Below are 56,240 nucleotides of genomic sequence, written 5' to 3' on the forward strand. Positions count from 1 at the left end.
AAGTGTCTGCCCCGGCCCCTCGGCCCAAGAGCGACGACCCGAATATCATTCTGGGGGTAGCAGCCTCATCGGGCTTGGCGGTGGGGAATACTCTCCGTGCCCGTCGCCAGGAATTGAACGTACCCGAAACCGGAGACAGCCCCAATGCCGAACGCCGCAAGCTGGAGAAGGCCATGGCCCAGGCGGAGCTAGAAATCGAAAACCTGCGGGCCAAAGTCCACGGCCAGGGGGATCCGGGCAAGGCGGCGATCTTCTCGGCCCACCAGGAATTGCTAGATGATCCCGAACTGGCGGACATCGCCACCAGCGCCATCGACAAGGGCAAAAGCGCCGCCTTTGCTTGGCAGCAAACCTACACCACCCAGGCCGACCAACTCGCCCAGCTAAAGAGCACCCTGCTGGCGGAACGAGCCAATGATTTGCGTGATGTGGGGGATCGCGTCCTCCGCATTCTGCTAGGCGTGGAAGAAAAAGCCCAGGTCTACCCCGAAAACACCATTCTGCTGGCGGAAGACCTTACCCCCTCGGACATGGCCACCATCGACCCCAGCCGGGTCAAAGGGTTCTGCACCGTCGCCGGAGGAGCCACCTCCCACGTCGCCATCCTGGCCCGATCCATGGGCATTCCCGCCATCGCTGGCATCGAGGCCCGCACCCTGGATTTGCCCGACGGCACCCCGGTGATTTTGGACGGCACCCGGGGCAAACTGCGCCTCAACGCCACCGCCACCGAAATTGAGGCCATCCAGCTACGCATCGCCCGCCAAAAGGCCAAGCAAGAAGAAGACCTGCGCCATGCCTTTGACCTAGCCCACACCCAGGACGGACGGCACATCGAAGTCGTCGCCAACATCGGCGGGTTGGAGGACGCCGAAGCCGCCCTCAAAGTCGGCACCGAAGGCGTGGGCCTGCTGCGGACGGAATTTGTCTTTATGGAGGCCAGCTCTGCCCCCAGCGAAGACGAACAGGAGGCCATCTACGCCAGCATCCTCAAAACCCTGGGGCCGGATAAGCCGATGATCATCCGCACCCTGGATGTGGGGGGCGACAAACCCCTGCCCTACCTGCCCATGGCCCACGAAGAAAACCCCTTCCTGGGCGAACGGGGCATCCGTCTGGGGTTCGACCGTCCCGAACTGCTGCGGACTCAGTTTCGCGCCATCCTCAAAGCCTCGACCTCCGGCCACGCACGGGTGATGTTCCCCATGATTGCCCGGTTGGAAGAACTGCACATGGCCAAGGCCGTCATGGAGGAAGAACGCCAAAAGCTGGGCGTGCCCCCCATCGAAATCGGCATCATGATCGAAGTGCCCTCGGCGGCGGTGATGGCGGAACGCTTTGCCGAACAGGTGGATTTCTTCTCCATCGGCACCAACGACCTCACCCAATACACCCTGGCCATGGATCGCGGCCACCCCAAACTGGCCCCCTTCGTGGATGCCCTCGACCCCAGCGTGCTGCGGATGATTGACCTCACCGTGCGCGGAGCTGACAAGCACGGCAAATGGGTCGGCGTCTGCGGCGGCGTGGCCGGAGATCCCCAGGCCGTGCCGCTGCTGGTGGGCCTAGGCGTGAAAGAACTCAGCGTCAGCATCCCGGTCATTCCCTCGGTGAAGGCGCAAGTCCGCACCCTCAGCTATGCCCAGTGCCAGGAACTCGCCCAAAAGGCTCTGAACTTAGATTCCGCCGCCCAAGTCCGCGACCTAGTGCCGCTGGATGACGTGTAACGGCCCGAATTCCCGGAGCCTCTCTCAGAATGTTCACCTTCCGGCCCCTCTCGCCCTTGGGGAGAGGGGCTGGGGGTGAGGGCCACCCACCTATCCAACTGCCAATAAAACCTATGGACATCAAACAAACCTGGAACAAAGCCTTTGGGCTGCTGCAAAAGATGGGCAAGTCGCTGATGCTGCCCGTGTCGGTGTTGCCTGTGGCGGGTTTGCTGCTGGGCCTGGGCAGCGCCCGATTGATTGAGCTTCAGCAAATTGAGCAAGGGCTGCTGACCGACTCCAAATTTTGGTGGTTGCCGGAGTGGCTGGCGGCGATTATGCGGAACTCTGGCGACGCGATTTTTGCCAGTATGCCGCTGATTTTTGCCATTGCGGTGGCCATTGGCTACACGGGCAACGATGGCGTTTCGGCCCTGGCGGCGACGGTGGGGCTGATGGTGTTTCTGGCCACCCTGGGCACCGTGGCTATCGGGATGGGCCTCGAAACCAAGGAGGTGCTAGGCATTTCCACCCTGGATACGGGGGTGTTTGGCGGCTTGATTATGGGCTGCATTGCGGCCTACATGTTCAACCGATTTTTCAGGATTACCCTGCCGCCCTACCTGGGTTTCTTTGCCGGGAAGCGGTCGGTGCCGATTATCACCGCCTTTGCCGCCATTTTGATGGGCCTGCTGATGAGCGTGATTTGGCCCCCCATCGGTGCCCTGATCGACAGCTTTGCCTCCACCGCCGCCGAGGGGGACAACGTGGGCATTACTGTGGCCATCTACGGCTTCATCGAGCGCCTGCTGCTGCCCTTTGGCCTGCACCACGTTTGGAACGTGCCCTTCTTCTTTGAAATCGGCTCCTTCACCGACCCGATTACTGGCCAACAGGTGACGGGCGACATTGCCCGCTTCTTTGCCGGAGACCCCACCGCTGGCATCATTGGCGGAGCCTACTGGTTCAAGATGTTTGGCCTGCCTGCCGCCGCCCTGGCCATTTGGCAAAGCGCCAAGCCCAAAAACCGCAAGCAGGTGGGGGGTCTGATGATTTCCGCCGCCCTCACCTCCTTTTTGACGGGCATCACCGAGCCGATTGAGTTCTCCTTTTTGTTTGTGGCCCCGCCGCTGTTTGCCGTCCATGCGGTGATTGCCGGGTTTGGCAACTGGCTATTTGTCACCCTGGGCGGACGCATGGGCTTCACCTTCTCCCACGGGCTGATCGACTTTGTGCTGTTCAACGGCCTAGGGACGCGGGTGTGGCTAATTCCGGCCCTGGCCCCCATTTTTGCGGCGGTGTACTACTTCACCTTCCGCTTCATGATCTACCACTTCGACCTCAAAACCCCCGGTCGTGAGCTTGATACGGGCACCGACGACGTGTCTGCCGCCATCACCGGAGACAAAGCCGAAATGGCCAAAGCCCTGGTACTGGCCTTTGGCGGACGCAGCAACATCAAAAACCTCGATGCCTGCATCACCCGCCTGCGGATTGAGGTAGAAGACATGGCCAAGGTCAACGTGCCCCGGCTGAAAGCCCTAGGAGCCTCCGGGGTGGTGCAGGTGGGCAACAACGCCCAGGCCATTTTTGGCCCCCGGTCGGATAACCTCAAAACCGACATGGGCGACTACCTGAAAGTGGCTGGCCCCGAAGCGGACATGGTGGAAGTCCCCGCCGAGGGCTTTGTGGACGAACCCGCCAACGACCTAGCCAAAATCCCCCCCGATCCCCAGGCCGGAGAAAAGGCCGAGGCCATGATCGCCGCTTTGGGTGGAGCCGACAATCTCCGTACCGTCGATCCCGTGGCCCTCACCCGTCTGCGAATTGAAATTACCAATCCGGTTACGGTAAATGAAACCGCGCTACAATCCGCCGGGGTGCAGGGGATGATGAGAGTGCAGGAAAACGTGCTGCATCTGGTGGTGGGCCTCAACGCCGAGCAATACGCGGGTGAAATTACCCAGCGCCTCGGCACCAAGGTTTAGCCCTAGGCCGAAGACCCGGTTTTTCAAGAATCTAGAATTCTGGACACCGGGGGGCTCCCAGCCACCGCATCTCCCTGGCACATGTCCCTCACACACATTCTCCTCACACACCTTTCTTCCAACACCCAATCACGAACAACGAACCAACCATGACTGCCCCCCTCTCCAAAACCGCCCTCAAAACCGCCCTTGCCCTCGGTGCTGGCCTGCTCAGCGTGGCTTCCCTGGCGGTGGCGCTGCCCTCCCGTGCGGTGAACACCGAATCCACCATGATGGCCCAGGTGGAACCCAACCAAGACAACCTGCAAATGCAGTGCCCCGGCTCCATTGGGGTGAACGACGTGAACTTCCGGGTGCTGTATACCCGCGAGGCTGGATTCTCCCGGATTATCTTCACCCGCCGCAGCACCGGGCAAACCATCGCCGAAACCACCCTCAGCTATGACCGCACCAACGCCCAGGGACAAGGCATTTGGCGCGGTTCCGTGCAGGGTATGGCCGATGTCACCCTAGTTCACCTCTCGAATCGCGCTCCCCAAGTGGGCGACCAAGTTTCCGTCGGCTACGACATGCAGTGGGGCCGAGGCACCTGCGCCCGTTCTGCTACGCCGTTGTAAGCGCGATTTTCCGTTGCCAGCCCGACGGATAATCTGACCGATAACCCACCTGCGGCCATCGTCTTCTCTCAAAAGACGGTGGCCGTTGGGTTTGGGGCTGGCCTCCAGCTCACTGGGTCTGTGCATTAAGATGCATCTGTAGCGACGGGCCAAGGGTGATGGATCAAACACCTGGGAACAACAGGCGAGATGACCTCCAGGAAACTGCCGAACGGCTGAATCTTGCCCTCAGTGCGGCCCAAATGGGGTCTTGGGATTGGAATTTGGATGAGCAAACTCAGTTTTGGTCGCCCCAAAGCAGACACATCCTGGGCCTCGATCCAGAGGCATCCATTCACCGCCTCGACCAGTGGCAGACCTTTGTTGATCCCGACGATTGGCCCACCACCGAGGCCACGGTGAACCAAGCCATCGCCACCCAGCAGGATTTCACCCATCAATTTCGGGTGCGGTGGCCCAATGGAGATTGTCGCTGGGTCAGCCTCTATGGACGGGTGGTGCCCCAGGGTCGCAGTCAGCGCTTGGTGGGGGTGCTGCAAGACATCACCGAACGCAAACGGGCAGAATTGTCGCTGCGGGCGAGTGAATCCCGGTTTCGGGCGGTGTTTGAACAGGCGGCGGTGGGCATGGCGCGGCTGTCGCCAGCGGGACGGTGGATTCAGGTGAATCAGCGCCTCTGCGACATCCTAGGACGCCCCGCCCACACCTTTTTGGGACGGCATTATTCTGAAATTACCGACGAGGCCGACCGGGGCCAAGATGAGGTGTACTATCGGCAACTGATCAGCGGCGAGCAGCGATCCTGCCAGTTTGAAAAGCGCTACATCCACGGCGATGGCCATGCGGTGTGGACACTGGTGACGGCCTCCGTGGAGAGCGATGGCGACCAGATCACCGCCTTCATCGCCATCATTGAAGACATCACAGAGCGCAAAGCTGCCCGCGAAGAACTGCTGCGCCGCGCCGACGAACTGGCCACCACCAACCTGATGCTGGCCCGCACCACCGCCCTGCTAGAACGGCGCAACAGCGAACTGGATCAGTTTGCCTACGTCACCTCCCACGACCTCAAGGCACCGCTGCGGGCCATCGCCAACCTGGCCGACTGGATCGGCGAAGACCTGGCAGGACAAATTCCGGCGGAAAATCAGCGGCAGCTCACCCTCCTCAAAAGCCGGGTGCAGCGCATGGAAGCCCTGATCAACGGCCTGCTGGAGTATGCCCGCATTGGTCGTCGCGAACGGCAAATTACCGAAGTCAACCTGGCCCAACTGCTCCATAGCGTGATCGATTCCCTCGCGCCGCCCCCCGGCTTCCAGGTGCAGATTGCCGAGGCCATGCCCACCCTCCACACCCACCGCACCGCCCTCGGCCAGGTATTCGCCAACCTAATTGGCAACGCCATCAAACACCACCATCAACCCCAGGGCACCATCACCATCACCTGTCGGCCCCAGGGCGATTTCCTCAAGTTCTGCGTTAGCGACGATGGCCCCGGCATTGATCCCCAATACCACGACAAAATTTTCACCATTTTCCAAACCCTCAAGGCCAGGGACGACTTTGAAAGCACAGGCGTGGGCCTCTCAGTGGTAAAGAAGATCGTAGAGTCTGAAAATGGCCGCGTGTGGCTAGACTCCGCCCCAGGGCAAGGCAGCCGCTTTTACTTTACCTGGCCGCTGTCCAGTGGGTGAGGGGCAGGTTCTCCTAGGGCCATGGACGGCGCTGGAGGCTGTTTTGTCGCCGCCGCTCCCACTAGGAGCAGAAGGCCTGGGTGATGGTGATGATCTCTGAATGGGTCTTGGAGGGCAAAGTAAGGTAGGCGGTCTTATGGACGGTCTCGACAGCAGCACGACACCACAGGCGGGCATATGGGACGTAACGAGGCAGACACCAGGGCTCAACTGATTGACCCCGCCCTACACAACCGGGGATGGACAGAGACCCTCCACATCAAGCGAGAGCAGACCCCCGGTGCGATTGACATTGTGCAGGGGCGGGGCAAGCGGCGCAGCCGGGGACGGGCGGATTATGTCTTGCGTCTGGTGGTGCAGGAGGGGATGCAGCCCGTGGCCGTGGCGTTGATCGAAGCCAAGGCCGAGGCCAAAGCCCCCACGGAAGGACTGGAACAGGCCAAAGCCTACGCCAGCGGCAAGCTGCACCATATTCAGTTTGTCTATGCCACCAATGGCCATTTGTTTGTAGAGTATGACCGCCACACGGGGCACACCTCGGCCCCTCGGCCCCTGGCGGAGTTTCCGACCCCCGCTGACCTCCGCAGACGCTACGAGGCCGAGCAGGGCTTTAGCTTAGACAGCGCCATGGCCAAGCCACTGCTCACCCCCTACCCCGTCGGCGAGGGCAAACGCCGCTATTACCAGGATGCGGCGATTCGGGCAGCGCTGGAAAAAATGGCCCGCTGCCACGCCCAGGGAGAACCGGGCCGGGTGCTGCTGTCGCTGGCGACGGGGGCGGGGAAGACGTTTATTGCCGTCAACCTGCTGAAGCGAATTTCCGATGCGGGGCTGTTGCGGCGGGCGCTGTTTGTGTGTGATCGCGACGAACTGCGTATTCAAGCCTCGGCGGCGTTCCAAAAGCTGTTTGGCTCCAATGCGGCCACGGTGACTTCAAGGGAACCACAGAAAAATGCCAAGGTGCTGATCGCCACCTATCAAACCCTGGATGTGGATCAGGAGGAGGCCGACGCCAACTTTTTCACCCAGTGCGACTCCGAAAACTACTTTAGCTTCCACTTCGACACACCCAGCCTGCAACCTAAAGGTATGACTTCAGCGCTTTTTTTGCTGATGATAGCTTGATAGCGACTTTTGTTGATTGCTCCACTGCATCGCCACCCTGAAATAGAGAGCCACTAAATTCAGCAATATATCTCTCCATGTCCTCTATTGTGCATGAGGTATGACAACCTCCCATCCATTGATGAAAATGCTTATGAGTATCAGACGCAATAGCGATCAAGTTAACTTCTAGATCCGCGAGCTTAGGATAGTGATTCTTATCAAAAAGATGATGTACTTCTAGGTTGAACTTATGAATACTTTGTCTTCTATTAGTAATTTGGCAATACCCTCTAGCATTGCTTTTCACGCGATCCATAGCTACCTTGATCCTTTTTTCTCTCTCTTGCTCGTGATCCTCTATTACACTAATAGCTTTTTGTGCATACTTATGAACAGCCTCCATCCAGGCTTTTCGGTGTTCTTGAGTTAGCTCGATCTCCAGAGATTTGCTAATAGAAGCCAGACCAGAACCACTAAAGAAGTAATCCTTAAGAACATAACTTTCTTGATTTTTGTCTTTGCTTCTTAGGGTGAATACAATCTTATCAATTATCTCTCTCTTGTTGAGGTTCTTACCTTTTTCATTCACATTTCTCCATTTAATACCTTCATTAGAACATAATTTGTGAAGATCATCTGTGTTCATTGACTCGATTTCCTCTATTCTCTTTGACTCAAGAAAGTCAGTTCCAGGTTTTGGAGGTTCTATCCCATCCTTTCTAAAAAGCAACTTTCTGAAGGTCTTTTGTAGCAGGTCTTGCCTTTTACCAATGCCCAAAACTTCGCGACAAGCCCTTGGCGAGAAGAAAGCTTTTGAATTTTGATAAATAATCTCCCCATCATCTCGAGAGCTAATTTCCTGTATGCGCTTTGCAACCATCAAACCCTTTAACTTTGCATCTCTCTGTAGAAGCCAGCGCTCCCACCTCTTAAACATCGGCCTTTCTTTTTTATTTATCTCCAGATAGTTGCATATTGCAACGGCCCCTTCTGGGCTAAAAAGTCTAGTTTTAAATACTCCCCACCTAAAATCAACGCCCTCGACGAGATTCCAGTCATCATCGGGATCAGAATCAAAGAAATCACAGATGTCAAAAAGCTTTTCGATAGTAATCTCTAAAGCCTCAGACAATTCCTCGCTTGTGATATTGAATGTTGTCATTTTCAATCTCCAATTAGTAGGCTGAAAGTAGGGTGTCTCTCATGATCTTTAGTTCCTCAAAGACTGCTGGGTCACCACCATGATCAGGGTGATGTTTCTTGGCAATTTTATTAAATGCAGCTTTAATGTCTTCTGCCGTGGCTTTTTCAGGATCTAAATCAAAGACATCCCAAGGTAGGAAGTTGCGTAGGACATTGATCCCATTGATAGATGACTTACCAATCGAGTTTCGTTCACTTTCAGGCAAGCCTACAAACTTTCGATAAACTTTGAGCCAAGCTTCTGTGTTAGTCATTCTGAGATTATGGTCTTTGACAAAAAGGCTAAAAGCCCCATCTTTGCTTAGTTCTGCATAAGAAGAGTAACCAAAAGCTTTAATGACTGCATTCTTGAGATCTTGCATTTTTGGCTCAATACTCTTAAATTCCCCACCGTTGATAAACTCAGCGAAGCTTAGGAGAATTTCTTCGTCATATTTATTAGTTTTTGCAATTTCACGAATTTTTGCTCGAATCTGATTAAAGTCAGGAATTCTACTTGAAGCTGACTTCTTGCTAGATCTCTTAGCTTTCTGATTCGTAGATCCTGAGCTTGATTGTCTAGTCATATAAGCCTCCTGTTTTTCTATTCTTGCAGGGCACTGGTTTCTAAAAGTATGATCCTTGATTTCTCGTTGCCCAGAACCCATGTATAACAAGCGCTCTAAACGGCATCCTGCTTTAGTAGTCCAGTGCCTCTTGCAGCGTGGTAAGTCTAAGATCATAAATAAAATGAACTCAGATTTTGATTATGGCTTGGGCAATTATCCTTAGAAAATTCTTGAAGGCCTACCCTAAGTCCATCATGAGTTACTTACCTGGTTGGCATCAGAGCACAATAAGTCCGTAAGGCGACTGAACCAAGCGAACCAAACTTACCTAAACGTTAGCCAAAGCTGAGCCATCCATACGGATGTTGTCCTTTTCAGTATTCCCAGGGCGTTGCGGAAACTAACACTAGGACTAAAAAAATTATTTCTTGACTCAGTGCTATGGCCATTGAAGGAGAATAGTAGTTCATGAAAACTATATTTATGCTGATTCAGAAACTCCCTAGCTATATTGCTTGGAGCATGTTAGTGCCAGACAGGTGGTGAAAGCAATGATTTTGAAGGCTCTGGGCTTTCTGAGTGCGCCGTTGTATCTATTTAGCAAGTTTTTTGAGAGTAAAGCGGTATCTTACTGACTAGTTGAGGGGGTAGTGCATTAATCTACGGGCCAGAAAAAATCAGCCAGAAATAGTAATCTACTGCCGTAAGGTCTTTAGGGTCGCCTGATGATTCTCGAGCCCGTACGAAATAGGACTATCCAGGACTACCCAGAACCAAACCGTCCTGGATCAGCGCAAACCGCCTACCGCCAAGCCTACCTTTCGCTGGATTATGCAGAAAGGCATCCACTGAGTCAGCCGAAATGGACAACGGCAGATTAGGAATCTCCATGACAAACGCCGATGGATGATTCGCCTTTTAGGGTCACCTGTTGGGCACTATTACCATGCCCCTGATTAATGGTTTGTCAACCTGCAGAATGTAGGATGCCCAGCTCCAAGCCACCAATATTCTCCCCATCACCCTGCTCCGTCAAGCCTTTAGCGGCGAACTATGAGCCATCCAAAAGCCCCGGTTTGCGGCCCATCTCCCTACAATAGGGCTAAGCCCCACCCCTTCCCCACCATGACCCAACTCGAAACCCAACTCCTCGAAAAACTCCGTACCCTGCCCACCGACAAACAACACGAAGTATTAGATTTCGTCGAGTTCTTGATTGCTAGAACGACAACTCCCCAGCCCCCCACAGAGCCCATAGCGGCAGAGCATCGCACTGCTGAAACTCAGCTTTAGCCCTGGGGTTCGGGTGCCGTCACCGGGTGCGCCTCTAACCAAGCGCCTAGCTCGGCCCCATCCGCCAAATCCAGCACCACATCTAGCAACGCCTCCAACTGCGGCAGCGGCAACCCCCGAATATGGGCCACCTGGGTCTCTGACAAAGGCCCCAAACGTCGCACCAGCATTCGGAGCACCGCCGTCGCCTCTCCCTGCTGTGTCCCAACTTCACGGCCCTCTTCACGACCCTCTTCACGACCCTCTTCACGGCCCTCTTCACGACCCTCTGCAAAGACCTCTTGGTAGAAGCGGGTTTGCCGAATATCGGCCATTTGTAGATCCAGCATGGCCAAAATCTCCTCGGTACTAAACTGGGGAAACCTGTTGAGACGACGGGTGCAACATATTCAAACTTACAATCGGCAGGCAGACCGGGGATTAACTCTGCCAGCAGGGCAGGCTGAGCCAGAAAAATTTGATAGTAGAGCTTATCCGTTTTCACTCAAACACCGCTGAGGCCGTCTCCAGGCAGGGTTGCAACCTTCGGCGTCTATGTTAGCGTCAGAGCAAGGATTTGAGCGTTTTCAACCATGGCCAAGACAAGCGACAGTAACGGAAAGACCAGTAACGGTCGCCTCTTCACCACCCAACAGAGCCTCGACAGCTACGTTAAGTCCATCTGCGACATCATGCGCCGCTCCAACTGTGCCGGGGCGCTCCAGTATGTTCCAGAACTCACCTGGATCCTCTTTCTACGCATCCTCGACGAGCTAGAAGCGGGCGAACAAGACGAACTCGAAGCCCTGGGGCAAGACTTTAAGCCCTCCATTGGCTTTCCCTACCGCTGGCGCGAATGGGCCGCCCCCCACGACGAAGACCCGCTCAAGCAAGTCGATGGCCTCCCCCAAGGCTGGAAACGCAAAGAACTTACCGACGGGGCAGAGGGCGAGTTCTTCAAATTCCTCCACACCGACCTGATTCCCCACCTCAAAGCCCTCAAAACCCTGCCCGATGCCACCCCCCGCCAAAAAGTCATCAGCGAAATTCTCTCCAGCGTCGAACGCACCCGCATCGACACCGAAAAGAACTTCCTCGACATTCTCGACAAAGTTCACAACATCCACCTAGAGGGCATTGACCCCACCCACATTTTTCCGCTGTCCCAGGTGTATGAAGGGCTGCTGCTGAAGATGGGCGAAAAGGGCAACGACGGCGGCCAATTCTTTACGCCCCGCGTGGTCATTCGCGCCATGGTCAAGGCCATTGATCCCAAAATTGGCGAAACCATCTACGATCCGGGCTGCGGCACGGGCGGATTCCTGGCCGAAGGCTTTAACCACATCCGCCAAGCCTTGGGCGACCACATCGACGCCGACCAGCAAGAAACCCTGAAATACAAAACCTTCTACGGCCGCGAAAAAGACAACGCCATCTACCCCATCGCCCTCGCCAACCTGGTGCTCCACGGCATCGACCTGCCCCACCTCTGGCACGGCAACACGTTGACAGGCGGCGTCACCTACGACGGGCTCTACGACGGTGCCCCGTCCCAATTCGATGTGTTGCTGATGAACCCACCCTTTGGCGGCAAAGAAGATAAAGCCGCCCAAACCGACTTTGCCTACAAAACCAGTTCCACCCAGGCGCTTTTTCTTCAGCACACCCTCGCCGCCATGAAAAACGGCGGACGCTGTGGCATTGTTTTGGATGAAGGCATCCTCTTTCGCACCAACGAAACCGCCTTCGTACAAACTAAACGCAAGCTGCTCGACGATTGCGACGTGTGGGCCATTGTTAGCCTGCCCCCTGGGGTGTTTACGGCAGCGGGGGCCGGGGTAAAAACCAACCTGGTCTTTTTCACCAAGGGCAAACCCACCGAATCCATCTGGTACTACGACCTCAGTGATCGCAAAGTCACCAAGAAAAAGCCCCTGCTCGATAAAGACTTCGACCCATTCTTTGAGCTACTGCCCAGCCGGGGCGACAGCGATTGCAGTTGGACAGTGACCCGTGCCGACATCGAGGCCAAAAACTTCGACCTCAAGGCTGTCAATCCCAATAAGGTCAACGAGGAAGATGACCGCACCCCCACGCAACTCCTCGACATCATCGAGGCTAAAGGTAAGGAAGTTGAGGCGGCCTTAGCCAAGCTGAGGGGCTGATGGGGAAGTTGGGCACGATCACTACTAGATAACTAGAGTTGTCTGTACAGCCAAACGTTCACTAACCGCATCATGGGTCTCGACCAGGGGCAAACTGCCTGAGCGTTTTCATGAGCTTGTTGCGATCTTGCCATTTCTTCACCTTGCCCAAGGGATACACCTTGGCAATAAACGGGGCAGGATGACTTTGGGCAAAGCGTTCCATTTTAGGAATCGCGTTCACGATATCGCGCATGAGTTCTGCCCTAGGTTAAGCAGTACAAGCGGGCCTGCGATCACAACGAGGTGCAGCCAGGGCAGATGTTCACCGTGGCCACGGGCAATCTGTTGAACCCACGCTACATCATTAACTTTCCCACCAAGCGCCACTGGAAGGGCAAGTCAAAGCTGGAAGACATCAAAGCTGGACTCAAAGCACTGGTAGCGGAGGTGCAGCGGCTAGAGCTAGGGTCTATTGCCGTGCCGCCCCTGGGCTGTAGCAATGGGGGGCTAGATTGGGCAGTGGTCAAGCCACTAATTGTCGAGGCCTTTGCTGATCTGCCCACGGTGCAGGTGCTGATCTTCGAGCCGGGGGGTGCTCCCGCTGCCGACCAGGTGCAGGTGAAGACCTCCAAACCTCCCATGACCCGATCACGGGCGCTGGTGGTGTCGCTGTTTGAACGCTACGGCATACCGGGCTACAAGCTGGGACGGCTGGAGGCCCAAAAGCTGGCCTATCTGCTCCAGGAGGCGGGCGAACCGGGCCTGAAGCTGGAGTTTAGGCCGCACCACTATGGCCCCTACGCCGACAAGCTAAACCACGCCCTTCAGCGTATTGATGGGCACTACATCCAGGGCTATGGCGATCGCGCCCAGAAGTCGCAGATTACTGTGTTGCCCCAGGGAAGCGAGGCGGCAGCGGCGTTTTTGGCCGATCATCCCGATGCCCACCAGCGTCTAGAGCAGGTGAGCCAGCTCATTGAGGGGTTTGAGACCCCCTACGGCATGGAGATGTTGGCGACGGTACACTGGGTGGCCAAGCACAACCCGGCGGCGGCGGTGGATGTGGAGGTGGCCGTTGCGGGGGTGCAGGCGTGGAGTGACCGCAAGCGCCAGATTTTTAAGCCCCAGCACCTCCAGGTGGCATGGAAACGGCTGAAATCGCAGGGCTGGCTTACGAGTCCTCCAGCGCCGCTTGAATAACGTCAATGAGGTCATCGTCGGCGGGGCGTTTGGCAAATTGCTCGTGGCTGTAGATCCAGAGCAGCTTGATCCGGAGGGTGGCGTCGTTGACCAGGTACATCAGCCGAATCTGGCCGGAAGCTCCTTTGCCGACCTGGAACCGCAGTTTGTAGAACGCCCACCCATCGGGGATGGCGGCACGGCGGGGTTGGGGTTCGCGTTCGGCTTTGGGATGTTCGGGGTTGAGGGTGATTTCTTTGAGGTATTGGGCCAGTTGGGCTTTGAGGGCGGGGGTTGCCAGCTTTTTGAAGGATCGCTGAAACTTCCTCGTTTCCTCAAGCGAGTAGGGATTCGAGCCAGTCATCGATGTTCTCTCGCTGAATCACGGGCTGGGGTTGGGCGGGGTCAAAGGCATCCCGCAGGGCATTCACCACCAAAAAATGGTAGGCGGGGTGGTCTCGCTCGATCTCCAGGAGCTTTTGTTCGCCAAGGAGGTGCATGTCCTCTAGGGCAATGGGTTCGGTGGAACTGGCGCGTTCGGGCAATCCTCGGCGGGCTTTTTTCCACGGAAATTCGAGGTGGGTCATGCTGCTGAGCACGTAGGCGTGGTGAAGGCCAAAGTAGTCCCACACTTCATCGAGAAGCTGCTGTTGGAGGGTGGGGATTGTGGCTAGTTCTGCCGAGTCGGGGATGGGGAGCTGGTTGGCTTCAAAGTCGCTATAGAACCGATAGGCCGGAGGGCAGACGGGGCCATAGCGCCACGCCTGCATCTCGTTCTCAAAGAGGGGTTCATCGTAGAGGGCCAGGTGTAGGCTCTGGGCATAGTAGAGCAGCTTTTGCACCTTCATGTTGGTCATGTCGGCTTCGCGGCCATCGTCATAGGCCCGAGCGATGAAATAACGCGCAATGTCTAGGCAATCCAGCATGGTTCCCTCCCGCAATCGCGGCCCCGCAGGCGTTGTGCCCACAGATAGCGGTGAACGTTGGTACAGATATTCTGATTGTAGAAGCTTTGTGGAATTGCCCTCAACCCCTACTATGGGTAGCGGTTGAGGGGTTTGCCTCACGCTAAATGTGGTGGGGTTTGCAGCTCATCGAGAGGGCTACGGCTCGGTGGCTACCTCCACCTCCAGCGACTCGGAGAGTAGGTCGGTGATTTTGACGCGGATGGTGCCAGCGTCGGCGGGGATGGGGTAGCGGCCTGTCACCAGGTCGTTTTTGCTGGGGATGTCTACCTGGAGAGGTTGGAACACCGCCCCGTCGTAGTTCCAGTCGATCATCACCGATTCCACCAGTTCGCGCCAGTCTTCGACGTTTTCCTGTTGCAGGCTGAGCTTGCCCAGCAGGTTCATAGGATAGAACGCCTCGATCACCAGTTCGCCGCCCTGGGCCACAATGCGGGCCTCCGAGTCGCGCTTGAACTGGATGTCTTGTTTGTCGCGGAGGATATCGACTACCTCCACATCTAGCTCGAAGGGTTTGACCTCTTTTTTGAGCTGGGCGGCCAGGTCTGGCTCGTGGCCCATGCAGACCAGGGTAATTTTCTCCACGGGGGCACGGGCGTTTTCTTGGTGCTTTTGCTCGAAGGTTTTGTAGTCGAACCCGGCGATCAGTTCATTCAGGTCGGCGCGGGTGGCAATGCGGTTGACAGGCATGATTTTGACCCTGCGCCCATCTTTTACCCCATCGAACAAGTTACCCTGCTCTAGCCGGTCTACCTCCAGCGCCTCTAGCAGCAAGTCCTTGGCCTCTAGGGGGTTGCGGAACACGTCGTAGTGGTTGACGTTGTAGACCTCAAAACCCGTGTAAAACGTCGTCGGCTCCGGTGGGGCGGTGGGCGCGGTTTCGTCTTCGTCCTCGGTATCTGCACCAGCGCCATAGGAACCGCCACTATCCGCCGCCAGTGGGGTGCCCCCAACCTTGCCCCCAGCAATCACCCGCAGCCCCGGAGCCACAGGCAACTCACCCTGGGCTGGCTGGGCCTGGGTCTGGGCAAGGTCTGCCGCCACTTTTAGCAACCGCTTGGTGGTAATTTGCACCGCCCCTAGGTTAATATCGGCCCCAATAAACCGCCGCCCCAATTTCATGGCTACGGCTTGGGTGGTGCCACTGCCCATAAAGCAATCGAAGATAATATCATCAGGACTAGAAGCTATTTGCAAGATTCTCTCAAGAAGAGTTTCAGGCTTCTGTGTTGGATAATCTTGGCGCTCTTTAGCTTGAGAATTAACAGGAAATATATCATCCCAAATGGTTGTCATTGGTCGGCCTTCAAGCTCATCCAAATATCTCTTTTGTCTTGCCACACCATTGGACGTATATTCAATCTTCCCCTGCTTCTCGTATTCCTCCATTTTCTCTCTACCAACCCTCCAAACTCTACGCACACCTCGCCATTCATAATCTAAGTTTGGCCTATCAGGATTAGGGTTAATTAAACTGTCAGTTGTATAAAATCTTCCATCGGAATCAACTTTCGTGAATCTATTCTTATACTCGTCCGAGTATGCTAAAAGTGGCGGATGCCACTCTAACTTTTGGCTTCTGCCATAAACTAAGATTGTGTCATGAGCTACACTCAAGCCAACTTTTACATTTCCTCTAGGAGTAGCTCTATTCCAGACAATTTCATTAACGAAATTTGATTCGGCGAAGATTTCATCACAAATACACTTTAAATAATGCGATTTGTGATAATCACAATGCAGCCAGATCGTTCCTTCTTCATTAAGAATCTCTTTGATTAAGACTAAGCGTTCATACATGAATTGAAGATATTCGTCATTTGTCCAGATGTCTGTATATTGTTTTTCCTCAAAAGCTGTAAATTCGCTTGTTACTCTTCTTCCTCTCAATAAGACTCTTTTCTTGTAATCTGATCGAGAATCAAACGGCGGGTCAATATAGACCAAATTCACCTTGCCCCTAAACTCCTTCAGCAAGTGGCTCATCACCTGGAGGTTGTCGCCCCAAAAGATTTTGCTGCGCCAGTTGTCCACCTCCTCGCCATGTACCTCCTTCAGTTGGGCCGGGTAATACTGCGTGCTGGTAAACGGGCGCTTGCCCTTCCAGTGCAGCATCGGGTAGCCCTTAATGGGTTCAAAGCGGTAGCCCTCCACCGTCTGCATCGGCTCGGTGTTGGGCACATTCAGGTCTAGCTGGGGCTGGTCGGTCATGGTTTGGGCAAACTTAACGGTTGAGCAGTTATCCCCAGCATACCCAGTAGACTATCCTAGGTCTTAGAACTGCCACCGAAGATTTAAGGTGGCACGGCACACCTCACAGGAGGCTAGGCAAGCGATGTTAGCAGGTCAACGTCAGACGGGCGACCAGGGGACGCTGTCCATGGCTAGGGCCGCTTTGGCTCAGGGGCTGGTGGCTGCTCCGGTGGCGGTTGGTCTCGATATCAACAAACTGCGGCAGACCATCGCCTATCTCGCTCGCCTATACGCCGAGGGAGAAATCAGTGAGCATACCTTTGAAGTTTCCGTGAACTATGCTTGCTCACTCTTTATTGATCAAGAAGTAGAACGCCGGATTCAAACCTTGATTTCAGAAAAACTGCTGGGGCAATAGTTGTAAAAACAATGCCAGAAGAAAATCTACCTGAAAAGGCCAAATCTCAAGCTAATCCAGAGATGCTGGATGACTCGGATGACACGGCAGAAGTCTTAGAAAGTTTGCCCCCTGAAGCCCAGCGCATTATGCGATCGCTCTCGATTCAGGGTTCTTTTCCCGTGTTTTCACCTGTCCAGAAGAAAATCACGGAGGAACATATCACCCAGGTTCTGAACTTGGCTGACAAGGACAGCCAGCGGAAGCTAGACGAAATTAAAAGCACCGAAACCACTAAGCGACTGGCGATTGGTGCAGTTTTAATTTTAGTAATTTCTGTGCTGATTTACTCTGGAATCACCAAAGAAACTCTGCTCTCGCAACAAATTATTGGTGTAGTAATGGGTGCTTTGGGTGGTGCCGGAGTCGTCACCGTTTTTAGAAAGACACCCTGATATGAGGTTGCCAACGGTGAAGTGGGATCACGATATCTACAACACTCCGGCCTATCCAGTCACGGATGCGGCCCGATACCTGCATATCCCCGTTCGCACCCTCCGCTCCTGGCTAGAAGGGCGCTCCTACCCCACCAAGGACGGACAACAAGCCTTTGAGCCGCTCATCCAACGGCCCGACCCAGCCCATCCCCAACTCTCCTTCACCAACCTGGTAGAGGCCCACGTCCTCCGCATCATCCGCGAAACCCACCAGGTCAAGCTCGACAAAGTGCGCAAAGCCCTCGACTACATGGGCCAGCAGTTCAACACCCCCCACCCCCTGGTAATGAGACGGTTCCAGACCGACGGCGTAGACCTGTTTGTAGACCAGGTAGACCAGTTGGTGAACGTCTCACGCTCTGGGCAGTTGGCCATGCGCGAAACCCTCAAGCATCTGCTAACCCGCGTAGAGTGGAACGACGACGGCATTGCTAGCCGCTTTTTCCCCGTCTTTGAGCTAGTGCCCGATCCGGCCCAAGATAAGCTCATCTTCCTTGACCCCGCTATTCAGTTTGGTCGGCCCGTCATTGCGGGCCGGGGCGTACCCACCAAAGCTATCGTCAGCCTGATCGACGCGGGCGACTCCATAGAAGACGTGGCCGATGAGTTTGACTGTGCCCCCGCTCAGGTCAAAGCCGCCATCCAGTTTGAAGCCCAAAACCGTGCCGCGTGACCCCCAGCAACCGCCCTACCTTTGTCATTGACCGCTGTCTGGGAAAGACCGTCACCCACGCCCTGGCCGAAACTGCTGCTCAGGTTGAGCATCTAGACGATCACTTTGGTCAAGATACCCAGGATCAGGAGTGGCTCCCGGTGGTGAGTGATCGCGGCTGGGTGGTGCTTACCAAAGACGGCGCAATCGGAACCAATACGCTAGAGCTGAGGGCGATTGCCCGTGCAGGCGCGAGGGTCTTCATCTTGGTATCGGGCAACCTCACCCGTCAGCAGATGGCTGACCTATTCGTTAGGGTGCTGCCCAAACTGGAAAAGTTCACCCAGGGCAACCAGGCACCCTTTATCGCCAAAATCTATAAAGATAGCCGGGTAGAGCTTTGGCGCAACCGTACTTGGCTCCTCAAACTGCTGTCCTGATCTTGCAGGGATAAGGGAGTGTCAAGGCCAGAGGCATCCAGAATAACTGACACAAGACAGACAGAACACCGGATTGATACAGTAGAGAATGGAGGAAATCACACCATCTTGTAAGGAGTTGCGCTGTTCCCCACCCCTACGATCAGAACCCAAGCAGATGCTCCTGGTGAGGGTAAGCCCATGACCCAGACGCTATCGATGGATAAGCTCTACCAAAAGCTCTCAGCCCTAGGGCTGAGTAAACCCTATGTCCGTAAGGCAGGGTTGCCCACCTGGTGGAGTGATGAACTAGACAACAAACCCGCCGCCGTTCTAGAGGGGGCGGGGCACATCTCCAAGCGCCTCCACCTAGACCTAGAGAGCTTGATCAAAGACGACCAGGAGATTCGGTTTAAGCCACTGCCCGTCACCAAGTTCAAATACCACGCCCAAGGTCAGGCCGATACTCCTAGCACCTCCCACCAGCTCGCCTCGCGGGTGGCAGATCTGGTCGCCTACGGCGTTGAGCAGCCCTTTAGCCCTATACCCAGCAGCGTCGATCAGGTTCGCTCAGAAATCCTTCAGCATCATCCCCAGATCACCCTAGAAGCGATTTTGGACTACTGCTGGCAGCATGGCATTGCCGTGGTCTACTTCAATGACTACCCAGAGAACACTCGCAAAATCACGGGCATGATTCAGTGGCAGGGCACTCGCCCGGTGATTGTGCTCAGCCACAAACGGACTCATCCCGCCTGGTTAGCGTTTCACCTCGCCCACGAGTTGGCCCACCTCGCCCTAGGCCATGTTCAAGACGGCATTTTGATCGACGATGAGATTGACCAAGGTTCTTCCGATACTGAGGAGGCTGAGGCTAATCAGTTTGCTGTCCGCCTCTTGGTCAATCAGTTCGATAACTGCTTCAGAAACAAGCGGCTATATAACAGCAACCAGCTCAAGAAACAGATCCTTGAAATGCTGAAGTCAGATTCTACCGTTGATCCTTGTATTTTGGCCTTTAACTACGCGTGGCACACCAAAAACTATGGCTTTGCTGAAAACGTAGTTCAAAGCTTCCATTGTTCTGAAGACGGCAATATCATCACCAACCAATTTCTAGAACAACATCTCGATTGGGACAGCCTAGGCGACGACAACGCCGACCATCTAGAGCGCATCCTAGGAGCATAGGTTTGGCTGGCCGCATCTACTGTATCGATAACGATATCCTCAAAAAACTCGCCACCTTTGATCTATTCGATGAAACCGTGAGCCTTTTTGAGGCCAGTGCTGAACAGGTCAATGTTCTAGCGACAGCAAAGTATAAGAGGGCGTTTGAAAAGGGGGTAGGGTGTAGCGAATTACGCTAGACGCCGCACCATGATCCGGATCATGGCGATTTTGAGCATGGCCTCGGCATTTTCGGGAAGTTGCTCGTAGTCCTGCACCAGTCGTCGTGACCAGCGCAACCAGCCAAAGGTGCGCTCCACAATCCAACGTTTTTTGACGAGAACAAACCCCTTAGCCTCCTTGGGCCGTAACACGACCTCGACAATCCAGCCCAAGGTGTCCATCGTCCACTGGAGAAACTTAAACCCGCTGTAGCCCCCATCCACCCACACCAAATAAATGCGGGCCATGGCCGCTCCCATCTGATGAAGTTTGTGCAATGCTAGTTTCCCACCGTCTCGTTCGCCGACACTCGCTGCTGTAATCACCACCGCCATCACCAAGCCCAAGGTATCGACTACGCAATGCCGCTTCCGTCCCTTCGTCTTTTTGGCCGCATCAAAGCCCACGGCTCGATGCACCATGGGCGCAGTGGCGACGCTTTGACTGTCCAAAATCACCTCTGATGGGCTTTCCGGTCGTCCTTCCGACACCCGTATCCAGGCCCGTAATCGGTCGTGAATTACATCCCAGGTGCCGTCGTTCACCCACCTCCGATAGTACGTGTAGACGGTTTGCCACGCCGGAAAGTCGCTCGGTAGATCTCGCCAACTGCACCCTTGCTTGACAAGGTAGAAGATGGCGTTCAGCACCGCCCATAAGCACACCGTTCGGGGCCGACCTCCGAGCTTAGCCGGGGGCAATAGGGGAGCAATCAACTCAAACTGGTCGCGGGTCAAGTTGCTGGTGTAGGCTTTACTCATGGCTCTCACGGGGTTGAACGTTTGTATGTACAGCCTATACCGTGTGAGCTTTTTTACTGACTATGCGGCTTTTCAAACGCCCTCTAAATTTCAGAGGGATTGGGAGAAGTTTAAAGCGGGCAAAGCTCGGCAAGCTGAGTCGCAGGTTGTTAACTACGAGAAAACTATCGAGTTAGCGACAACTCTTCCTCAGATTGCCCAGACGGAGGTCAACCCAGACCTCTTTATTCAAATCTCCAAATTTATAGATCAGGGAGAAGCGATCCTGACCGTCCACATCACTGAAATTCTGCAAAAGGATGAGGAGTTCCAGGCTTTTATCTTTACGGGCGACAAAAACTACCTCCGTGCCTTATACCAATCCAGTATGAGGTTGAGCATAATAGAGGGTAGTGATAGATGCTGTAGCTACGATGGCACGCCCCTTTGTCATTGAGATTTCAGAACCCGAGTCTTTTCTAGAGAAAAGCGTAAAGCAGGCGAAAACCTGACTGCCTGACACATCTTTATGCGGCCTCCCAAGGGGGTAGCTGACAGCGCATGGACTGGATCCTAGAGAACCAGATGCGGTCATAATATCGGGCTTCTGCCTTTTTAGATGCAAAACAGGGATCTGGGTCAACGGTCAATAGGGGGATGGGGTTGAGCAACGGACGCCCTTTGTTGACCACCCCTCTAAGCCAGCGGAGGCCGATTTTGAGATAGCTGATGCCCCGTGTCCAATGAGGGTCAACCTGAGAGCGGAGACCGTCGAGTTGAGCGGCCATGCCCTGGGTGGTGCCATAGAGGATGGCGACTGCCGCGACGAGGTAGAGACGTTCGAGGGCTTGGGCGGAGCGGATGCCGGAAGATTCGAGGGCAAAGGCCCCGGATTTTGAATCGAGGAACAGTTCCTCAACTCGGAACCTGAGGGCATATTGCCACAGGGTATTGAGGGTCGGCGGCTCATCGGTGATGACCGCCCAGGGCTCCTTAACGCCTTTGACGTTAGCCAGAACCAGGTTGCAGCGCCAGCGCCCATCGGCCCACAGGCCAATGCCCTCATAGAAACGAACTTCGCCCTTGGGGGGCCACAGAACACCTACCTCAATCGGCTGACGGCGGGGGCCATGCACCACCACATCACTGGGCAAGCGTAAAGCATAGTGCCATCGACTGTCGCTGAGCCACGCCAGCAGGTCATGGTTGGCAAACCCTCGGTCGGCTAACAGCATCACATCGGGATAAGCCTGCAACAGTCGATGGGCTAAGCGCAGCATCGGCAAATACCGTTGGGCACTGACCGTGGCACTAGGATGCTCTAACACCCGCCACAGCAGGGGCACCGCCCGCCCACAACAGGTCACGGACAGGTGAATCATGCAATACCGATTCCACAGCACCGTCGTATCGAGGGCTAGGTAGAGTCGCCGTCCTTTCCACCGATGAATCGCCGCTAACGCCAAGGGCACGTACAGACTTTTAATCCGCACCCGGTGATTGCTCATAAACCGTTGCCATCGTCGTTCGGTGCTTTGCGCTTGGCGGGCGCGACTGGGAACATAGGCCTCCCACTCCGGCAGGCTCAACCGACCACTGCACACCAGCGCCGTCACCATCCACGCCAGCGCTTTGAGGTGCCGTAAATCCCGACGATGGCTATATTGACGCAGCAAGGACAGCACTTGATCATAGAGACAGGTGGTGGATGACATGGCAAAGACCCTGAAATACGCAAATTCCAGCGTCTCATGTCACCTCACCTTTTCCCCTCCCACCACGAGGTTTCAAGCCTTTCACCCACTTCTGTCAGGCAGTCAGGGGGCAAACTGCCTGAGCGTTTTCATGAGCTTGTTGCGATCTTGCCATTTCTTCACCTTGCCCAATGGATACACCTTGGCAATAAACGGGGCGGGATGACTTTGGGCAAAGCGTTCCATTTTAGGAATCGCATTCACGATATCGCGCATGAGTTCTGCCCTAGGGGCATTCCCCATCACCAACGCAAACATCTTGACATTGCCTTGAGCCACCTGAATCGCTTCCGGAATGTTGATGCCAACCGAGGTGTCTCTGCTCAACACTAACCAACCCCGCCGACCCACCTCGGCTAACCACTCTACATCCGGCGTTTGTTTGGGGAAATGGTCAGACAGCATCTCTACCCTCACCCCAGACGCTTTGAGGCTTTCCGCAATCTGCTTACCCAGCAAGTTTTCATCCAAAAAGAATACCGTGGTCTCTTCCTGGCTCACGCGGCGATCCCTTCATACTCAAGCGCTATTTGGATCAGATTGCGACCGCACCGATAATCTTCCGCCAATAGTTCAAGCGACTCGCCCGCCTGGTGGCGCTCGGCCAAAACCTGGGTGGGAATTCGGGTGCCTGCAATCACCGGGCGACCAAAGGCAATATTGGGATCAATCACAATGACTTTAGGTTCATCCTTGGCGCGATCAGGATGTACAAATGGGAACAACCGAGAGGCAATGCCCTGCTCATCCACCTCTATCCGAGTCAAATAGATATCTAACGTTTCTCGAATCGCAATCTGTCCACCCTTAGAAGCATCCAGCAACCGTTCCAAATGCTCGACATAGATAGACTGGCCATCCGTTTTTAAGAAATCCTCTCTAACCAGCGGGTGAGGATACCCCAGTTCCTCACTGATGAAACTCAGCGCAATGCGAATTTGATCTAACCTAACTTCATGCTCAACTCGAATCGCCCGGAGCACATGGGCTTCAACCAAGTTGGTAAACGACAAGGCTTTGGCGTCAGGCTTCGGTAACTCGATCAACGGTTCTGAAAAGCGCTTGCCCTGTTTCGTCTCATAGGTACGACCCTTTACCCAAGACCGAATCGTGTCCTTGGGGATATGCAAATATTTTTCAGCCTCTTTGTAGGAATAGGCTGGAAGATTGCGGGTATCCAGGCTTTTGACTGTGGCCATACCGTGGAATGGTCATCAGAGCAGTTATGGCTAGATTACAGCATATCTAACCCGCAAACCCCAGAGAGATGTAATGGCGCTTGCCCTGGTAGAGAACATGGATGTAAGCGCCATCGTGCTAATTGCTGCACCCAAACTACCTCAAAAGGCCCCAAACTTCATCCGCTTTTTAGAACCGGGGAACTAAATCACAGGCACTCTCAGATAAGCCAGAACCTTGAAAAGCCTTGCTCTCAGGGGTTTCTATTAAGTAAGCGGGTGGGGGGAATCGAACCCCCATCATTAGCTTGGAAGGCTAAGGTTTTACCACTAAACTACACCCGCAGGGATGTTGACCTTGATACTGGCGTATGAAGGCTATGCGTTAGTGTATCACAGCTTAGGCTACAGACAGCATCAAGGATTGAGGGTTGGTTTCCCCAGTTCCTTTTTCGGTCGCTACAATGGAAAGATTGAGAATTTCTCGCGTTTGGATAGAGCACCCGCTGGGGCCGTTTATCCTGATGTCTGAGAGGATTCATCGCTTGAGCCCAAGATTGAAGATTTAACGCTATGCCACTGCCTGTTGTTGCGGTTGTCGGTCGCCCGAATGTGGGCAAGTCTACCCTGGTAAACCGCCTAGCTGGGGGAAAGGATGCCATTGTCCACGACGAACCGGGGGTGACGCGAGACCGCACCTACCAGATGGCCTTCTGGCGGGATCGCGATTATCAAGTGGTAGATACGGGCGGCTTGGTGTTTGACGACGACACGGAATTTTTGCCCTTCATCCGCGAACAGGCCCAGTTGGCCCTAGCGGAGGCCAGCGCGGCCATTTTTGTAGTGGATGGTCAGGCTGGCCCCACGGAGGCAGATCGGGAGATTGCCACTTGGCTGCGGCAACAATCCGTCCCCGTGCTGCTGGCGGTGAACAAGTGTGAGTCGATTGACCAAGGCGTGGTGCAGGCCGCGCAGTTTTGGGAGTTGGGCCTGGGTGAGCCCTATCCGGTGTCGGGCATTCACGGCAGCGGCACCGGGGAGTTGTTGGATGCCCTGGTGGAATTTTTGCCGGAAACCGTCGAGGAGGAAGCCACCGAGGAAATTAAGGTGGCCATTGTGGGACGGCCCAATGTGGGCAAATCCAGCCTGCTGAACGCCTTTGTGGGCGAGTCTCGCGCCATTGTTAGCTCCATTTCGGGCACCACCCGCGACGCCATCGATACCCAGGTGCAGCACGGCGATCAGCTCTACCGCATCATTGACACGGCGGGCATTCGCAAAAAGAAAAGCGTGGAGTATGGGCCGGAATTTTTTGGCATCAACCGGGCTTTTAAGGCCATTCGCCGTGCCGATGTGGTGCTGCTGGTAATCGATGCCCTAGACGGCGTCACCGAGCAGGATCAAAAACTGGCGGGCCGCATTGAGGAGGACGGTCGGGCCTGCGTGATTGTCGTCAACAAGTGGGATGCGGTTGAAAAAGACAGCTACACCATCTACGACTTTGATCACCAAATCTCGGCCCGATTAAATTTCCTAGACTGGGCCAAGCGCATCTACGTTAGCGCCAAAACTGGGCAACGGGTGCCCAAAATTTTGGACCTCGTCAACCAGGCCGTGGAACAACATCGCCGCCGGGTTAGCACTTCGGTAGTGAATGAAGTGCTAGAAGATGCGGTGCAGTGGCACAGCCCACCCACTACCCGCCAAGGTCGCCAGGGCCGAATTTACTACGGCACCCAAGTCACCGTGCGGCCTCCGTCCTTCACGCTGTTTGTGAACGATCCCAAACTTTTGAAAGACAACTATCGCCGCTACGTAGAACGACAGTTCCGCGAAAACCTGGGCTTTGAAGGCACACCCATCCGCATTTTCTGGCGGGGCAAAGCCATGCGCGATTTAGAACGCAACAACCCCAACCGGGCCACCAGGGTATAGGAAAAAACGCCAGAGTAGCCTAAGTGAATTATCACCGCCCACAATTAGACGAGGTAGGTCGTCCAGCAAAGCGGTCTACCACCCAGCCAAGAATGTGGATCGCCGTATCCTCACGGGCATCATGGGATGAACCGGGATAACGGGCAAACTGCACATTTTCACCTGCCTGACAACGGCGCAGGGCTTCGGCTTCACTTAACTCGATGGGAATCAACGGATCGGCGGTGCCATGGGCAATGAGAATCGGCACCTCGATAGGTTCGCTCGGTGTATTTTCCTCAAATAACGTACTCCAGGGTTCGGCACTGAGAATATCAACACTCAGGTATTGCTCTGGTGTTCGCAACGTTTTGAGAACCGGAAGAAACCCGGCTGGAGCCGTAAAACAGGGTTCAACCATGCGATCAAAATTAGCTCGTTCCTCAGCTTTGAGGATGGCATCAAGATCGGCATCGGGATAAATTGAATCCCACGCTGCAAAAACATAGCCGAGGAAAATTCCTCCCCCAGGTTTATCTAAATTAAACTCTGCAATACCCCGCAAGTTAATCGCCGGAGCTGATGCCGCAGCACCCAACAAATTCAGCTCCGGCGCATAGGTTTTCGCCCTTTGAGCCGTCCAAAGGGCGCTATTGCCACCCTGAGATGCGCCCCAAACCACGAACTTATCCCCAGCATTTACCTCAGGAATTTGGCGGGCGGCCCGCACCGAATCGAGCACACTTTGCGCGGCCACTGGCCCCACCATATAGGGATGGGTGCCGGGAGTGCCAAGCCCTGGATAATCGGTAATGGCAACCACAAAACCCTCCGCCAGCATTTGCTCAATGGCCGGAGTTTGTTGGTAGGGATCTGAGGTATGGCTAACACCGCAGGCGGGGCGAATCCCCGTTGTGCCGTGGGCCCAGGCGATGATATTTCGCGGTTCGGCACTGGTGCCCTGGGGCGCAACAATGGTTCCCGTTACCGCAATGGGTTGCCCCGCCAGATCCGTTGATAGGTACATGACCCGCCAGGCTTGTGCCCCTTCAGGCAAGCTACTAGGCAGGGGTTCTTTGCGAATCAGGCTGCCCAATTCGCCGGGGGGAAGCGGCTGGGGAGGGATATAAAACGGCGACGGTGTTTGCGGTGTGGCGGCTTGATAATAGCGAATGAAGACGGCAACAGCAGCACCAACTGTACCCAGCAAAATGGTTGCGGCTAGGAGAATTACCCATCGGTTTGGGCTCTGCCAAATTCCCATCAGGCGTGTGTCCATAGAGCGCTCTAGCAGACTGGGCCATGTAGCCGTCAACTAAGTATGAAGCATTAGATTCACTAGATGACCAAGGCTACGGCAAGTATTATCCAGCGGGTTCACAGGATAAGAGTCAGATCTTAAGGAATTAAACATGATCGCTGCCAGATGAGGCCATGGCTTCGCAGTGTTATCTGTTTGACTGGGTTGGGTAGTGGTTACGGTCTAATTTGCTGACTTAAATTTTTAGGTTTCTTTAGCAGTAGTCATAGTCTCTAGTAGAGAGATTAAATCAGGAAAGGTAGTATGAATGGTGTTCCAAAGGGTCTCAAAATCTACCGAATCATATTCATAGATGAAAGGGCCTTTGAAAAGGGGGAAGGGTGCAGCAGATTACGCAAGACGCTGCCCCATAATCAGGAACTTAAACTGCTGTAGCTTCCATCAACCCGCGCTAGATAGACCTGCGCTAGACAAATGTGGGCCGTGACTGCTCTCCTCTGAGGCCGTTTGTGCAGTGCCAGTTGCCCACCGTCTTGTTCGCCGACCTTCGCTGCTGTGACGACCCTGACTGCCTGACAGAAGTGGGTGAAAGGCTTGAAACCTCGTGGTGGGAGGGGAAAAGGTGAGGTGACATGAGACGCTGGAATTTGCGTATTTCAGGGTCTTTGCCATGTCATCCACCACCTGTCTCTATGATCAAGTGCTGTCCTTGCTGCGTCAATATAGCCATCGTCGGGATTTACGGCACCTCAAAGCGCTGGCGTGGATGGTGACGGCGCTGGTGTGCAGTGGTCGGTTGAGCCTGCCGGAGTGGGAGGCCTATGTTCCCAGTCGCGCCCGCCAAGCGCAAAGCACCGAACGACGATGGCAACGGTTTATGAGCAATCACCGGGTGCGGATTAAAAGTCTGTACGTGCCCTTGGCGTTAGCGGCGATTCATCGGTGGAAAGGACGGCGACTCTACCTAGCCCTCGATACGACGGTGCTGTGGAATCGGTATTGCATGATTCACCTGTCCGTGACCTGTTGTGGGCGGGCGGTGCCCCTGCTGTGGCGGGTGTTAGAGCATCCTAGTGCCACGGTCAGTGCCCAACGGTATTTGCCGATGCTGCGCTTAGCCCATCGACTGTTGCAGGCTTATCCCGATGTGATGCTGTTAGCCGACCGAGGGTTTGCCAACCATGACCTGCTGGCGTGGCTCAGCGACAGTCGATGGCACTATGCTTTACGCTTGCCCAGTGATGTGGTGGTGCATGGCCCCCGCCGTCAGCCGATTGAGGTAGGTGTTCTGTGGCCCCCCAAGGGCGAAGTTCGTTTCTATGAGGGCATTGGCCTGTGGGCCGATGGGCGCTGGCGCTGCAACCTGGTTCTGGCTAACGTCAAAGGCGTTAAGGAGCCCTGGGCGGTCATCACCGATGAGCCGCCGACCCTCAATACCCTGTGGCAATATGCCCTCAGGTTCCGAGTTGAGGAACTGTTCCTCGATTCAAAATCCGGGGCCTTTGCCCTCGAATCTTCCGGCATCCGCTCCGCCCAAGCCCTCGAACGTCTCTACCTCGTCGCGGCAGTCGCCATCCTCTATGGCACCACCCAGGGCATGGCCGCTCAACTCGACGGTCTCCGCTCTCAGGTTGACCCTCATTGGACACGGGGCATCAGCTATCTCAAAATCGGCCTCCGCTGGCTTAGAGGGGTGGTCAACAAAGGGCGTCCGTTGCTCAACCCCATCCCCCTATTGACCGTTGACCCAGATCCCTGTTTTGCATCTAAAAAGGCAGAAGCCCGATATTATGACCGCATCTGGTTCTCTAGGATCCAGTCCATGCGCTGTCAGCTACCCCCTTGGGAGGCCGCATAAAGATGTGTCAGGCAGTCAGGTGACGACCACTGCCATCACCAAGCCCAAGCTCTCGACTACGCCATGCCGCTTCCGTCCCTGCGCCTGTTTGGCCCCAGCAAAGCCCATGGCTCGATGCATCATGGGGGCAGTGCTGACAGACAGGCCCGCTCCAGCGATACAATGAAACCAGTTCTGACGAGAGGATTTCCCCTGGCTGCTACGCCCTCTTTCCCAGTTGATAGTGCTGCTCTAGGTCAAGATTGGCGAGGGCAGGTGTTGCCTTGGCTCGAAGACCAACTGCCCAAGCCCCGACTGGCCCATAGTCTGCGGGTAGAGGCTATGGCTGTTGATCTGGCGCAGCACCACGGCCTCGATCCGGTCAAAGCAGCTCAGGCGGGGTTGATGCATGACCTAGCCAAGTATTACCCGGCGGAAAAGCTCCTGGCGATGGCGCAGCAAGCGGGCCTAGAGATTGACCCGGTGGATGAGGCTAACCCTCACCTACTCCATGCGGATGTGAGCGCGTTGGTAGCCCAGCAAACCCTGGGCATCACCGACCCGGAGGTATTAGCCGCCATTGCCAACCACACCCTAGGGCGTCCGGCCATGTCGCCCCTCAGTTGTGTGGTCTTCTTGGCCGATACCCTAGAACCAGGGCGCGGCAAAAGCGATGACCTCAAACGCCTGCGACGGCTAAGCTATCGTCACCTGCCCCAGGCCGTTTACCAAACCTGCGACTACACCTTCGCCCACCTAATCAACAAGGCCAAACCCATCCACCCCCGCGCCCTGAACACTCGCAACTGGTTCCTTAGCCAGCACCGCACCAAATCCTAACCCTCTCCCATCTCCCGACCCCCAACTTTTCCGATTCCGAACCTTTCTAAGTCTGCTCCTTCCCAAGTCCGCCCCTTTCCGATTCCAAACCTTTCCAAGTCCCTATTCCCGACTCCCTATTTCCCAATGACCAATCCCCAAAACACCGACACCACCACCCTGACCGCCTCCGCCGGATTTCCCCCTGTAGAGGAAGATTCTGCCCTGCAACTGGCCTATGCCATTGCCGCCGCCGCCGATGAGCGCAAGGGGGGCAACATTACCCTAGTGCAGGTGGGGGATGTGTCCTATTTGGCGGATTACTTTGTGATCGTGACGGGATTTTCCACAGTGCAGGTACGGGCCATCACCCGATCCATCGAAGCAGCCCTAGAGGAGGATTTTAACCGCCGTCCCTTGCGGGTAGAGGGCCAAATGGAGGGCAACTGGATTTTGATGGACTATGGCGAAGTGATGGTGCATGTGTTTATGCCAGAGGCCCGCGAATTCTATGATTTAGAAGCCTTTTGGGGCCATGCTAACCAAATGCTGTACTATCCTCCTACCCCTCCAGCGAGCCGTTAGGGGGTCGGAATACGGCCTGGTTTTGCCCAACCTGCCTAACCGGAGGATGGGGAAAATTGCGCTAAATATCGTGCTAAATAGAGGTATGGATTGCCCCTGGGGAGATGGCCTAACCGGATCTAGCCCAGGGGTGTGTTGTGTGAATGGTTTCAATGACAGCCTTGCAAGTTCAGGAGTTTATCACCGCCTATGAAGCGAAGCCTAGGGCTGTTTTCTGGGTCAACGCTGGCCCAGGTTAGACGTTGGGTGGGGTTGAGTGCTTGGCTATTGCTGGCCCCCATGGCGGGCTATATCCTCTGGCTCAACCAGGGGCACAGTCTGATTTTGGTGCAGTTGGCCCTCCTTGTGGTGGCGATTATTGGCCTGGTGGTCATCAATAGCGAAACCGCCGTGGTGGCCCTTCAGCAGTGGTGTGTGCCGATCCATCAGCCCCGTGGCTGGCTTCAGCGCTGGCTCTATCCCCAAAGGCGGCAGCAGCTTCGTCGGGCTGAGGCTGGCCTGAACCGCCCGTGCGATGGCTCCACGGGCCATGCCCTAGGTCATACCCTAGATCCCCTCGGTGTGCGGTCGGCTGAACTCCCCTTTGTCTCGGTAGTGGTGGCGGCCTACTTGCCCAACGAGCAGGACATCATCGAAGAAACCCTGCGCCACTGGCTCACCCAGGTCAAAGTTCCGGCGGCGGGTTGGGAGGTGATTTTGGCCTACAACACCCCTACCGCGCTTCCGGTGGAGGATCGGCTCCGACGCCTAGCCCGTCGCTATCCGGCCCTGGTGCTACTGCCCGTGGCCGGAAGCCGATCCAAGGCCGAAAACCTGAATGCCGCCCTCGCCCAAGTTCAGGGCGCAATGACCTGCATTTTTGACGCCGATCACCATCCTGCCCCCGATTGCCTGGGCCGAGCCTGGGCCTGGTTGGCCACGGGGCAATACGATGGCGTCCAGGGGCGCAACATCATTCGTAACGCCCAAGATAACTGGCTCACCCACCTGGTGGCGGTGGAGTTTGAATGCACCTACGGCATCAGCCACTATGGCCGCTCCCTACTGGCGGATACAGCCCTATTTGGCGGATCAAACGGCTATTGGCGCACAGCGGCTCTGCGAGAACTGGGCTTTTCTTCAGCCCGCCTCACCGAAGATATTGACGCTACCGTGCGGGGGCTGCTGCGGGGCTGTCGCCTCGTCCATGACCCTGCCATCATCACCACTGAACTAGCCCCCACCCAACTGCGGGGGCTGTGGCTGCAACGGCAGCGCTGGAGCCAGGGCTGGCTGGAGGTGGCCAGTCTGTACCTCAGCCGCGTGGCCCGCACCCCCCACCTCGACCCGGTGCAAAAAGGCTACTGGCTGCTGATGCTGCTGTTTAGCCAGGGGTTTTACCTGCTGGTGTGGCAGGTGGTGCCGATGATGCTCAGCATCCACTTCAGCACCTCAGATCGAGACCTGGTGTTTGAAAACGTCAACCTCGCCATGATGGGGTTGCTGGCCCTCAGCACCCTGCTTCAGGTGGCCCTGGCCATGGGCTATCGGCCTGCCTATTCCACCTACAGCCGCCGTCACGGGTTCTTTTACTGCCTGCTTTCCCCGGTGTATTTCTGGTTTAAGGTGGCCATCGGCATGGTAGCCCTCTATAACCATCTCTGCGGTAGCCGGGTGTGGCACGTCACCGCCCGCACCGCCCACCGTTCTGTGAAGTGGTCGCCCAACCGAGCCCCTGCCCCCGCCAAAACCCGGTAAGAGAATCAAGAGAATCGGTCTTGAGACTAGCTTGACAGGAATAGTCGCGGAATTATTCGCTGCCCCCGCCAAAACCCGGTAGGAGAATTGGTCTTGAGACTGCACGAATTATATTAAATCCCAGCCGTTAACCCCCGATGGGCAAACCAATCCTGCTCAGGCTGAGCTTGCCGTTGGTGTAGCGTCCTCAAGGAGGAAAGCCTTGATTGCCTCGATTTCCTCAATTATTTCCCAAATTAATAGAGGAGGTTTTCTATGCAGATTATGGTTGCTTCAACTCAGAATGAGACTAACTAGCCACCGAAAGGCCAGGGGTCGCAGGCTTTCAGGGTTCTCACTCTACCCTTGAGTCACTCTGGTATGGAGCGGCACCAATCAGCATACAGCGCTTTTGAATCACGGGAGGTACAGTGCAAGACTCAAACTCCTAGCCATATTTGGATCCTATGGCTCAAAGTGCACCTTACTAGGTTGATTACCGCTGTAGGCTAGATTGGGCGAGGCCAGACGCTGCCCAGGGCAGGATCTGGGCTAAAGCCTAGGCCAAGGGTTGGGACTGATCCATACCGTTAATTTCTTGGGCGGAGCGCTCCAGCATAGAGGCGCGGCGCTGTTGCTGCTGTTGGCGGGTGCGGGCGACGAGACGACGGGCGGAGTCTTGGGTGTGACTCATAGGATCCTCATTAAAACCGTATTCAAAGTTACAGAATGCCACCATTGTAACCATAACTTTTGGGTGGTGGGTTAAGAAGGGTTAAAGCTCGGCGGTCTCCCTGGGCTAAGCTGTGGGGCAGATTGGTGGGGCCAACCTTAAAACCCAGGGAAAAAGAGGGTGCGGTAGGCGTTAATCAGCGCCTGTCCCCAGAACAGAGTGACGGTGGCTCCTAGGGCCAGAAAGGGGCCAAAGGGGAGGGGTTGGCGGCGACTCATCCAGCCCAGGGCCATGGCCCCACCGCCGAGGATTGCCCCCAGCAGGCAGGCCAAAAAGCCGCTCAGCAGCACCCCTGGCCAGCCCAGCCAAGCGCCCAGCATGGCCGCAAGTTTGGCGTCGCCGCCGCCCATGGCGGTTTGCCCCATGGCTAGGGAGGCCACCAGGGTGATGATGTCAAAGAGCCAAATCCCCACCACGGCCCCCAGGACGCCGTTCATCAGCCCCACAATGCCCGCCTGCCATGCCCCTGTACCCAGGATCGGGATGACGGCCTGGGCGATGAGGCCCAGGATCAGACCGCTTTGGGTGAGGGGGTTGGGCAGGGTGAGGGTATCGAGATCGATAAAGGTAAGGGCCACCAGCCAGCTCAGCAGCACCCAGTGGGCCAGGGTGAGCCAGGAAACGCCCCACTGCAAAAAGGCGGTCAGAAACAGCGCCGCTGTGAAGGCTTCAATCAGCGGGTATCGGGGGGCGATGGGGGTTCGGCAGTAGCGGCATTTTCCGCGCAGCCACAGCCAACCGAGAACGGGCACATTATCGTAGGGCTTGAGCGGGGTGTGGCACTGGGGGCAGCGCGAAGGGGGATACAACAGCGACAGTCCCGCTGGTAAACGATAGATGACCACATTGAGGAAGCTGCCCACCGCCGCCCCAAACAGTCCTACCAAACCCCACATCACCAAGGTCTCCATCGTGCTTTGCTCCACAGCGCTCCGGGCTGCTTCACTATACCGCCCCGGCCTGGCTCCGGTGGAATGCCCCAGCCGTAAATCCAGGGCAGTCATGGGGTGAATTCGCTACCATGGGCATGATTTAGAGGAAGAATCCTATGAAGGTCAAGCCTGTCTTAATCGTGGGAACGGTGGTGCTGGTAGGGCTAGCCGCAGGGGCTGGGGCTGGAGCCGCCTACTACTGGATGCAGGCCACGGCTCTGCCTCCGGCAATACAGGTGGCCAACGCAACTTCTCCAGAGCTGGTGGTGAATCAGCCCAACACCAGTGCCGAAGCAGTTTTGGCCCAAAAATTGGCCACTGGGGAAGGGGTGCGCTACGAGGGCAATAACCGCATCGCCATCACCCTCACTGAAGCCGAGATGAGCCAGGTGATCCTTGATGGGTTGGCCCAGGTGCCCGAAGCTCAGCCGCTCCTACAGTCGGCCCAGGGCATCCAAACCACCATCGAAGGCCAGCGGGTACGCACGGGCCTTACCCTCAACCCGGCGGATTTGCCCACCGAAAACCTGCCGCCCCAGGCCCAGCGTGCCCTCGGCATGGCGACTCTGCTGGGCAACCAGTCCCTCTATGTGGGCATTGAGGGCAGTCCTAGGGTAGAAAATGGGCGGCTGGTGCTAGATCCCAATACCCAAATTCAGGTGGGCCGGATCAATCTCACCCTATCCGACTTGGAGCGGGCCACGGGGCTGAATGCCGACCAGCTCAGCCGTGCCGCCAGCGTTACCCTGCCCCAAACGGGCCTCACCCTAGACGGGCTAGAATTTTCTGAGGGCACCGCCATTCTGCGCGGAGCCATGCCCTAGGGTTGCCCCAATGCCGTAAGGTAAACACGGGCCTATAGGATTGAGTTAGCCGTTCCAATGAATTACCTGGTTGCCGTACTAGAAAATCGCCTCAAGGCGGAGGAAGCCTACGCCGCCCTAGAGGAGGCTAAGGTGCCGAAGGAGAGCTTAGACATTTTAGGCCGGGGCTTCAAGTCTGCCGATGAGTATGGCCTGATTGACCCTGCCGACCAAGCCTGGAAGCAAATTCGGCTGATGATGCTGTGGCTGGTGCCCTTTGGCTTTGGGGCGGGGCTGGTGTTCAACCTCATCACCGGGCTGGATACCTTCGTCTGGACAGGACGCCTCGGCAACCAACTGATCGGCGGCCTATTGGGGGCCGGGTCTGGGGCTATGGGAGCGTTTTTTATTGGCGGCGGCGTGGGCTTGGCCGTGGGCGGTGGCGATGCCCTCTCCTACCGCAACAGCCTATCCGCTGGCAAGTTCTTGGTGGTGGTGCGCGGTTCCGAGGCGCTAATTCGCCAAGCCACTCCCATCCTGCGCCGCTTCCGCCCAGAGACCATCCAGGGCTATAGCGCCCGCGACTAGGATCCTCATCCCTCGGTTGGGTGCCTGCGCCTGATCGATCAACGCCCTGAATCTGAGATCGGGGTAACAACCTGACTAAGCTGACCTCCCTAGGCTTGACGAATTTAGCCGTTGAGGCCATGCTGACATCCAGGGTGATCAGCACCCCCAGGCTACGGATGCCCCCGCGTCGGTCATCCCCCATGCCATCGGGTTCATCATTGAGCGGCATCCCCTGCCGCTGGCTTCGTCCGTAGGATCATGCCCCCTTCCTAGGAGACGCTGATGCTGGCCAGTGTGTTACTTCAGCTCACGCCGCTGCGGGCCAACCTCACCGCCGAGCGGGCCGATTTGAGGCGGGCCGTGGCGCAACAGTTACGCGCCTACCGGGAGGGGTTATCGGTACTGCCCCGCCCCCAGACGATTCCCCTCACCTACCAGGTGTGGCGGTTGCAGTACGGCCAGTCTGCCGCCCAGGTACTCTCCTCGGAGGAGGCGATTACAGACTTTTTTCAGCGGGATGGGATCGACGGGCGGCTGCTGATTTTGGGCGACCCCGGTATGGGCAAAACCCACACCCTGCTAGCCATGGGAGAACACCTACTGCGCCGCAACGCCGCCGAAGGCCCTGTGCCTGTGCTGGTGGATCTATCTGCCTGGGACGGCGAAAACCTGGACGCATGGCTTGTGGCCTACCTCTGGGAGGTGTATCGCCTCTGCCAGCCCGTGGCCACCCTATGGCTGCAATCGGCCCAGCTAACCCTGCTGCTAGACGGGTTTGACCATTTGCCCCCCGCCCAACAGCGGGCCTGCGCCAAGGAAATTAACACCCTCCTCCGCAGCAATGCCGAGCAAACGGCCCTGCTTTGCTGCCGTCGCCAGGTGATCGAAACCAGCGGCATCAGCTTTGATGATTACTTCAATGGGGGCCTATATCTCCGGCCCTTGCCCGCCCAGCAGGTGAAGGACTATCTCCTCAGCCAGGGCTGCGATGACCTTTGGCCCCAGGTCAAGGCCACCAAAGCGCTCCAACCCCTGGGCCGATTCCCGCTCTATCTAACGCTCATGGTAGCCCTGGCCCCCGTCTTGGGCACCGATGCCTCCGCCATCACCGGAAAAGAGGCCCTGGTGCAGACCTTCCTGAATGACCGCCTTGACCATAGCCCCCAACCCGCCTCCGCTGAGGAACGATCTACCCTGCGCTGGCTAGCTACGCAGATGGCAGGTCGGCCCCGGTCGCTGCGGATCGATCACCTGCGGCCAACCTGGCTACCGGAACCTCAACGGCTGATGTATCGAGGGCTATTGGCGCTGGCGTTTGTGCTGATTTTTACCCTGGTGGGGGGCAATCCGGGGGTGGGGCTAGCCTGGGGGTTAGTTTTCTCCCAGCTTGACCTAGAGGCATTTCCCTACACCCATCTCAGCTTGGCCCTGGCCTCCTGGCGCAGCCTAACGGGGCTGGCGTTGGTCTCCACCCTGCCCGCCTTAGGGCTGGGGGTGGGAGTGGGTGGCTTTGGGGCGCTGCTATTGGGGCGGTTTAACCTGGGTTTGCCCGCCTTTGGCTGGGGCGGACTGGTGGGGGCCGTGCTGGGCTGGAGTTTGGGGCTGGGCATTGGGTTGTGGGGCGGATTGCCTAGGGGCATTCAAATTCGGCACCATCCCAACCAAGACCTGCGGATGGCGCTGCGGAATGGGGCTATTCTCTTTGGCCTGTTGGCGCTGGTGCTGGCTCTGGTATTGGTGGTGCCTGCGGTGGTTAGGGGACAGCCCCCGTTTACCCTGCTGACCCTACCGCGCCTGCGGGTGGTCATCGCCGCTTTACTCAGCGCTTACCTGTGGCTTTCCTTTGCCCTGCAACAGATGACCGTGCGGGCTATGTTGTCCCGCGCCCCCTCCCGCCTGCCCTGGGCGGTTGATGCATGGCTGCAACGGTGGGCACAACGGCAAGTGCTGGTCAAAGGCAGCGGCGACTATGGCTTTGCCCACGACCTAGTGCGGGATGCCCTGGCCAAGGACTAGACCCGACGGCCCTGCCCCTTAGCTCGTTCAGCTTCAGCTGTGACTTGCTGCTGCCGCTGGCGGGCTTGGCGCAGAAAGTCAATCATCCGCTGATCTTCGGCCTTGATGTGGTGGATCAACCACTCGGTTAAAAACCGCGACACCCGCAGGGCTAGCCGCCGATCTGGGGCCGTGGCCTCCTCGGCAATAAAGGCTTCTACCCTGTGGCGCAGGGCACGATGTTTGGCCGCATGGTCGTCATAGTCGGGATATTGCAACTCCGCCATGAAGTGCTCTTCGGTCTCGAAGTGGATGGTGGTGTAGCTTTCCAGAATTTTTAGAGTGCGCTCCAGCAGTTCCTCGCCCCGGCCTACCAAAATCGCCCCGTGGAGGGCGTTGATGGCGTGGAACAGGCTACGGTGTTGGTCATCAATGAGGGTATAGCCCGTTTCATACTCGGGTCGCCACTGGGCAATTTCAGCAATGGCTAGGGGCACGGTAGACGGCCCCGCATCCGCCATGATCGGTTGGGCTGCCTGCCGACAGGCGGCAATCATGGCTTGATCATCGGTTTGAATGTGGTGGATCAGCCAAGTGGTGAGGAAGTGCGACACCATGATGGTGTGCTGCTGAATATCCGGGTAAGACTGGGTTTCAAAGGCGGCAAACTTGGCCCGTAGGGCATCATGCCTACGTTTGTGGGCCTCATACCCCCCATAGCCTTGATCCCGCATATATTGCTCTTCGGTGTCAAAGTGGACGGTGGTATAGTCCCGCACGCTTTGGATGGTTTGTTCCAGCATGGTTGCCCCTTGTCCGGCCTCTACGGCCGAATGAAGGGCATTGATGATACTGAAAATACTCTGGTGCTGCTGATCAACCAGGGTGTTTCCGGTTTCGTATTCAGGTTTCCAGCGGGCAATGGGGGTATTCATAGTTGGGTTTGGGAGGGAGACGACACCTTATTCTTAGTTGTGCCCACTTTAGGCCCGAAACTATCGCTCATCGTGACAGGCTCCTGACCCTCACGCTTTGCGGAGAGGGCGGGCCTCTCCAGTCTTTCGATCTCCGCGTTTTATACGACATCCCGGTTGCTTACCCCCGATTTAAAACCTGATTCCGCTCAGGCTGAGCCCCTCGAAGCCTTCGTTTGAAGCCTTAATTTATAGACGAGGTTTTCTCTTCGGACTTAGTATTACAGGCCGTAGAGCAGACCAACACTCAAGATGCCCAAGCTGAGCCACAGCAAAAAAGCCCAGCGGGTCAGAGCCATGCCCCGCCGAATGCACTCTGGGGTGATGGGTTGTTCAGCCTCCCCTAGCAGCGGCTTTTCCTTGGGTTGGCCACGATAGCTATTCACTCCCCCCAGTTGCACCCCGAGGGCAGCGGCATAGGCGCATTCACTCCATCCCGCGTTGGGGCTGGGGTCGGCGGGGGCATCGCGACGGCACAGGGCCAACACCCGCCGGGGTCGCCCCGACACCAGAGCAATGGTCAGCACCGTCAGGCGGCAGGGCACCCAGGTTAGCCGATCCTCCAGTTGGGCGCTAAACCAACCCAAGTGGGTGTAGGGCGGCTCTCGATAGCCCACCATAGAATCGAGGGTGCTGGCGGCTTTGTAGGCCAAGGCCAAGGGCACCGGGCCAAGGGGCGTTAGGGATCCGACCAAGGCATAGAACAGGGGTGCCATCACCCCATCGGTGGCGTTTTCGCTGATGGTTTCCATCACCGCTCGCAGGATGTCTGCCTCGGATAGATTCTCCGTATCTCGTCCCACATAAAGTCCAAGGCGACTACGGGCCATGGCCAAATCCCCCGATTCTAGGGGAGCCAGCACTTCCTCTGCCGCTCGTCGCAGGCTGTGCCCTGCCAAGCAACTGGCCACCAGCACGATTTGACCGATCAGCCCCAGGACAGGATGAATGCGGTACGTCAAGCTCACCCAGGCCCAGCCCACGAAGCCGCTGCCGCCAATCACGGCCAGCCCCAGCCCCACACCGCTGACCCGTTCCCCGAAAGCAGTCAGCTTCAGGGCCAAAATGGCTTGCTTGCCTTGGGTAATGGCCCAGCCCATCGCCTGCACCGGGTGGGGCCAGCCCCAGGGGTCGCCCAGGATAAAATCTAGGCCCGCCGCCAGCAGCAACACCCCTATCCGCTCAAACCACAAAGCTAACATCATCCCCCTGGGCCGCCTGCCAACTGCGGGCATCAAAATATAAGTCTTCCAGGGAAATACTATAGAGGGCGGCCTTGAGCTTTTGGGAAAGACGATTCCATACCGCAAACGTTACCCAGTCTTCGGCTTGGCCCGTCTGGGGCTGGTGGCGGGGTAGCGGCGTCATCGGTTCTCCCACCGCTTCCAGAATTTGGCCGAGGGAAATTTGGGCCGGGGGCTTCGCTAGCCGATAGCCCCCCTGGGATCCTCGCACCGACTCCACCAGACCCGCCCGCCTCAGGTCAATCAACAGTTTTTCTAAGTAGGGCGGCGGCAACCCCTGGCGCTGGGCAATGGTTTGCACGGAAATGGGCTGCCGGGAGGGCTGAAGTGCCAAATCCAACAGCGCCTTAACGCTATAGTGGCCACGGGTGGTCAGCTTCATTGCCGCTGCGCCCCATCACATCTTCCTCGACCGTTAAGATTCATCCCAGTTTCGAGGTAGGCTACCATGATTTGCCTCTCTCCTTGGGGACAAGAAAGGCTAGCAAAACCAAACAAATTCTAGTTAAAAAAGAATGCATAAAAAGTTTTGCTGTAGTATTATTCTGCTTGCGTTCATTAGGGTAGTACCGTGCCAATAAATAGCTACCTGAGGAGCGAAGCATCCAATCAACCCATCGCTAACGAGAATAAGGTTAATGGCTAAGGATACCCCAGTTAAACCGCTCACCGGGCAAGCCCTAGTTGAGAAAGTTAAAGAGCTTGGCAGCTATGGCCCAGAAGAAAAGGCTAAAGCCTGTGGCTACTATAGCTTAACGAAATCGGGAGCTCCCCGAGTTAACATGATGAAGTTTAGGAATGCCCTGCTCGAAGCCCAAGGCATTCAGTTTGACGGCCCCCAAGGTAGTAGTGGGCGGGGTGGTCGTAGTGCCAGCTATCGCATTAGCGTTCAGGCTAACGGCAATCTCCTGATTGGGGCAGCCTACACCAAGCAAATGAGTCTCCAGCCCGGTGATGAGTTTGAAATTACCTTGGGCCGCAAGCATATCAAGCTCAAGCAAGTGGGGGCTGAGGACGAAGAATCCTAGGGGAGGCTCGTTAGCCGCAAAGCCAAATTTAGGGCAGTGAGAACGGCTTCATCCTTAAATAATTAGGCGTTTAGGTTTAGGCCAGAGGTGGCTAAAATTGGCCTCCTAGCCGTTCTCAATACTTCCTACCTACCCCAGGAGTTATATGCTACTCCTGGGGACAGTCCTCCTGAAAAACAGTGGTGACTGTAAGATTTACAGGGGCAACCTATGAACTTTCCGATCATATTAGATATTGCGCTGGGCCTCGTCTTCGTGTTTTTTGCGCTCAGCCTATTGGCCAGTGAGCTTCAGGAGATCATTGGCACGCTGTTACAGTGGCGGGCAGAGCATTTAAAACAGTCCATTGAGATTCTGCTGTCGGGCAATGATCGAGAAAAAGACGCGACCGCCCAAGCCCTCGCCGATGCCCTTTACGAGAGCCCCTGGATTCGCAGCCTGAACCAGGAAGCTAAGGGGCGCATTGCCCGTTCCTTTCGAGGGCTGCTTCACCTGATTGGTCGCATTTACCGTGTCCTAACGGGAACCCGTAATGTCTTTGGGGTGGGTAAAACCAGCGGCCCCTCCTACATTCCCTCCGAAGCTTTTGCCAACAGCTTGCTGGAGCGAATGCAGTTGAGTCAGCTTTGGCAGGTCTTGGCAGAGGAACGGCTGGCTACCTTTGCGGCAGAGAAGGTGATTTTGCCCGTTAGTAATATTTTGAGCGACCTCAAAGCTAGCACCGGAAATGAGTTTTTGCTGAACGCTGAACTAAAGCAGTTTGAGCAATCGGTTCAGGTCATTTTGGCCGACTTTCGCAGTGGGGATGTCTCCCTATCAGAAAGCGTTGATCGCATCGTGCGGCGGCTGGAGGACTTTGCCCTGATGGCGCGGGATATTCTGCCCGACAACCATCCTCTCACCGAAACCTTTATGCGGCGTCTAGAGTACATCAGGCGCGGCTTTGCTAGCACCTCTGCCGAACGCGCCGCCCTGCTGGGCAAACTGCGCCCCAGCGTGGCTAACCTGCTGGATGTGTTTGATACGGGCAGCACCACCTACCGCGAACTGCGCCGTCTGGCGGAGGGCAACCATTCCAGCGCCCAAGCCCTGGTGGATCGCCTGGAAGCTGCCGCTATCACCCCCGCCCTGCGAGCCAGCCTCGCCACCCTGGCCCGCAAGGCCGAACTGGTGACGGATACGGCCCAAGGCCAGGTAGCTCAGTTCAGCCGTGAGATTGAAACCTGGTACAACCGAGGTATGGATCGGGCGACGGGGGTCTACCGCCGCAATGCTAAGGCCGTAGCCCTGATGATTGGCATCGCCACGGCGGTGGCCATCAATGCCGACTCCTTCCACATTGCCAGCCGTCTCGCCACCGACCCTGTGCTGCGAAATTCGGTGGTGCAGGCTGCCGATCAGCTGGTGGTTGAATCCTCTGGCGACTTGAACCAAGACCTTACCCAAGTGCGAGAGTCCGTAGACCAAGCCCTTGAGAGCATTCCCTTCCCCCTGGGCTATAACGAGGTGGTGCTAGAGCAGCAACGACAGGCTGAGGCCGATTGGCCTATTCCCCTGGTGCAGCGCCGTTTTTTGGGCTGGTTGGTGACGGGATTTGCCATTTCCATGGGGTCTACCTTTTGGTTCAACGTGCTGAAAAAAATCGTTAACGTCCGCAACACGGGCGATAAAGGAGCCTAGCCCCTTGCCGCAGTCCCCCCTGTCACAGTCCCCTGGGCCGCAGTCCCCAGATTCCCTGCTCACGGCGGCAGAATACCGCTGTCGTCGCACCCTTAATCTTTACAAAACCCCCGATTTAGACGGGCTTGTCACCCAGGCGGCGGCGGGGCGGCACCTGCGAATTCAGGTCTCTCCCCCGTCGGAGGCTAGCGCTAGGGCGCTTTCGGTACAGCTTTGCGAAGACGGCTATCCGGGCTGGATTGGCCTGCGGCAAATGAGTGCCCTCGCCCCCGCCCCGGAACCCTATCGCCCAGTTGCCTTAGATCGCTCGGCTATTGTGGAGCGGCTACCCCAGGTCATCGCCTTTGCCCAGGCTGCCATGGCTCAGGCCAATGTCTACCTGTGGGGGGGTACCGTGGGGCCAAACTTCGATTGCTCTGGGCTGATGCAAACCGCCTTTGCCTCGGCGGGCATTCGGCTTCCCCGCGATTCTTACCAGCAGGAAGCCTTCACCCAACCCATCGGCTGGGATGAGCTAGAGCCGGGGGATTTGGTCTTTTTTGGCACCCCCGAACGCACCACCCACGTAGGACTGTACCTGGGGCATGGCACCTATCTCCACAGCTCCGGCAAAGAGCAGGGGCGCAACGGTATCGGCCTCGACTCCCTTACGGATTTATCGGATCCGGTGAGCCAAGCCTACTACCAGCAGCGTCGCCGCCCCGGACGGGTGATGGCCAGCTACCATCCAGCCGTGGCCTAGACCTGGGCCAGCCACGCCATGAAACAGACCCCCGGCCCTTGTTCGGACGAGGCTGGATCCATGAGATCCGCCAAGGCCCGTTGATACTCCTGGGGCACAGGGCTAATCAGATCCAGACGGCCCCCCATCGCCGCCATGAGTTCTTGGGCAATGGCCAACCCCAGCCCAGTGCCGGGGATATCGCCCTGGGCCTGAACGCCGCGAAAATGACGCTCAAAAATCCGGCTCTGATCCGCCAGCGGAATCCCCGCGCCCGTATCCCCCACGGCCAGCCCTTGGAAGGTTTGGCCCTCCACCACTTGGCTCAGCCCTGCCACTACCCACACCGTAGCGCCACCGGGGGCATACTTCAGAGCATTGTCGATCAGGTTGCTGAGAACCTCTGTAAGGGCTTTAGGATCCATCCATACCGCTGGCAAGTCCGGGGGCAATTGTTCCAGCAGATACAGCCCCCGCTCCTGGGCAATGGCCATGGCCGATGGCAGTAGCGGCCTGACCTGATCCACCCAAGATCCGGCTACCCGTTGCAGCGGTCGCCCCCACCGTGGGCCTTCAGGAGGCTCAACCCCAGTCTTGGAATCCGTCCCCCCCGATTCTGGTAACAGCAGCCCCCCTCCAACCGGGGGAAACTGCCCCTGGGGCCGCTGGTTGGGCGAGTTATCCGCCCGCAGGTCGTCATCTCCCTGGGCTAGGGCGTCGTCAAAGGTTTGGGCCAAGTCCTGCAACCGCCGACTTTCCCGCACAATGCCCTCGGCGATGGGCTGATTGGGATCGTCCTCCGGGATACGCTTGACCAGCAACCGCCCAAAGGTTTGCAGCGCCGTCAGAGGGTTACGAAACTGGTGCAGCAAATCGTGGAAGGTCTCCGACTGAGACGCCTGGGCCAGGTGACGCTGCTGTACCTGCTGCTGAAACCACTGCCCCCGCTGATCCAAAATCCAGGCCAGCGCGAGGGTGTTGGCCACCTGATCCGCCTGCCGTTGTTCCTCCCGGCTCCAGATAGGGGTCGGGCGATGGCTCACCAGCATTCCTAGCGCCACACCCTCATGGATTAGAGGCCGCACCAAGGGCGGCACATCCGTTGCCCCTGGGGGAGGCTCCGTCAAGGGCGCAGGGTGGACAGACGGAGGGCCAGGGGTGGCCGCGTCAGCCCTCGGATGGCCGTAGGGTGGGCTTTCATCGGTCAGCGCAACGTAGGCCGTGCTCGCATCAGGGCGACTTGAAGACTCCGACGGGTCTAGGGTTGTCAAGGACTCTAGCCGATTTGCCCAGGGATGTTCAGTTTCGGGGTAGGCCACCAAGGGCACTAGGGAGATCCCCGCCCCCCCATCCCCTTGCTCCGCTAGGTAGACCACCGTTGAGCTGGCTCCCAGAAACTGGGCCAGCAGCGTAATCTGCGACTGGCACAGGGCAAGAAATTCGGGGCTGGCAAAGGCCATAATTTTGACCCAACGAAAGAGTATGACGAGAGAAAAATTAAAGTTTTGTCAAATTTTTAACAGTTCTGTTCAAGGCTGATCGGGGCGTTTATGCCTCAATGCCTTACCACATGAGGGCTACAGCAGCACAACTCTAACTTTTAAGAGAAGTTGAAATTCTCATATCAAGCCTATATACTTGGCCTGGTTCAACAATTTGTAATCAAAACTACATCCAAATATCTACAGAGAGGGAGGTAGGTAACTTGGCTAGGAGACGCAAGCGCAAGAGCCGTCGTCGATTGGAAGGTCGCCGGATTTTAGAGGCTGTTCCTCAGTATAGTATTGAGAGCGGCAACGAAAAACCGGTCACTGCTGCTCGGAACTTCATCCACTCCGAAGGTATCGCCCCCCCGGCGCTCCTCCTTGTAAAACGGAATGAGCACACTACGGATCGGTACTTCTGGGCTGAAAAAGGTCTCTTCGGGGCTCAGTACGTTGAGGAAAATCACTTCTTGTTCCCCAGCCTACGGGCTTTGCTAGGCGAAGAAGAGGATATTCCAGTGGGTACCGCCGCTCGCTAGAAAGATTCTTAGCACTATGGGGGATTCCCCCAGAGCAGGTCTTCGGGCCTGCTTTTTTGTCTCTGTTGTCGTCTATCCGTTATCGTCTATCTGTTGGCCATGGATCGGTGAGGTGCCTGGGCTCAGGCCAACTCACGGGAAAGCCTTGCTGGATGGGTGAGCACAGCGTAACCCATGCTAGTCAAGGGGTTGATACATTGTGACCACATCGAACCATTCGCCGTAATGCTCTACCCTAGCCCAGAGTGCTCCGGCCATCCCAAACCATTCCCCAAACTCCATCGGTTCGCTATGATGGAAACAGGGTCTACTACGGCGTTGGTGACTACCAACAATGTTTTACGATCTATATTTCTTCTCAACGGGAGCTGAGCTGTGTCGGCGGCAGTAGACCGAGCCTGTACTCGGAAACTTCAAGCCTGACGCCAAGGCACCCACCTGGTTTTTCCAGGTCGAAGGCTGAGGTAAGACGGCGTTGCGGTAGATCCTTTCAAAATTCCTCCGTTGATTTCGGTCGGCGGGGGAATTTTTGTAGGCGGCGTTCTCGGTCTTTATGATGGGAACTCTGTGATGAGTTAGAACGCTGTGATTAGAGCGTTGTACCGTTGAAACCGTTCTCCCCTCGGCCCCCTATGCCCCAGTTCCTCGGATCACCGCCGCTACCCATGACGGCCAAAGCTCCCCCCCACCGCTGGCCCTGGGGGAACCTGGGCTGGGTAGGGCTGAGCGGCCTGTTGATGGCCATGGCCCTGCCGCCCCTAAGTGGGTGGCCCTTGGCCTGGGTGGCGTTGGTACCCCTATGGTGGGTGGTGGTGGGCAGCGGGGGATGGCGGGCCGCTGCGGGCTATGGGCTGCTGTGGGGCATTGTCTATTACGGTCTTTCCCTCGTCTGGATTACTCACCTCCATCCCCTGATGTGGATGGGTATTCCCTGGGCGGGCAGCATCGCCATTGCCCTGGCTGCTTGGGGCATCATCACCCTGTGGGGGTCGGTGTGTATTGCCCTGTGGGGGGCGGGGCTGTGGTGGATGGCGCGTCGGTGGCCCGATGCGGTGCTGTGGCGCGTGTTGGCAGCAACGGCCCTGTGGTGTTTGGTCGAAACCCTGCGGAACTACAGCCCCCTGGATTGGTCGCCCCTGGGCCTGACCCAAAGCCCCAATAACCTGTGGATTCTGCACTGGGCAAGGCTCTCTGGGCCAACCACCCTGACGGCCCTGCTGGTGGCGGTCAATGGTCTATGGGCAGAGGCGGTCTCTTCCCAGGGCTTCCGGCTAGGACGATTAGGACTGCCCCAGAACGTCCGGGGGGGACGGCGGCATGTGATCGGGCTGGGGGTGGGGCTGCTGATTCTGAGTCACGGACTGGGCTGGGTGATCTATCAACGCGCCACCCCTGCTAACCCTGACCAAGCCTTGACCCTGGGCCTGGTGCAGGGCAACGTGCCCACCCGCGAAAAACTCACCCCCGCCGGAATTCGGCAGGCGATGACCACCTACACCGAAGGCTACCAAGCCCTCGCCGCCCAAGGGGTGGATGCGGTGATCACGCCGGAGGGGGCTCTACCCGTGATCTGGCGAGCGGGGGATCCGCTGGTCGCTGCCCTGAAGCAGACTGTGGCCCAAACGGGGGTGCCCCTGTGGCTAGGCACCTTTGCCCCGGTGGAGGGCGAACCCCGCCACTATACCCAAAGCCTGCTGGAACTTCGCCCCGATGACTCCGGCCTGGATGAGCCTCGGTTCAGTGACCGCTACCACGCCCGCTACAACAAAGTACAACTGGTGCCCCTAGGGGAATACATCCCCTTCGAGCCCGTGCTGGGGCGCATCATTCAGCGCCTATCGCCCCTGGGCAACTCCCTGGTGCCGGGGCAACGGGGGCAGCGGTTCGAGACCAGCCTCGGCCTCGTTACCGTCGGCATTTGCTACGAATCCGCCTACAGCCGTCTGTTTCGCCAGCAAACCCGCCAGGGGGCCAGCTTCATCGTCACCGCCTCCAACAACGACCCCTATCCCCCCGGCATGATGGCCCAACACCACGCCTTTGACGTGCTGCGAGCGGTGGAAAGTGACCGCTGGGCCGTGCGCGTCACCAATACGGGCCTCTCTGGCCTGGTGGACAACCACGGACGCACCCAGTGGATTGGCCCACCCCAAATCGCCCTGTCCCATGCCGTCACCCTTGACCGTCTTCAAACCCAAACCCCCTACATCCGCTGGGGCGACTGGCTCTTACCCTTACTGGTGGGCGGTAGTGTGCTGCTGGGGTGGCCTCTTCTCAAAAAACGCTAGTCGTTGGTTCAGGTCTCTGCTACACTTGTTCAAGGTTAATCCTTGGAAGCGTGGCTGAGTGGTCGAAAGCGCCTCCCTGCTAAGGAGGTAGGGGAGTAAACCTTCCCTCGTGGGTTCAAATCCCACCGCTTCCGTTTTTACAATTAAGACTCTTCCCCCACGGCAACCCGAGGGTGGGTTGTTGAGATTTCTAATTGAGGGCTTGATTCGTCCAAGGTCTAGCTTGGGTGTTTCTGAGTTAGGTCGCTTGATCCAGGCCATCCGTTACAATGGCCGTGGACAGCTTCAACATCGACCTTGGCCATGCCTGATTCTCAGCCATCCACCCATCCTCCTCGAATTTTGTTCTTGTATGGTTCGCTGAGAGATCGATCCTATAGTCGGCTCCTAGCCGAAGAAGCGGCCCGCATTATCGAAGGCTTGGGGGCCGAGGTGAAATTCTTTGACCCACGGGGATTGCCCCTCCATGGCGCAGAACCCGACACCCATCCCAAGGTTCAGGAGTTGCGGGAACTTTCCCAGTGGTCGGAGGGGCAGGTGTGGTCTAGCCCGGAGCTGCACGGCAACATCTCTGGGCTGATGAAAACCCAGATCGACTGGATTCCCCTGTCCATTGGGGCGATTCGTCCTACCCAGGGCCGCACCTTGGCGGTGATGCAGGTGTCGGGCGGTTCTCAGTCCTTCAATGCCGTCAACACCATGAGAATCCTGGGCCGCTGGATGCGGATGTTCACGATTCCGAACCAATCCTCGGTGGCCAAGGCCTATCAAGAATTTCACGAAGATGGCACCATGAAAGACTCGCCCTACCGCGACCGGGTGGTGGATGTGATGGAGGAACTGTATCGCTTTACCCTGTTGCTAAGGGATCGGGTGGATGAACTCACCGACCGCTACAGCGAACGCAAGGCCGCCGCCGCCAAGGAAGTGGAACAGACGGCCCAAAAAGCGCTTCAGTAGTCAGGGGTGATCCCTAGTTTAGGGTGGCTGTTTTGAGGATTAACCCCACACCGCCCCGTAGACAATCCCCGATAGCGTTGCCATCATTACCACCAGCGCCACAAAGACCGCTGTTTTTTTCGTGCCCATAATACTGCGAATCACCAACATATTCGGCAGCGACAGGGCGGGGCCAGCCAGCAACAGCGCTAGGGCAGGGCCTTGGCCCATACCATTGCCAATCAATCCTTGCAGAATCGGCACTTCGGTGAGGGTTGCAAAGTACATGAAGGCTCCGGCCAAGGCGGCAAAGAAGTTGGCAAGCAAGGAATTGCCGCCCACCGCCCAGATAATCCACTGAGCAGGAATCAGTGCTTCTTGTCCAGGGCGACCGAGGAGTGCCCCCGCCACCAGCACCCCGAAAAACAGCAGCGGCAGAATTTGCTTGGCGTAGTCCCAGGAGGACTGGAACCACTCCCCCGCCTCGTCCTTATCCGTACTGGTGAGCCAGGAAAGACCGATTACCGCTGCCCCAAAGGCCACCATGGGCTGGGCCGCAAACTGGAAGGCCAACACTGTCGTTACCCCGGCCACTAGGGCCACTTTGCCGGGGTTCAGATTTAGCCAGCGGATCAGCATCACCGCCAAGGCCACCCCCAGGGCTCCGGTGAGCCACCATTTCGCGCCGTAGATCGCTGCCCAAAGGCCCACGGTTTCAGCGGGTTTAGCCCAGTTGGCAAAGACCAAAGTCCCCACCATCACGCCAAAAAATAGGGCATTTTGCCACAGGGGACGGGCCACCTCTGGCTCTGGCCATCCGGCCTGGGCTTCGATTTTCTCCAGTTCTTCCTTGCGGAAAATGAACGCCATCAACAGACCAATCACCACACTGAAGACAATCGCCCCTACCGCCCGCGCCATGCCAAGCTTCAGCCCCAGCACCCGCGCCGTCATAATAATTGCCAGCACGTTAATGGCAGGGCCAGAATAGAGAAACGCCGTCGCAGGGCCGAGGCCAGCCCCCATGCGGTAAATGCCCGCAAATAGCGGCAGCACCGTACAAGAACACACCGCCAAGATGGTGCCCGACACCGACGCCACCCCATAGGCCAGAACTTTGTTGGCGTTGGCCCCCAGGTATTTCATCACCGAGTCTTGGGAGATGAACACGGCAATCGCCCCGGCAATGAAGAAGGCCGGAATCAAGCACAGCAGCACGTGCTCTTGGGCATACCAGCGCACTAAGTAAAGCGACTCAAACACCGCATTCCGCAAGCGTTCTGAGTTCTGGATGGCCTCCACGGGTAGGTAAAAACAGGCGAGGAACCCCGCCACAATCCACAGCAGCGGCTTCCATTCCGATTTCCAAATAGGCATAACAACCCTCCTCCCCAAGCTGGCTGGGGATCCTGTGGTGTAAACGGTTTAAAGACGAGTGATGTCAAACCCGGCGAGCGTCCCCCAATACCCAACCCGTCAAACCGTAGGGGCAAGGTCTCCTGGTCTATCTGGGCCGGGGACGTCTATCAGGGGGATGATGGGTAATGCCCACCCTACGGGGTGGTGGTTGCTTAGCTGGGCAGTAGGGCTTCGATGTCGGCGGGTTCTAGCAGCTTGCCCTGGCTGAGGACTTTGCCGTTGATGACGAGGGCCGGGGTTTTCATCACGCCGCGTTTGACGATTTCCATGGTGTCGGTGATGTGAGACACCTCGGCTTCTAGCTGTCGATGCTCGATGGCGGCCTTAGCGTTGGCCTCTAGCTGGTGGCACTTCTTGCAGCCCGTGCCTAAAATTTCAACCTTCAGGGTGGTCATAGCCTTTGTCTTCCTTGCATAACGTGTTTACATTGCCTGATTTAGTCCGGCGAGACCGAAGCCATCAGCGAATGGGCCTGAAACACCACGCATTGCTTCCCCTCGTCAGGTTGGGCCACTCCTCGCTGACACTGTTCTAACAACGGGCTAAGCTGCGCCTTGAGCAATTGGAGCTTGTGGATGGTCTCATCCAACTGCTGCATTTTTCGCAGCAGCCGATCCTGCACCTCTCGGCAAGACAGCCGTTGGCCATCCTGCAACGCCAGCAGTTCCTTGATGTCGTCCAGGCTTAGCCCTAGGGTTTTAGCCTGGGTGATAAAGGTGAGGCGATCCAAATCTACCTGGTCGTAAAGGCGATAGCCCGCCGCCGTGCGCTGGGGGCTGGGCATAAGGCCAATCCGCTCATAAAAGTAGAGGGTCTGAGGATTGAGGCCCAATCGCCGGGAAACCTCACCAACCTGAAACATGGAGCTGCCTCGCCTGGGACGTTACCCTCCAGCCTACTGCTTATACCTACGTATAAGGTCAAGGGTTTAGGGCAAATATCGCAGAATCTGACCTATCATTTGCCCCAGTCCCGCAGGTTACGTTAAATTAAGTAAAGATTTCGTCTCATACTTTTTAATTTAGACGGTAGTTCGGCGAGTCCCTTGGCAACGATTCCCTGCTTTCCAGGCATGATGGACATATCTGTTAACCCAGTGAGTTAGGAATTTGGGGCCGTGGCTCGGTAGATCCCCACCGCTGCTTTAGTCAACGCCGATAAATCTGTGCAAGTCGTGAATAGAGGCCATTGGTTATGAAATTTTCTTGGAGAGTAGTCCTACTCTGGACCCTGCCGCTCCTGGTTGTGGGGTTCTTCCTGTGGCAGGGGGCCTTTTCGGGCGCTCCCGCCGATATGGGGCGCAACGCAGCCAGCACCCGCATGACCTATGGCCGCTTTCTAGACTATCTGGATGCCGGACGGGTGACAGCGGTGGATCTCTACGACGGGGGCCGCACCGCCATCGTAGAAGCGGTGGATCCTGAGCTGGACAATCGGGTGCAGCGCTGGCGGGTGGATCTCCCCGGCAACTCCCCCGATCTGGTCAGCCGTCTGCGCGACTCTAACATCAGCCTAGATTCTCACCCCCCCCGCAACGATGGGGCGCTGGTGGGTGCCCTGGGCAACCTGTTGTTCCCCCTGCTGTTGATTGGTGGATTGTTCTTTTTGTTCCGCCGCTCTGGCGGTGGGGCGGGTGGCCCTGGTCAAGCCATGAACTTTGGCAAATCCAAAGCCCGCTTCATGATGGAAGCCAAAACCGGGGTGATGTTCGACGATGTGGCTGGCATTGATGAAGCCAAGGAAGAACTGCAAGAAGTTGTCACCTTCCTGAAGAAGCCCGAACGCTTCACCGCCATCGGTGCCCGCATTCCTAAAGGTGTGCTGCTGGTTGGCCCTCCGGGAACCGGGAAAACCCTGCTGGCCAAGGCCATCGCTGGGGAAGCCGGGGTGCCCTTCTTCTCCATCTCCGGTTCTGAGTTCGTGGAAATGTTCGTCGGTGTGGGTGCCTCCCGCGTCCGCGACCTGTTCAAAAAAGCCAAGGACAATGCCCCCTGCATCATCTTTATTGATGAAATTGACGCCGTGGGTCGTCAGCGGGGCGCAGGCATCGGCGGCGGCAACGACGAACGCGAACAAACCCTCAACCAACTGCTGACCGAAATGGACGGCTTTGAGGGCAACACCGGGATCATCATCATTGCCGCCACCAACCGCGTGGATGTGCTGGATTCCGCCCTGCTGCGTCCCGGTCGCTTCGACCGTCAGGTGACGGTGGATCCCCCCGATATCAAGGGTCGCGTGGAAGTACTGGAAGTCCACGCCCGCAACAAAAAGCTGGCCGAGGACATTTCCCTAGAGACCATCGCCCGCCGTACTCCGGGCTTCACCGGGGCCGACCTGGCCAACCTGCTGAACGAGGCCGCCATTCTCACCGCCCGCCGCCGCAAGGACGCCATCACCATGGCCGAAATTGACGACGCCGTGGATCGCGTCATCGCCGGGATGGAGGGCACGCCCCTGGTAGACAGCAAGAGCAAGCGCCTGATTGCTTACCACGAAATCGGCCACGCCATTGTGGGCACCCTGGTGAAAGATCACGACCCGGTGCAAAAGGTGACGCTGATTCCTCGCGGACAGGCCCAAGGTCTGACCTGGTTCACCCCCAGCGAAGAGCAAATGCTGATCTCCCGCGCCCAAATCCTGGCCCGCATCACCGGAGCCCTGGGTGGCCGCGCCGCTGAGGACGTGATCTTTGGCGATGCCGAAGTCACCACCGGGGCCGGAAACGACCTGCAACAGGTGTCGAACATGGCCCGCCAAATGGTGACGCGCTTCGGTATGTCTGACCTGGGGCCGCTGTCCCTGGAAAGCTCTCAGGGCGAAGTATTCCTCGGTCGCGACTGGCTCTCCCGCTCGGAGTATTCCGAGGAAGTGTCCTCCCGCATTGACGCCCAGGTTCGCGTTATCGTAGACCAGTGCTACGAAGATGCCAAACGCATCATGCGCGACAACCGCGCCCTGATCGACCGCCTGGTGGATCTGCTGGTGGAACGGGAAACCATCGACGGCGACGAGCTGCGCCAAATCGTCTCGGAATACACTGTGGTTCCTGATAAGCAGCAGTTTGTGCCCCAACTGTAGGTCATAAACTGGCTAGATAACTGAAAGGCTCGTCTATCTAGGCGGGCCTTTTCTATTTTGAGAGCTGTCTAGATTCAGGGCGAAAATAGCACCTCCGCCACCGACCCCACCCAATTCCCCCGTCACTGGCCCGATGGCAGCAATGATCGCCCCCGTTCGGTCACGGTGATCATCACCCGCAACGACAGCTGCACCATCGCGGTGTAGGGTCGTCGGCCATCTGATCATGGCGATGTCTGGGGTCTTAGCACCCAGCTCAGCGCTATCGGGTAACGCCTAACCTAGTCGAGAAACCCATAGGCGGATAAAGACCAAGGCATTCGTGTGGGTTAGACATTGCTCACACACCAAGCGGGAAGAAGGTCAGGGGTGGGTGCAGTTGATGGGGCAATCATGTCATGGCCATAGGTCTATAAATCCGCAGACCCATAGGCTATCTGCCCACAAAAAGCCTGCCGAACGGGAGAGCGTCCCATCCCGGCAGGCTGTGAACTTCAGCCAAGATCCCTCCTTCAACAGGAGTGGCCTAGGCTCACCCTACGCGCAGAGTTGCTTAGGTCAAGGTAATGGCAAAGGAACTGACGTTATTGGTCTCATCGCGTTCTATGACTCCGTTGCTAGAGTCAGCCACGACAACCAGGAATTTCTGCCCTGGGCTCCAGACAGGATTAGGACTTTGTCCTGGTTCCAGGGTCAAAAGTGCGCTGATTACACCACCATTTTCTAGAACGTCGCCCTCAACCGTACTTGTTCCCAGGAACACCGCACTACTCAGGCCACTCAAGCTGGTAATCGGAGTATTAGACAGATAGAATGCCGTCGTTACCGATCCGCTGGTGGTAGGTCTGGGGCCTTGGTTTTGGACGAAGTATCGCACCGTAATTCCATCCACCGAGGAGGTCATCCCAAATTCGGTACCCGAAACTATCAGGTCAGGGCGGTTCAAGTTAGGCAAGACCGAGAGTGAAATAGCCTGGACATTGTTGTTTTCGTTAGACTCTGTCACCAAACGGTTATCGTCCGCCACCACCAGAATGAACTTGTTGCCCAGGCCGTAGGCATCCAAATAGGTAAAGGTAAATTCTTGGAGGCCGCTGGTTTCAAAGGAGGTCAGATTGCCAATCTCTCGGCTGCCAAGGAATTGATCCGTCGCTGGGTTAAAGACTGCGTCGTCTGAGATATAGAAGCCCAGGCGGCTAATCCCAGAGGCATCTTCCCCTTGGTTTTGAACGGTGGCGCGTACGGTTAGTTGTTCATCCACCGTGACGGTGCTGAGGGAGGATGTGGCGCTAGCAACCAGCAGGTCAATCCCCGGTTGCACATCCAGAGCCGTGAACTGAAGGAAGCTGACGTTGTCCTCATTGGTTTCAAAGACGTTGTTGTCAGCATCGGCGACAAAGAGGACATAGTAGGTTCCCGCCGGCCCAGTGTGGGTGTAGGAGCCAAAGTTGAGGACTGCTGTGGCGCTGTTGCCGCCCAGGGGCAGAATGAAGGCCCCACCAATTTCGATATCGTTATCGTCTAGAACCGTATCGGTTGAGATGTAGGCCCGCAACCAGGTGCTGGTTCCCGAAGATGTCCCTCCCAGGTTTTGAACCTGAGCCGATAGATTAATGGTATCCCCTGGCAGCACGGTGGTGCGAGACAGGCTGGGATTCAGCACCGCGAGGTCAATGTCCTGAGGCTGTTCCACCTCAATCTCTTCCCTCCAAACGTTGTTGTTCTCGTTGGCCTCTTCAATCGCGTCTTCCACATCCAAGACAAAGAAGAGATTCTGGGTGCCTTCCCCAAAGTCTGACGTGTAGGTGAAGGTTAGACGAATGCTGGTCTCTTCCCCGGTATCGAGGCGGCCAACGGGCGCAGAGGTGACAGGCCGAGCCGTTGCAATATCAAACTGGTTGCCATTCACCCCAAAGTCTGACGTGTAGACCGTCAGGGTGGTGGGGGCCGCCACCGTAGTGCCCTGGTTCTTCACGAGCACCGTCACCGTGATCGGTTGGCCCACCGTAATATTGGGGAAGGGGCTACCGACGGGAGGTGTCACGCTCGTAATGGTGAAGTCTACGTTGATGGCCGGAGCCACATTAATATCAAACTGGGTGATATTGTTGGTTTCGCCGTCGCCCGTCTCACTCACCTCATTGGCACTATCCACCACAACGAACAGATACTTCTGGCCATCCCCGAAGGACTCTAGGTAGGTAAAGGTAAAGGTGTCGGTAAAGCTTTCTTGACCGGGCAGCGATGCAATCCGACTCTCCACCACGATCCTGCCGTTGGGGTTGAAGGTGGGAGTATCCGACAGGAAGACCCGCAGGAGGCTGGCCCCCGCCTCTTCGCTCCCTTGATTCGCCACCGTTAGGGTTAGGCTTACGGGCAGGCCCGCCACCCAGGTCTCCGGCAAGACCGGATTTTGCAGCACCAAGTCAACGTCCGTCGGCGCGTTGGAGACCACCTCAAAGGATTGGCTCAGGAGGTTGTTGTCTTCCCGACTTTCTGTCACTGCGCCAGCTGCGTCCGCTACCAAGAGAAGATTTTTCGTGCCGCTGTCGCCCAGCCTGTTAACAACATCCGCGTTGTAGGCGAAGGTGCGGGTAAAGGTGGCCGATTGCCCTGCCCGTAGGGCTCCAACACTAATGCTGCCGAGCAGTTGATCATTACTGCTGACCGTGGTGTCGTTGGAGAGGTAGTACCTAAAGGTGCTGGGGACAGCGGTTCTGGTGCCCTGGTTCGTCACGCTGAAGCGGATGGTTGCTGACTCTCCAACAGTCAGGCTAGCTGGCAGTCCGGTCAGGTTTTCCACGGTGAGATCGGGCAATCCACCCCGCGCCTGGGCCATAGGCAGCCAAGCCGTACCGCGATTGGCCAAAATGCTTCCCGTCACGCGGCGAGTTCCATTCATCGTCCACAGCGACGTCCGCCCGGTCGGTGCGTGCCAGAGGAGGAGGTCATTGTTGCCGTCATTATTAAAGTCACCTGTGCCGCTGAGTCGCCAACCAGAGGCCGTAGCCACAGCCTGGGGCGATCCCACCTGATTTGTGCCATTCATGGCCCAAATCTCAACCCTCCCAGTGGATTGGTTCATCCAGACCAAATCATCTCTGCCGTCACGGTTAAAGTCAGCCACTGCGCCAACTTGCCACTCGGCTGGGCGAGTTGTGATCAAGGCACCACTCTGGCGAACGGTGTTGTTCATGAACCACACACGCAACTCTTGATTGGTCGTGTTGTTCCAGAGAATATCGGTTTTTCCGTCGCCATTAAAGTCACCTACCCCTACGGGTCGCCAGTTGAGCGACGCCGTTTGGATGGCAATCCCGCGAACGCGATTCCCTAGGGTATTCAATTCCCAGGTTGTCAGATCACCTGTCCTTGAGTTGTGCCACAACAAGTCGGTGACGCCGTCACCTGTAAAGTCAGCAGCTCCTACCAGATTCCAAGGGGAGGCCACCGTCGTTGGCAACTGTCGCTCAGCGATCTGAGTCTGATTCTCCATGGTCCACAGCGAGATTTGGCCCCCTGTAGTGTTCCGCCAGAAAATATCAACAAAGCCATCTGCATTAACGTCGCTGCCGGGGAAGGTGGGGCCAGAGGGTGTCGTGGTCATGATCAGGGTACTCCCAAGGGTAGGTGCCACTTACTGGGCTAAGGGTACCCTCAATGTAGCCAAAAACTATCACTGCCCTTTACCGTAGGACTGTGGATCTTCACAAGTGCTAAATCAATCGTTTCAGCACAACTACGGTGAAAAAACGATCTTTGTAAAAACATCATAAAGGTATTGGCCCACAGGCGAAGCTTGCTAAGGCCATGAACGCCTTGCTGGCTAGTCGTTTTCAAGTCTATGTCTAGACACGCCCTCCCCTAGACGCTGGCAGCAGTCCGTCCAACCTTGCTCCCCAAGATGGCTCTAGACGCAATTTTTCCTCCGCGTAATTGCGGAGAGCGTAACTACCGGACGCTGAGGGACTGGGGCGCAAGGCCATACTCTGGAGTGGTCTCCTCCATCAGTACGGTGCGGATGAATCGG

Annotated in this window: 52 protein-coding genes, 2 tRNA genes, 1 other RNA gene and 2 pseudogenes (2 of these 57 only partly in view); 33 read left to right on the forward strand and 24 right to left on the reverse strand. The window is 56.8% G+C overall.

Annotation, left to right across the window (positions count from 1 at the left end; genetic code table 11):
* From ptsP to GFS31_RS16040, 5 genes are all read left to right on the forward strand, one after another.
* On the forward strand, positions 1-1,727 hold the 3' portion of the coding sequence (ptsP, locus tag GFS31_RS16020; RefSeq protein WP_198805777.1) for a phosphoenolpyruvate--protein phosphotransferase. The gene continues 838 nt to the left of window position 1, outside the view; the window shows 1,727 of its 2,565 coding nt (coding positions 839-2,565); the start codon falls outside the window, past its left edge; it ends in the stop codon at positions 1,725-1,727.
* Positions 1,728-1,840: 113 nt separating this feature from the next.
* Positions 1,841-3,694, forward strand: a complete 1,854-nt coding sequence (ptsG, locus tag GFS31_RS16025) for a glucose-specific PTS transporter subunit IIBC (RefSeq protein WP_198805778.1) — start codon at positions 1,841-1,843, stop codon at positions 3,692-3,694.
* A 149-nt stretch (positions 3,695-3,843) separates the two neighbouring features.
* On the forward strand, positions 3,844-4,311 hold the full coding sequence (locus GFS31_RS16030; protein ID WP_198805779.1) for a hypothetical protein: 468 nt from the start codon (positions 3,844-3,846) through the stop codon (positions 4,309-4,311).
* Positions 4,312-4,469: 158 nt separating this feature from the next.
* On the forward strand, positions 4,470-6,005 hold the full coding sequence (locus GFS31_RS16035) for a sensor histidine kinase (protein WP_198805780.1): 1,536 nt from the start codon (positions 4,470-4,472) through the stop codon (positions 6,003-6,005).
* 177 nt (positions 6,006-6,182) lie between these two features.
* The gene (locus GFS31_RS16040; RefSeq protein ID WP_198805781.1) at positions 6,183-7,130 is read left to right on the forward strand and encodes a DEAD/DEAH box helicase family protein; all 948 of its coding nucleotides are present in this window, start codon (positions 6,183-6,185) and stop codon (positions 7,128-7,130) included.
* On the opposite strand, the gene GFS31_RS16045 is transcribed toward GFS31_RS16040, so the two are convergent.
* Together GFS31_RS16045 and GFS31_RS16050 are read right to left on the reverse strand one after the other, a co-directional pair.
* Entirely contained in the window at positions 7,087-8,274 is a 1,188-nt protein-coding gene (locus tag GFS31_RS16045; RefSeq protein WP_198805782.1) for a hypothetical protein, read from the reverse strand. The genes GFS31_RS16040 and GFS31_RS16045 overlap by 44 nt on opposite strands.
* Positions 8,275-8,287: 13 nt before the next feature.
* Complete coding sequence (locus tag GFS31_RS16050; RefSeq protein ID WP_198805783.1) at positions 8,288-8,881, reverse strand: J domain-containing protein; 594 nt, start codon at positions 8,879-8,881, stop codon at positions 8,288-8,290.
* Positions 8,882-9,372: 491 nt separating this feature from the next.
* Between GFS31_RS16050 and GFS31_RS16055 the strand changes: the two are divergent.
* Positions 9,373-9,495: pseudogene (locus tag GFS31_RS16055) on the forward strand (DUF4277 domain-containing protein); the annotation flags it as partial.
* Between the two features lie 493 nt (positions 9,496-9,988).
* On the forward strand, positions 9,989-10,156 hold the full coding sequence (locus tag GFS31_RS16060) for a DUF2281 domain-containing protein (RefSeq protein WP_225907456.1): 168 nt from the start codon (positions 9,989-9,991) through the stop codon (positions 10,154-10,156).
* On the opposite strand, the gene GFS31_RS16065 is transcribed toward GFS31_RS16060, so the two are convergent.
* Positions 10,153-10,485, reverse strand: a complete 333-nt coding sequence (locus GFS31_RS16065) for a DUF4351 domain-containing protein (protein ID WP_198805785.1) — start codon at positions 10,483-10,485, stop codon at positions 10,153-10,155. The genes GFS31_RS16060 and GFS31_RS16065 overlap by 4 nt on opposite strands.
* Before the next feature lie 243 nt (positions 10,486-10,728).
* Between GFS31_RS16065 and GFS31_RS16070 the strand changes: the two genes are divergently transcribed.
* A complete protein-coding gene (locus GFS31_RS16070; protein WP_198805786.1) occupies positions 10,729-12,300 on the forward strand; it encodes an N-6 DNA methylase in 1,572 nt (523 codons plus the stop codon).
* Positions 12,301-12,370: 70 nt separating this feature from the next.
* Here GFS31_RS16070 and GFS31_RS16075 read toward each other — a convergent pair whose 3' ends face one another.
* Positions 12,371-12,535: a hypothetical protein gene (locus tag GFS31_RS16075; protein WP_198805787.1), complete on the reverse strand. Its 165-nt coding sequence runs from the start codon at positions 12,533-12,535 to the stop codon at positions 12,371-12,373.
* A 29-nt stretch (positions 12,536-12,564) separates the two neighbouring features.
* Between GFS31_RS16075 and GFS31_RS16080 the strand changes: the two are divergent.
* Positions 12,565-13,482, forward strand: a pseudogene (locus GFS31_RS16080) (macro domain-containing protein); the annotation flags it as partial.
* Here GFS31_RS16080 and GFS31_RS16085 read toward each other — a convergent pair.
* The 3 genes from GFS31_RS16085 to GFS31_RS21610 all read right to left on the reverse strand — a co-directional run bounded on the left by GFS31_RS16085 (position 13,454) and on the right by GFS31_RS21610 (position 16,637).
* Complete coding sequence (locus GFS31_RS16085; protein WP_198805789.1) at positions 13,454-13,825, reverse strand: type II toxin-antitoxin system RelE/ParE family toxin; 372 nt, start codon at positions 13,823-13,825, stop codon at positions 13,454-13,456. The pseudogene GFS31_RS16080 and the gene GFS31_RS16085 sit on opposite strands and share 29 nt — an antisense overlap.
* On the reverse strand, positions 13,797-14,387 hold the full coding sequence (locus GFS31_RS16090; protein WP_198805790.1) for a Panacea domain-containing protein: 591 nt from the start codon (positions 14,385-14,387) through the stop codon (positions 13,797-13,799). Before GFS31_RS16090 ends, GFS31_RS16085 begins: the two co-directional genes overlap by 29 nt.
* A gap of 177 nt (positions 14,388-14,564) precedes the next feature.
* Positions 14,565-16,637, reverse strand: a complete 2,073-nt coding sequence (locus tag GFS31_RS21610; RefSeq protein ID WP_198805791.1) for a site-specific DNA-methyltransferase — start codon at positions 16,635-16,637, stop codon at positions 14,565-14,567.
* Between the two features lie 124 nt (positions 16,638-16,761).
* Between GFS31_RS21610 and GFS31_RS16100 the strand changes: the two genes are divergently transcribed.
* The 6 genes from GFS31_RS16100 (at position 16,762) to GFS31_RS16125 (ending at position 19,954) form a co-directional block, all read left to right on the forward strand.
* Positions 16,762-17,037, forward strand: a complete 276-nt coding sequence (locus GFS31_RS16100) for a hypothetical protein (protein WP_198805792.1) — start codon at positions 16,762-16,764, stop codon at positions 17,035-17,037.
* Positions 17,038-17,048: 11 nt separating this feature from the next.
* Entirely contained in the window at positions 17,049-17,471 is a 423-nt protein-coding gene (locus GFS31_RS16105; protein ID WP_198805793.1) for a hypothetical protein, read from the forward strand.
* Positions 17,472-17,487: 16 nt separating this feature from the next.
* On the forward strand, positions 17,488-18,186 hold the full coding sequence (locus tag GFS31_RS16110) for a DUF433 domain-containing protein (protein ID WP_225907457.1): 699 nt from the start codon (positions 17,488-17,490) through the stop codon (positions 18,184-18,186).
* Entirely contained in the window at positions 18,183-18,605 is a 423-nt protein-coding gene (locus tag GFS31_RS16115) for a DUF5615 family PIN-like protein (protein WP_198805795.1), read from the forward strand. The genes GFS31_RS16110 and GFS31_RS16115 overlap by 4 nt, the downstream gene beginning before the upstream one ends.
* Positions 18,606-18,785: 180 nt before the next feature.
* A complete protein-coding gene (locus GFS31_RS16120; protein ID WP_198805796.1) occupies positions 18,786-19,775 on the forward strand; it encodes an ImmA/IrrE family metallo-endopeptidase in 990 nt (329 codons plus the stop codon).
* Between the two features lie 2 nt (positions 19,776-19,777).
* The gene (locus GFS31_RS16125) at positions 19,778-19,954 is read left to right on the forward strand and encodes a hypothetical protein (protein ID WP_198805797.1); all 177 of its coding nucleotides are present in this window, start codon (positions 19,778-19,780) and stop codon (positions 19,952-19,954) included.
* Here GFS31_RS16125 and GFS31_RS16130 read toward each other — a convergent pair.
* Entirely contained in the window at positions 19,946-20,737 is a 792-nt protein-coding gene (locus GFS31_RS16130) for an IS5 family transposase (protein ID WP_198805798.1), read from the reverse strand. The genes GFS31_RS16125 and GFS31_RS16130 overlap by 9 nt on opposite strands.
* Positions 20,738-20,762: 25 nt before the next feature.
* Here GFS31_RS16130 and GFS31_RS16135 point away from each other — a divergent pair, with 25 nt between their 5' ends.
* Positions 20,763-21,173: a hypothetical protein gene (locus GFS31_RS16135; protein WP_198805799.1), complete on the forward strand. Its 411-nt coding sequence runs from the start codon at positions 20,763-20,765 to the stop codon at positions 21,171-21,173.
* Positions 21,174-21,243: 70 nt separating this feature from the next.
* On the opposite strand, the gene GFS31_RS16140 is transcribed toward GFS31_RS16135, so the two are convergent.
* From GFS31_RS16140 to GFS31_RS16155, 4 genes are all read right to left on the reverse strand, one after another.
* Positions 21,244-22,431 carry a transposase gene (locus tag GFS31_RS16140; RefSeq protein ID WP_198804897.1) on the reverse strand — a complete coding sequence of 396 codons (1,188 nt, stop codon included), beginning with the start codon at positions 22,429-22,431 and terminating at the stop codon, positions 21,244-21,246.
* 102 nt (positions 22,432-22,533) lie between these two features.
* The gene (locus GFS31_RS16145; RefSeq protein WP_198805800.1) at positions 22,534-22,971 is read right to left on the reverse strand and encodes a hypothetical protein; all 438 of its coding nucleotides are present in this window, start codon (positions 22,969-22,971) and stop codon (positions 22,534-22,536) included.
* Positions 22,968-23,669 carry a DUF433 domain-containing protein gene (locus tag GFS31_RS16150; protein ID WP_198805801.1) on the reverse strand — a complete coding sequence of 234 codons (702 nt, stop codon included), beginning with the start codon at positions 23,667-23,669 and terminating at the stop codon, positions 22,968-22,970. The genes GFS31_RS16145 and GFS31_RS16150 overlap by 4 nt, the downstream gene beginning before the upstream one ends.
* A 253-nt stretch (positions 23,670-23,922) precedes the next feature.
* Positions 23,923-23,993 (reverse strand) — tRNA-Gly (locus tag GFS31_RS16155).
* Between the two features lie 228 nt (positions 23,994-24,221).
* Here GFS31_RS16155 and der point away from each other — a divergent pair.
* Positions 24,222-25,583: a ribosome biogenesis GTPase Der gene (gene der / locus GFS31_RS16160; RefSeq protein WP_198805802.1), complete on the forward strand. Its 1,362-nt coding sequence runs from the start codon at positions 24,222-24,224 to the stop codon at positions 25,581-25,583.
* 31 nt (positions 25,584-25,614) lie between these two features.
* Here the strand turns inward: der and GFS31_RS16165 are convergent, their stop codons facing one another.
* Positions 25,615-26,841 carry an alpha/beta fold hydrolase gene (locus GFS31_RS16165; RefSeq protein ID WP_198805803.1) on the reverse strand — a complete coding sequence of 409 codons (1,227 nt, stop codon included), beginning with the start codon at positions 26,839-26,841 and terminating at the stop codon, positions 25,615-25,617.
* Between the two features lie 652 nt (positions 26,842-27,493).
* Here GFS31_RS16165 and GFS31_RS16170 point away from each other — a divergent pair.
* The 4 genes from GFS31_RS16170 to GFS31_RS16185 all read left to right on the forward strand — a co-directional run bounded on the left by GFS31_RS16170 (position 27,494) and on the right by GFS31_RS16185 (position 31,801).
* On the forward strand, positions 27,494-28,681 hold the full coding sequence (locus GFS31_RS16170) for a transposase (protein WP_198804897.1): 1,188 nt from the start codon (positions 27,494-27,496) through the stop codon (positions 28,679-28,681).
* Positions 28,682-28,936: 255 nt separating this feature from the next.
* Positions 28,937-29,500, forward strand: coding sequence for a bis(5'-nucleosyl)-tetraphosphatase (symmetrical) YqeK (gene yqeK, locus GFS31_RS16175; RefSeq protein WP_225907458.1), 564 nt, complete (start codon positions 28,937-28,939; stop codon positions 29,498-29,500).
* 126 nt (positions 29,501-29,626) lie between these two features.
* Entirely contained in the window at positions 29,627-30,064 is a 438-nt protein-coding gene (gene rsfS, locus GFS31_RS16180; RefSeq protein WP_198805805.1) for a ribosome silencing factor, read from the forward strand.
* A gap of 189 nt (positions 30,065-30,253) precedes the next feature.
* The gene (locus tag GFS31_RS16185) at positions 30,254-31,801 is read left to right on the forward strand and encodes a glycosyltransferase family 2 protein (protein ID WP_198805806.1); all 1,548 of its coding nucleotides are present in this window, start codon (positions 30,254-30,256) and stop codon (positions 31,799-31,801) included.
* Between the two features lie 538 nt (positions 31,802-32,339).
* Here the strand turns inward: GFS31_RS16185 and GFS31_RS21330 are convergent.
* Both GFS31_RS21330 and GFS31_RS16190 read right to left on the reverse strand, forming a co-directional pair.
* A complete protein-coding gene (locus GFS31_RS21330; RefSeq protein ID WP_263974857.1) occupies positions 32,340-32,474 on the reverse strand; it encodes a hypothetical protein in 135 nt (44 codons plus the stop codon).
* Between the two features lie 137 nt (positions 32,475-32,611).
* A complete protein-coding gene (locus GFS31_RS16190) occupies positions 32,612-33,517 on the reverse strand; it encodes an A24 family peptidase (protein WP_317135041.1) in 906 nt (301 codons plus the stop codon).
* Positions 33,518-33,561: 44 nt separating this feature from the next.
* Here GFS31_RS16190 and GFS31_RS16195 point away from each other — a divergent pair, with 44 nt between their 5' ends.
* The 3 genes from GFS31_RS16195 (at position 33,562) to GFS31_RS16205 (ending at position 36,834) form a co-directional block, all read left to right on the forward strand.
* Positions 33,562-34,269, forward strand: a complete 708-nt coding sequence (locus GFS31_RS16195; RefSeq protein WP_198805807.1) for a hypothetical protein — start codon at positions 33,562-33,564, stop codon at positions 34,267-34,269.
* 57 nt (positions 34,270-34,326) lie between these two features.
* Positions 34,327-34,836, forward strand: coding sequence for a hypothetical protein (locus GFS31_RS16200; RefSeq protein WP_198805808.1), 510 nt, complete (start codon positions 34,327-34,329; stop codon positions 34,834-34,836).
* A gap of 264 nt (positions 34,837-35,100) precedes the next feature.
* The gene (locus GFS31_RS16205; protein WP_198805809.1) at positions 35,101-36,834 is read left to right on the forward strand and encodes an NACHT domain-containing protein; all 1,734 of its coding nucleotides are present in this window, start codon (positions 35,101-35,103) and stop codon (positions 36,832-36,834) included.
* On the opposite strand, the gene GFS31_RS16210 is transcribed toward GFS31_RS16205, so the two are convergent.
* From GFS31_RS16210 to GFS31_RS16220, 3 genes are all read right to left on the reverse strand, one after another.
* Positions 36,831-37,748: a bacteriohemerythrin gene (locus tag GFS31_RS16210; RefSeq protein ID WP_198805810.1), complete on the reverse strand. Its 918-nt coding sequence runs from the start codon at positions 37,746-37,748 to the stop codon at positions 36,831-36,833. The two genes, GFS31_RS16205 and GFS31_RS16210, sit on opposite strands and share 4 nt — an antisense overlap.
* A gap of 260 nt (positions 37,749-38,008) precedes the next feature.
* Complete coding sequence (gene cbiB / locus GFS31_RS16215) at positions 38,009-38,992, reverse strand: adenosylcobinamide-phosphate synthase CbiB (RefSeq protein WP_225907459.1); 984 nt, start codon at positions 38,990-38,992, stop codon at positions 38,009-38,011.
* Positions 38,970-39,413 carry an Rrf2 family transcriptional regulator gene (locus tag GFS31_RS16220; RefSeq protein WP_198805811.1) on the reverse strand — a complete coding sequence of 148 codons (444 nt, stop codon included), beginning with the start codon at positions 39,411-39,413 and terminating at the stop codon, positions 38,970-38,972. Before GFS31_RS16220 ends, cbiB begins: the two co-directional genes overlap by 23 nt.
* 400 nt (positions 39,414-39,813) lie before the next feature.
* On the opposite strand from GFS31_RS16220, the gene GFS31_RS21615 reads away from it, so the two are divergent.
* From GFS31_RS21615 to GFS31_RS16235, 3 genes are all read left to right on the forward strand, one after another.
* Positions 39,814-40,059, forward strand: a complete 246-nt coding sequence (locus GFS31_RS21615) for an AbrB family transcriptional regulator (protein WP_317135042.1) — start codon at positions 39,814-39,816, stop codon at positions 40,057-40,059.
* A 210-nt stretch (positions 40,060-40,269) separates the two neighbouring features.
* Positions 40,270-41,739 carry a hypothetical protein gene (locus GFS31_RS16230; RefSeq protein ID WP_198805813.1) on the forward strand — a complete coding sequence of 490 codons (1,470 nt, stop codon included), beginning with the start codon at positions 40,270-40,272 and terminating at the stop codon, positions 41,737-41,739.
* A gap of 4 nt (positions 41,740-41,743) precedes the next feature.
* Positions 41,744-42,481: a C40 family peptidase gene (locus GFS31_RS16235; RefSeq protein WP_263974858.1), complete on the forward strand. Its 738-nt coding sequence runs from the start codon at positions 41,744-41,746 to the stop codon at positions 42,479-42,481.
* Here the strand turns inward: GFS31_RS16235 and GFS31_RS16240 are convergent.
* The gene (locus GFS31_RS16240) at positions 42,478-43,920 is read right to left on the reverse strand and encodes a sensor histidine kinase (RefSeq protein ID WP_198805814.1); all 1,443 of its coding nucleotides are present in this window, start codon (positions 43,918-43,920) and stop codon (positions 42,478-42,480) included. The genes GFS31_RS16235 and GFS31_RS16240 overlap by 4 nt on opposite strands.
* 245 nt (positions 43,921-44,165) lie before the next feature.
* Between GFS31_RS16240 and GFS31_RS16245 the strand changes: the two genes are divergently transcribed.
* From GFS31_RS16245 to arsH, 5 genes are all read left to right on the forward strand, one after another.
* Positions 44,166-44,483 carry a DUF3155 domain-containing protein gene (locus tag GFS31_RS16245; protein ID WP_198805815.1) on the forward strand — a complete coding sequence of 106 codons (318 nt, stop codon included), beginning with the start codon at positions 44,166-44,168 and terminating at the stop codon, positions 44,481-44,483.
* A gap of 304 nt (positions 44,484-44,787) precedes the next feature.
* Positions 44,788-44,971: non-coding RNA, 6S RNA (gene ssrS, locus GFS31_RS16250), on the forward strand.
* Between the two features lie 144 nt (positions 44,972-45,115).
* Complete coding sequence (gene lnt / locus GFS31_RS16255; protein WP_198805816.1) at positions 45,116-46,771, forward strand: apolipoprotein N-acyltransferase; 1,656 nt, start codon at positions 45,116-45,118, stop codon at positions 46,769-46,771.
* Between the two features lie 44 nt (positions 46,772-46,815).
* Positions 46,816-46,905, forward strand: a tRNA-Ser gene (locus GFS31_RS16260).
* Positions 46,906-47,074: 169 nt separating this feature from the next.
* Positions 47,075-47,731 carry an arsenical resistance protein ArsH gene (arsH, locus tag GFS31_RS16265; RefSeq protein ID WP_198805817.1) on the forward strand — a complete coding sequence of 219 codons (657 nt, stop codon included), beginning with the start codon at positions 47,075-47,077 and terminating at the stop codon, positions 47,729-47,731.
* 39 nt (positions 47,732-47,770) lie between these two features.
* Here the strand turns inward: arsH and GFS31_RS16270 are convergent, their stop codons facing one another.
* From GFS31_RS16270 to GFS31_RS16280, 3 genes are all read right to left on the reverse strand, one after another.
* Positions 47,771-49,087 (reverse strand): permease, encoded by a 1,317-nt coding sequence (locus GFS31_RS16270; protein ID WP_198805818.1) that lies wholly within the window; start codon positions 49,085-49,087, stop codon positions 47,771-47,773.
* 194 nt (positions 49,088-49,281) lie between these two features.
* A complete protein-coding gene (locus GFS31_RS16275; protein WP_198805819.1) occupies positions 49,282-49,524 on the reverse strand; it encodes a thioredoxin family protein in 243 nt (80 codons plus the stop codon).
* A gap of 41 nt (positions 49,525-49,565) precedes the next feature.
* Positions 49,566-49,991 carry a heavy metal-responsive transcriptional regulator gene (locus GFS31_RS16280; RefSeq protein WP_198805820.1) on the reverse strand — a complete coding sequence of 142 codons (426 nt, stop codon included), beginning with the start codon at positions 49,989-49,991 and terminating at the stop codon, positions 49,566-49,568.
* Positions 49,992-50,323: 332 nt separating this feature from the next.
* Here GFS31_RS16280 and ftsH2 point away from each other — a divergent pair, with 332 nt between their 5' ends.
* Positions 50,324-52,210 (forward strand): ATP-dependent zinc metalloprotease FtsH2, encoded by a 1,887-nt coding sequence (gene ftsH2, locus GFS31_RS16285; RefSeq protein ID WP_198805821.1) that lies wholly within the window; start codon positions 50,324-50,326, stop codon positions 52,208-52,210.
* Between the two features lie 553 nt (positions 52,211-52,763).
* Here ftsH2 and GFS31_RS16290 read toward each other — a convergent pair.
* Together GFS31_RS16290 and GFS31_RS16295 are read right to left on the reverse strand one after the other, a co-directional pair.
* Entirely contained in the window at positions 52,764-55,817 is a 3,054-nt protein-coding gene (locus GFS31_RS16290; RefSeq protein ID WP_198805822.1) for a CARDB domain-containing protein, read from the reverse strand.
* A gap of 344 nt (positions 55,818-56,161) precedes the next feature.
* Positions 56,162-56,240, reverse strand: partial view of an ABC1 kinase family protein gene (locus tag GFS31_RS16295; protein WP_225907460.1) — the 3' portion only. The gene runs 1,973 nt beyond the window's last position; only the last 79 of its 2,052 coding nucleotides appear in the window; the start codon falls outside the window, past its right edge; it ends in the stop codon at positions 56,162-56,164.

Origin of the sequence: Leptolyngbya sp. BL0902, assembly GCF_016403105.1 — a bacterium.
Taxonomy (GTDB): domain Bacteria; phylum Cyanobacteriota; class Cyanobacteriia; order Phormidesmidales; family Phormidesmidaceae; genus Nodosilinea.

What these genes read in the sequence shown, in the direction of transcription:
- GFS31_RS16210 (WP_198805810.1), bottom strand. Translation starts at nt 37,748, where the DNA reads ATGAATACCCCCATTGCCCGCTGGAAACCTGAATACGAAACCGGAAAC.
- GFS31_RS21330 (WP_263974857.1), bottom strand. Translation starts at nt 32,474, where the DNA reads ATGAGTCACACCCAAGACTCCGCCCGTCGTCTCGTCGCCCGCACCCGC.
- GFS31_RS16195 (WP_198805807.1), top strand. Translation starts at nt 33,562, where the DNA reads ATGAAGGTCAAGCCTGTCTTAATCGTGGGAACGGTGGTGCTGGTAGGG.
- GFS31_RS16090 (WP_198805790.1), bottom strand. Translation starts at nt 14,387, where the DNA reads ATGCTGGATTGCCTAGACATTGCGCGTTATTTCATCGCTCGGGCCTAT.
- GFS31_RS16190 (WP_317135041.1), bottom strand. Translation starts at nt 33,517, where the DNA reads ATGACTGCCCTGGATTTACGGCTGGGGCATTCCACCGGAGCCAGGCCG.
- GFS31_RS16135 (WP_198805799.1), top strand. Translation starts at nt 20,763, where the DNA reads ATGTACAGCCTATACCGTGTGAGCTTTTTTACTGACTATGCGGCTTTT.
- GFS31_RS16240 (WP_198805814.1), bottom strand. Translation starts at nt 43,920, where the DNA reads ATGGCCTTTGCCAGCCCCGAATTTCTTGCCCTGTGCCAGTCGCAGATT.
- ptsG (WP_198805778.1), top strand. Translation starts at nt 1,841, where the DNA reads ATGGACATCAAACAAACCTGGAACAAAGCCTTTGGGCTGCTGCAAAAG.
- GFS31_RS16130 (WP_198805798.1), bottom strand. Translation starts at nt 20,737, where the DNA reads ATGAGTAAAGCCTACACCAGCAACTTGACCCGCGACCAGTTTGAGTTG.
- GFS31_RS16200 (WP_198805808.1), top strand. Translation starts at nt 34,327, where the DNA reads ATGAATTACCTGGTTGCCGTACTAGAAAATCGCCTCAAGGCGGAGGAA.
- GFS31_RS16150 (WP_198805801.1), bottom strand. Translation starts at nt 23,669, where the DNA reads ATGGCCACAGTCAAAAGCCTGGATACCCGCAATCTTCCAGCCTATTCC.
- GFS31_RS16290 (WP_198805822.1), bottom strand. Translation starts at nt 55,817, where the DNA reads ATGACCACGACACCCTCTGGCCCCACCTTCCCCGGCAGCGACGTTAAT.
- GFS31_RS16060 (WP_225907456.1), top strand. Translation starts at nt 9,989, where the DNA reads ATGACCCAACTCGAAACCCAACTCCTCGAAAAACTCCGTACCCTGCCC.
- arsH (WP_198805817.1), top strand. Translation starts at nt 47,075, where the DNA reads ATGCCTGATTCTCAGCCATCCACCCATCCTCCTCGAATTTTGTTCTTG.
- GFS31_RS16035 (WP_198805780.1), top strand. Translation starts at nt 4,470, where the DNA reads ATGGATCAAACACCTGGGAACAACAGGCGAGATGACCTCCAGGAAACT.
- GFS31_RS21615 (WP_317135042.1), top strand. Translation starts at nt 39,814, where the DNA reads ATGATGAAGTTTAGGAATGCCCTGCTCGAAGCCCAAGGCATTCAGTTT.
- GFS31_RS16220 (WP_198805811.1), bottom strand. Translation starts at nt 39,413, where the DNA reads ATGAAGCTGACCACCCGTGGCCACTATAGCGTTAAGGCGCTGTTGGAT.
- GFS31_RS16030 (WP_198805779.1), top strand. Translation starts at nt 3,844, where the DNA reads ATGACTGCCCCCCTCTCCAAAACCGCCCTCAAAACCGCCCTTGCCCTC.
- GFS31_RS16065 (WP_198805785.1), bottom strand. Translation starts at nt 10,485, where the DNA reads ATGCTGGATCTACAAATGGCCGATATTCGGCAAACCCGCTTCTACCAA.
- GFS31_RS16230 (WP_198805813.1), top strand. Translation starts at nt 40,270, where the DNA reads ATGAACTTTCCGATCATATTAGATATTGCGCTGGGCCTCGTCTTCGTG.
- GFS31_RS16140 (WP_198804897.1), bottom strand. Translation starts at nt 22,431, where the DNA reads ATGTCATCCACCACCTGTCTCTATGATCAAGTGCTGTCCTTGCTGCGT.
- lnt (WP_198805816.1), top strand. Translation starts at nt 45,116, where the DNA reads ATGCCCCAGTTCCTCGGATCACCGCCGCTACCCATGACGGCCAAAGCT.
- GFS31_RS16105 (WP_198805793.1), top strand. Translation starts at nt 17,049, where the DNA reads ATGCCAGAAGAAAATCTACCTGAAAAGGCCAAATCTCAAGCTAATCCA.
- GFS31_RS16270 (WP_198805818.1), bottom strand. Translation starts at nt 49,087, where the DNA reads ATGCCTATTTGGAAATCGGAATGGAAGCCGCTGCTGTGGATTGTGGCG.
- GFS31_RS16100 (WP_198805792.1), top strand. Translation starts at nt 16,762, where the DNA reads ATGTTAGCAGGTCAACGTCAGACGGGCGACCAGGGGACGCTGTCCATG.
- GFS31_RS16165 (WP_198805803.1), bottom strand. Translation starts at nt 26,841, where the DNA reads ATGGACACACGCCTGATGGGAATTTGGCAGAGCCCAAACCGATGGGTA.
- GFS31_RS21610 (WP_198805791.1), bottom strand. Translation starts at nt 16,637, where the DNA reads ATGACCGACCAGCCCCAGCTAGACCTGAATGTGCCCAACACCGAGCCG.
- GFS31_RS16045 (WP_198805782.1), bottom strand. Translation starts at nt 8,274, where the DNA reads ATGACAACATTCAATATCACAAGCGAGGAATTGTCTGAGGCTTTAGAG.
- der (WP_198805802.1), top strand. Translation starts at nt 24,222, where the DNA reads ATGCCACTGCCTGTTGTTGCGGTTGTCGGTCGCCCGAATGTGGGCAAG.
- GFS31_RS16280 (WP_198805820.1), bottom strand. Translation starts at nt 49,991, where the DNA reads ATGTTTCAGGTTGGTGAGGTTTCCCGGCGATTGGGCCTCAATCCTCAG.
- GFS31_RS16170 (WP_198804897.1), top strand. Translation starts at nt 27,494, where the DNA reads ATGTCATCCACCACCTGTCTCTATGATCAAGTGCTGTCCTTGCTGCGT.
- GFS31_RS16070 (WP_198805786.1), top strand. Translation starts at nt 10,729, where the DNA reads ATGGCCAAGACAAGCGACAGTAACGGAAAGACCAGTAACGGTCGCCTC.
- GFS31_RS16275 (WP_198805819.1), bottom strand. Translation starts at nt 49,524, where the DNA reads ATGACCACCCTGAAGGTTGAAATTTTAGGCACGGGCTGCAAGAAGTGC.
- GFS31_RS16050 (WP_198805783.1), bottom strand. Translation starts at nt 8,881, where the DNA reads ATGACTAGACAATCAAGCTCAGGATCTACGAATCAGAAAGCTAAGAGA.
- cbiB (WP_225907459.1), bottom strand. Translation starts at nt 38,992, where the DNA reads ATGATGTTAGCTTTGTGGTTTGAGCGGATAGGGGTGTTGCTGCTGGCG.
- rsfS (WP_198805805.1), top strand. Translation starts at nt 29,627, where the DNA reads ATGACCAATCCCCAAAACACCGACACCACCACCCTGACCGCCTCCGCC.
- GFS31_RS16205 (WP_198805809.1), top strand. Translation starts at nt 35,101, where the DNA reads ATGCTGGCCAGTGTGTTACTTCAGCTCACGCCGCTGCGGGCCAACCTC.
- GFS31_RS16085 (WP_198805789.1), bottom strand. Translation starts at nt 13,825, where the DNA reads ATGACTGGCTCGAATCCCTACTCGCTTGAGGAAACGAGGAAGTTTCAG.
- GFS31_RS16075 (WP_198805787.1), bottom strand. Translation starts at nt 12,535, where the DNA reads ATGCGCGATATCGTGAACGCGATTCCTAAAATGGAACGCTTTGCCCAA.
- ftsH2 (WP_198805821.1), top strand. Translation starts at nt 50,324, where the DNA reads ATGAAATTTTCTTGGAGAGTAGTCCTACTCTGGACCCTGCCGCTCCTG.
- GFS31_RS16120 (WP_198805796.1), top strand. Translation starts at nt 18,786, where the DNA reads ATGACCCAGACGCTATCGATGGATAAGCTCTACCAAAAGCTCTCAGCC.
- GFS31_RS16185 (WP_198805806.1), top strand. Translation starts at nt 30,254, where the DNA reads ATGAAGCGAAGCCTAGGGCTGTTTTCTGGGTCAACGCTGGCCCAGGTT.
- GFS31_RS16040 (WP_198805781.1), top strand. Translation starts at nt 6,183, where the DNA reads ATGGGACGTAACGAGGCAGACACCAGGGCTCAACTGATTGACCCCGCC.